Origin of the sequence: Parabacteroides sp. PFB2-10, from assembly GCF_029893085.1 — a bacterium.
In the GTDB taxonomy this organism is placed as follows: domain Bacteria; phylum Bacteroidota; class Bacteroidia; order Bacteroidales; family Tannerellaceae; genus QVMG01.
The window spans coordinates 173,015-218,804 of record NZ_JARXWI010000007.1 but is presented as its reverse complement, the minus strand read 5'-3'; the positions used below and the strand labels follow the sequence as shown (position 1 = coordinate 218,804).

Annotated in this window: 30 protein-coding genes (1 of these 30 only partly in view); 17 read left to right on the top strand and 13 right to left on the bottom strand. The window is 45.2% G+C overall.

Annotated elements, in window-relative coordinates:
• From M2137_RS08550 to M2137_RS08535, 4 genes are all read left to right on the top strand, one after another.
• On the top strand, positions 1-213 hold a 213-nt coding region (locus M2137_RS08550; protein WP_280766026.1), incomplete at its 5' end, for a hypothetical protein.
• A 111-nt stretch (positions 214-324) separates the two neighbouring features.
• Positions 325-1,344: a phenylalanine--tRNA ligase subunit alpha gene (gene pheS, locus M2137_RS08545; protein WP_280766025.1), complete on the top strand. Its 1,020-nt coding sequence runs from the start codon at positions 325-327 to the stop codon at positions 1,342-1,344.
• A gap of 12 nt (positions 1,345-1,356) precedes the next feature.
• Positions 1,357-1,995 (top strand): endonuclease III, encoded by a 639-nt coding sequence (gene nth / locus M2137_RS08540; RefSeq protein ID WP_280766024.1) that lies wholly within the window; start codon positions 1,357-1,359, stop codon positions 1,993-1,995.
• Complete coding sequence (locus tag M2137_RS08535) at positions 1,992-2,858, top strand: hypothetical protein (protein WP_280766023.1); 867 nt, start codon at positions 1,992-1,994, stop codon at positions 2,856-2,858. The genes nth and M2137_RS08535 overlap by 4 nt, the downstream gene beginning before the upstream one ends.
• On the opposite strand, the gene folB is transcribed toward M2137_RS08535, so the two are convergent.
• The 9 genes from folB to rpsF form a co-directional block, all read right to left on the bottom strand.
• A complete protein-coding gene (folB, locus tag M2137_RS08530; protein WP_280766022.1) occupies positions 2,830-3,195 on the bottom strand; it encodes a dihydroneopterin aldolase in 366 nt (121 codons plus the stop codon). The two genes, M2137_RS08535 and folB, sit on opposite strands and share 29 nt — an antisense overlap.
• A 15-nt stretch (positions 3,196-3,210) precedes the next feature.
• On the bottom strand, positions 3,211-5,898 hold the full coding sequence (locus M2137_RS08525) for a 4-alpha-glucanotransferase (RefSeq protein ID WP_280766021.1): 2,688 nt from the start codon (positions 5,896-5,898) through the stop codon (positions 3,211-3,213).
• A 132-nt stretch (positions 5,899-6,030) separates the two neighbouring features.
• Positions 6,031-8,568, bottom strand: coding sequence for an adenosylcobalamin-dependent ribonucleoside-diphosphate reductase (locus M2137_RS08520; RefSeq protein WP_280766020.1), 2,538 nt, complete (start codon positions 8,566-8,568; stop codon positions 6,031-6,033).
• A 278-nt stretch (positions 8,569-8,846) separates the two neighbouring features.
• Positions 8,847-10,247 carry a chromosomal replication initiator protein DnaA gene (dnaA, locus tag M2137_RS08515; RefSeq protein WP_280766019.1) on the bottom strand — a complete coding sequence of 467 codons (1,401 nt, stop codon included), beginning with the start codon at positions 10,245-10,247 and terminating at the stop codon, positions 8,847-8,849.
• Positions 10,248-10,651: 404 nt separating this feature from the next.
• Positions 10,652-11,536: an MlaD family protein gene (locus M2137_RS08510; protein WP_280766018.1), complete on the bottom strand. Its 885-nt coding sequence runs from the start codon at positions 11,534-11,536 to the stop codon at positions 10,652-10,654.
• Positions 11,537-11,582: 46 nt separating this feature from the next.
• Positions 11,583-12,635 (bottom strand): N-acetylmuramoyl-L-alanine amidase, encoded by a 1,053-nt coding sequence (locus M2137_RS08505; RefSeq protein ID WP_280766031.1) that lies wholly within the window; start codon positions 12,633-12,635, stop codon positions 11,583-11,585.
• Between the two features lie 315 nt (positions 12,636-12,950).
• Positions 12,951-13,394 carry a 50S ribosomal protein L9 gene (gene rplI / locus M2137_RS08500; protein WP_280766017.1) on the bottom strand — a complete coding sequence of 148 codons (444 nt, stop codon included), beginning with the start codon at positions 13,392-13,394 and terminating at the stop codon, positions 12,951-12,953.
• Positions 13,395-13,417: 23 nt separating this feature from the next.
• Positions 13,418-13,687: a 30S ribosomal protein S18 gene (rpsR, locus tag M2137_RS08495; protein ID WP_280751074.1), complete on the bottom strand. Its 270-nt coding sequence runs from the start codon at positions 13,685-13,687 to the stop codon at positions 13,418-13,420.
• Positions 13,687-14,040: a 30S ribosomal protein S6 gene (gene rpsF / locus M2137_RS08490; protein WP_280766016.1), complete on the bottom strand. Its 354-nt coding sequence runs from the start codon at positions 14,038-14,040 to the stop codon at positions 13,687-13,689. Before rpsF ends, rpsR begins: the two co-directional genes overlap by 1 nt.
• Positions 14,041-14,703: 663 nt before the next feature.
• Between rpsF and M2137_RS08485 the strand changes: the two genes are divergently transcribed.
• The 8 genes from M2137_RS08485 to M2137_RS08450 are packed head-to-tail and all read left to right on the top strand — an operon-like array spanning position 14,704 to position 32,424.
• Positions 14,704-17,103, top strand: a complete 2,400-nt coding sequence (locus tag M2137_RS08485; RefSeq protein ID WP_280766015.1) for an FtsX-like permease family protein — start codon at positions 14,704-14,706, stop codon at positions 17,101-17,103.
• 11 nt (positions 17,104-17,114) lie between these two features.
• Positions 17,115-19,517: an ABC transporter permease gene (locus M2137_RS08480; protein WP_280766014.1), complete on the top strand. Its 2,403-nt coding sequence runs from the start codon at positions 17,115-17,117 to the stop codon at positions 19,515-19,517.
• A gap of 17 nt (positions 19,518-19,534) precedes the next feature.
• Positions 19,535-21,922, top strand: a complete 2,388-nt coding sequence (locus M2137_RS08475) for an ABC transporter permease (RefSeq protein WP_280766013.1) — start codon at positions 19,535-19,537, stop codon at positions 21,920-21,922.
• Between the two features lie 11 nt (positions 21,923-21,933).
• The gene (locus tag M2137_RS08470; protein WP_280766012.1) at positions 21,934-24,345 is read left to right on the top strand and encodes an FtsX-like permease family protein; all 2,412 of its coding nucleotides are present in this window, start codon (positions 21,934-21,936) and stop codon (positions 24,343-24,345) included.
• 17 nt (positions 24,346-24,362) lie between these two features.
• Entirely contained in the window at positions 24,363-26,669 is a 2,307-nt protein-coding gene (locus M2137_RS08465; protein WP_280766011.1) for an FtsX-like permease family protein, read from the top strand.
• Positions 26,670-26,683: 14 nt separating this feature from the next.
• The gene (locus tag M2137_RS08460) at positions 26,684-28,999 is read left to right on the top strand and encodes an FtsX-like permease family protein (protein ID WP_280766010.1); all 2,316 of its coding nucleotides are present in this window, start codon (positions 26,684-26,686) and stop codon (positions 28,997-28,999) included.
• Positions 29,000-29,013: 14 nt separating this feature from the next.
• Entirely contained in the window at positions 29,014-31,389 is a 2,376-nt protein-coding gene (locus tag M2137_RS08455) for an ABC transporter permease (protein WP_280766009.1), read from the top strand.
• Positions 31,390-31,401: 12 nt separating this feature from the next.
• Positions 31,402-32,424 carry a BF3164 family lipoprotein gene (locus tag M2137_RS08450; RefSeq protein ID WP_280766008.1) on the top strand — a complete coding sequence of 341 codons (1,023 nt, stop codon included), beginning with the start codon at positions 31,402-31,404 and terminating at the stop codon, positions 32,422-32,424.
• Positions 32,425-32,537: 113 nt separating this feature from the next.
• Here M2137_RS08450 and M2137_RS08445 read toward each other — a convergent pair whose 3' ends face one another.
• From M2137_RS08445 to M2137_RS08430, 4 genes are all read right to left on the bottom strand, one after another.
• Positions 32,538-34,709 carry a TlpA disulfide reductase family protein gene (locus tag M2137_RS08445; RefSeq protein ID WP_280766007.1) on the bottom strand — a complete coding sequence of 724 codons (2,172 nt, stop codon included), beginning with the start codon at positions 34,707-34,709 and terminating at the stop codon, positions 32,538-32,540.
• Between the two features lie 169 nt (positions 34,710-34,878).
• On the bottom strand, positions 34,879-35,376 hold the full coding sequence (locus M2137_RS08440) for a GtrA family protein (protein WP_280766006.1): 498 nt from the start codon (positions 35,374-35,376) through the stop codon (positions 34,879-34,881).
• Positions 35,377-35,395: 19 nt separating this feature from the next.
• Positions 35,396-37,273, bottom strand: coding sequence for a BNR-4 repeat-containing protein (locus M2137_RS08435; RefSeq protein ID WP_280766005.1), 1,878 nt, complete (start codon positions 37,271-37,273; stop codon positions 35,396-35,398).
• 55 nt (positions 37,274-37,328) lie between these two features.
• Positions 37,329-38,456: a glycoside hydrolase family 88 protein gene (locus M2137_RS08430; RefSeq protein ID WP_280766004.1), complete on the bottom strand. Its 1,128-nt coding sequence runs from the start codon at positions 38,454-38,456 to the stop codon at positions 37,329-37,331.
• Between the two features lie 377 nt (positions 38,457-38,833).
• Here M2137_RS08430 and leuS point away from each other — a divergent pair, with 377 nt between their 5' ends.
• The 5 genes from leuS to ribD all read left to right on the top strand — a co-directional run.
• Positions 38,834-41,674, top strand: a complete 2,841-nt coding sequence (leuS, locus tag M2137_RS08425; RefSeq protein ID WP_280766003.1) for a leucine--tRNA ligase — start codon at positions 38,834-38,836, stop codon at positions 41,672-41,674.
• A gap of 4 nt (positions 41,675-41,678) precedes the next feature.
• Entirely contained in the window at positions 41,679-42,557 is an 879-nt protein-coding gene (locus M2137_RS08420; RefSeq protein WP_280766002.1) for a YitT family protein, read from the top strand.
• Between the two features lie 163 nt (positions 42,558-42,720).
• Complete coding sequence (locus M2137_RS08415) at positions 42,721-43,302, top strand: non-canonical purine NTP diphosphatase (RefSeq protein WP_280766001.1); 582 nt, start codon at positions 42,721-42,723, stop codon at positions 43,300-43,302.
• A 1-nt stretch (position 43,303) separates the two neighbouring features.
• Positions 43,304-45,625, top strand: a complete 2,322-nt coding sequence (locus M2137_RS08410) for a T9SS type A sorting domain-containing protein (protein WP_280766000.1) — start codon at positions 43,304-43,306, stop codon at positions 45,623-45,625.
• A 25-nt stretch (positions 45,626-45,650) separates the two neighbouring features.
• Positions 45,651-45,790, top strand: the 5' portion of a protein-coding gene (gene ribD / locus M2137_RS08405; RefSeq protein ID WP_280765999.1) for a bifunctional diaminohydroxyphosphoribosylaminopyrimidine deaminase/5-amino-6-(5-phosphoribosylamino)uracil reductase RibD. It continues 919 nt past the right edge of the window; the window shows 140 of its 1,059 coding nt (coding positions 1-140); its start codon is at positions 45,651-45,653; the stop codon falls past the right edge of the window.

Sequence of the window (45,790 nt, the reverse complement as noted above, 5' to 3'; positions counted from 1 at the left end):
TACACAAAACAGAACAAATGTGTGATTTTAAATACATCAAACTACCCCACCATCGCAAGCGATGGTCCACCCCCTTCTTTTCTAAGAAGGGGAGCTTTGGATAGTGATTCCTATAATCTTCACACATTACATTATCTGATCCCTTCTCCTTTCTCCCTTCAATTATTACAATATTTGATGATATTTCCCCTGCAACCCTTGCCGAGCTATTAATTGGCTAAGCTCCCGCAAGGGGACAGGATTATGAGGAAAAAAACAGAGCTATCGATTGTACTCTGAAAAGAAAGGGCTAACTTTGCACGTTAAATAGAAACAGACTTAATCATGCTCGATAAAATCAATGCGCTCCGCCAGGAGGTAGAGAATATTAAAGCGACAACCGCTGAGGAATTGGAAGTATTGCGCATTAAATATGCAAGCAAAAAAGGGGCGATTTCCTCGTTGATGGATGAATTCAGAACCGTTCCGGCGGAACAGAAACGGGAGGTAGGCCAACAATTGAATGCGCTGAAAGAGGCTCTGCAAAATCGTTTAAACGAATTGAAAGAGGGCTTTTCCAACAACCAGACTTCGCATGATGACATCGACCTGACACGCACAGCTTATCCGATCGAGGCCGGCTCGCGCCATCCCCTTTCGATTGTAAAAAAGGAGGTATGCGATATTTTCGCCACCTTAGGCTTTACGATTGCCGAAGGACCGGAGATTGAAGACGACTGGCATGTGTTTACTTCGCTCAACTTTGCCGAAGATCATCCGGCACGTGATATGCAGGACACCTTCTTTATCGGGCATCATCCGGATGTGTTGCTGCGCACGCACACCTCATCGGTGCAGACCCGCGTGATGGAGCAAGGGCAACCGCCTATCCGCATTATCTGTCCGGGACGCGTTTACCGCAACGAGGCTATTTCGTACCGCGCACATTGCTTCTTCCACCAGGTGGAAGCCCTCTATATTGATAAAGACGTATCGTTTGCCGACCTCAAACAAGCACTGCTCTATTTTGCCCGTGAGATGTTCGGAAACGACACACAGATACGCCTGCGTCCTTCCTATTTCCCATTCACCGAGCCTTCTGCCGAAATGGATATCTCTTGTAATATCTGTGGCGGAAAGGGTTGCCCGTTCTGTAAACACACAGGCTGGGTAGAAATTCTCGGTTGCGGCATGGTGGATCCCAATGTGTTGGATAACTGCGGCATCGATAGCAAAGTCTATTCCGGATATGCCTTAGGCATGGGTATCGAACGCATGACCAATCTGAAATACCAGGTGAAAGACCTGCGCATGTTCTCGGAAAACGACATCCGTTTCCTGAAACAGTTCGAATCGGCTCACTAAAACAAATTCATTATGCGCAAATCGGAACGTTATAAAGGCGTTATCGACTGGTTCAACAGGAATATGCCTGTTGCCGAGACCGAATTGCATTATGACGACCCGTTTCAACTGCTTGTTGCCGTGATCCTGTCGGCACAATGCACCGACAAGCGGGTCAATATGATTACCCCCGCCCTGTTTGAAGCCTATCCCACTCCGGAGGTCATGGCGGTGGCAACACCCGAGGCTGTATATGAATATATCCGCAGCGTATCTTACCCCAACAACAAAGCGAAACACTTAGTCGGGATGGCGAAAATGCTGTTGGAAGATTTTGGCGGCGTGGTGCCTTCCGATGTGGATGAATTGCAGAAATTGCCAGGCGTAGGCCGTAAGACGGCGAATGTGATTGCGGCTGTGGTTTATGATATCCCGGCTATGCCGGTCGATACGCATGTGTTTCGGGTGGCCAACCGGATTGGTCTGACAAAAAACAGCAAAACGCCGCTGGAAACAGAAAAAGAATTAGTCAAGAATATCCCCTCCGAACTACTGACCATCGCCCACCACTGGCTTATATTGCATGGCCGGTATGTCTGCCTGGCTCGCAAACCGAAATGCGAGAATTGCGGTTTACAACCCTGGTGTAACCACTTTCTCGGGCAGCAATGAAACGTTATTGGAAAGAGATTGTGTTATCACTGGTGATCGCCTGTGTGGCTGTCTGGTCATTCTGGTATATCTATGACTCGATCCAATGGAATAAGAAGATGGAAGCGACCGATCTGTATACATTGGTCGCCGAAGCACCGGAGCAGATTGTGGCGATAAACCGCCTGCGTACTCCCTGGCATTCGGATCCGCTACAGGTTTTCATCGCGTCGATTCCGGAGATCTACCTCTCGCTTGCCGCAAAAGCGCAGCCCTGTCTACTCTCTTTCCATGCGGACGGTCTTGTTTTATATGCCAAAACAGACCGGAAAAACAAACGGGAGATAGAAAAAACAATCCTGCACCCGCAGTATGGCGCCTATCTGTTGAAGCAGCGGAAAGGCGATATCACCTACACCTATTATCCGGATAAGGGGAATGGCTATTTTGGTTATTTTGTGCAGGAAGGAATTCTGGTGGCCAGTCATAGCCGACGGTTATTAGAAGAGGTGGCCGGAAACCTGGCCGTGCCCAACCCCTCCATTCTGGGAGAGCGGAGTATCGACGAAAATGTACCGGTGAATATCCTCCTGGCGCCGGAGAAGATCGACCTGAGGATCGTTGAAAACGACTCGCTTATCTGGCAAATGCCCCGGGAATGGGTGACAGTCGATCTCTTTGTCAGTGAAAGAAAGAGATGTGTCTACCTGCCGATACCGAAAGAGTCGGTCACCGATTCATTGTTTTATTCGGTCACCGACTCTATCTCTTATCGCTTAGAAAGGCTTTTCCCTTCGCTTGCGTTGGAATCACAACAGACGGAAGACGAGAACTTTCTGTATTATACCGGGTGCTTTACTCCGTATAGGTCTCCCGAAGAATAACGGCAGCACTCTCTACATCGCCGCCAAAGGGGGGCGACATCTTGGATACTTTAACCTCTAAAGCGGTGATCTGCGGGAAAGAGGCTTTCAGGGAGGCGAGGATCCGCCCGCCAACATGTTCCAACAGGCGGGAGGGGATGGTCATTTCACGCTTCACCACTGCAAACACCTCCGCATAATTGATCGTATCTTCCAAAATATCTGTCCGGGTTGCCTCTTCGAGAGGCGCTGTGATTGTCAAATCAACCCTGAAATGGTTGCCCACCTTGCGTTCCTGTTCCATCACGCCGTGGAAGGCGTAGAACTTCATATTGTCAAGTCGTATCTGTGTCGTCATAAGGAATAGGCTTTTTTATCGTCTACCCGATCCGGCAATCAGGGAGATGATCTTTTCGTTGAATGAATCGGCTTCCATCAGCTGCTCCAGGGTGAGATGCATGCGGTAGCGCCAATAGTTATGCGGATCGGCCGGCACATTGATCCGTTCCGACTGGATATCGGGGCTCTTCACCGTGTCGTCCATGGCAAACCAATCCTGAATCGGGATAATGGTCAGCATGGAAGGAGTGGCCAGGTGGTTGGATACGATCTGGGTCGCCAACTCGGAGGAACATTCTTCCGGGGCATTTCCGCCACGTGTCAATACCTGATTGAAGTAACGCTGTATCTTTCCACGGTCCTCTTTCCACCAGTTGCGGATCGGCGTCATGTCGTGCGTAGAGGTGGTGCATACGGAATGGTAAGGAAGGCTCTGCAGATCGGCAAATTCGCGGTGAGGAGTTTTGGGCATTCGCTCGATCTCCAGGCTGAATATCTGCAGGCGGTTCATCACTTCCGGCACCGACTGGGGGATCATACCCAGGTCTTCGCCGCACACCAGCATATCGGTTGAAGAGACAAGTGGCGCCAAGCGGTTCATCGCATGCACCTTCCAAAAGCCATTGTGGCGGTGATAGAAGAAGTCCCAGTAGAGTTGATAGAAGGCGTACCGGTCGGATCCGCTCAATTCCTGGTAGGCAAAGGAGCTCGAAGCCGATATGCGCGGATGGAATTTATGCGTCTCCCGGGGATCACGCAGGAAGAGCACTTCCGTCGCGATGGTATACAATCCTTCCCGGATACGCATAGAGGCCACGTCGAACTTGTCACGAAACAGTTCTTTGATCTTACGCTGCGTATCACAAAAAGGCTTCAGCGTCAGATAATCGGCATCCACCTGAGCCAGGTAGGTGCTTTCTACTTCATCCGCCCAGTCGTCGAACAGGAGTTCCAGATGTTTGCGGTGGATGTAAGGAGTGGTGTAGCGTTGCTCGTCAAACCAGAGGCCATAATGCTCGATATCCTCTTTGGTCAGGGGCAAAGCCGGACTGAAATGGCCACATAGGCCTTGAATATGATCCAAAGGAATCTCCCAGATGCGGAAGAAACCCAGGATATGATCAATGCGGAAGCAATCGAAATAGTCGCCCAGCTTCTGAAAGCGCTTCTTCCACCAGGCGTAGTTATCGCGTTCCATCACCTCCCAGTTGTAGGTCGGAAAGCCCCAGTTCTGCCCGATCGTAGAGAAGTCGTCGGGCGGAGCGCCGGCCTGGCCATCCATATTGAAGTATTGCGGATCGGTCCATGCCTCGATGCTGGTGCGACTCACCCCGATAGGTAGGTCACCCTTCAGGACTACGCCGTTCTTATGCGCGTAATCCGATACCGATTTAAACTGGATATGCAACAGGTATTGGAGGAAATAAGAAAAAGATATTTCCGGCCACGCCTCGCTTTCGGGTGAACAAAGACGGCTGATTCGCTTCTTGTTGTAAACAGCATCATTGCCCCAGTCGTTGAAATCAGAGGTTTTATACTGATCACGCAGGTAGCTATAGGCAGCATAAGGAACCAACCAGCTTTCGTTCTCGGCCAGGAAGCGGTGGAAAGCCGGCTCATCAAACAAGGCATTGCCCTCCTGTTCGACATATTCCCGGCACCAGGCGATTTTATATTGGTTGACCTGTTCGTAGTCGACGGTCGCACTTTCGTTTAATTCCTTCCGGATCGCTTCGTAATAGGCTACCCTGGCCGGGTCTTTCAACTTCCCAACCCAAGGCAAACAGATATACATCGGATGCAAGGCAAAAACAGAGATGGCGCTATAAGGATAGGAATCGCGCCAGGTATGCGTCGTGGTTGTATCGTTCATCGGCAGAACCTGGATAAAACGCTGATGGGTTAATTTTACCCAATCGACTAATTTGTGTAGATCACCCAGGTCGCCTACTCCGAAACTGTCTTCGGAACGAAGCGAGAAAACGGGAATTACCGTTCCGGCACAGCGCCAGAGTGGCAGATCGTCGCGGAAGTGAATACCGGAAACAACAAAGGTCTCGCCCTTTTTCTGCGCAGGCAGATCCAGAGAACGGTTCTCACCTGTCTCCCAGTATGCCGGTTGTTGTATGTCATTGTCCCAAAGGATAAATTTATATTCCAGCGGGTAGGTGATCTGTGTTGCATCCAGATGGATCTCCCACTCCGGAAAGGTGTCACAACTAAGCCGCATAGCCTTATGCGGATCCCAGTCGCCCAAGAAAGATTGATTCCCTACAATAGCAACGCTTTGGTGTTTCTCTACCTTTGGGGCAGATACCTTTATGGTAAGCTGCTTTCCGCTCCGCACAATCCGTTCGTAGGTGTTGCAGGGATGTGCAAAAAGGCTTTGGGTAAAAGCAGAGGTATAAAAGGCCAGGTCAAGAGGCTTTGTTTGCCAATAATCAAACAAGGTATATTCTTTGGAGGAGGCATCCAGTTCTACCCGGTGGTTCTTCTCCCATTCTTCAAATATCTGTTTGTCGTTGACGCAAAGGCAATAGCGGTATTCTATGGTTTTTACATCTGAAGGAACATCGAGCTGCAAGCGCCAATTACCGTCGCCGACATAATACATCTCTTTGGCTAAGGCAGATTGCCAGGTGCCCAATTGGGGAATGGAACCGACTATACATATCTTCTGCCCCCAGACCGTGTGGAAATTTATCTGAAAGGTAATCTTCATGGCACTGTGTTTTAGTGTGTGACATCGAAAGTACAAATATACGCAAAAGAAAGAGAGTGAAAACGTAAGTATTCATCCGTTGAATACCGCAAACGTTTTCACTCTCTCGTTTCTTCTATCCGAAAGGAGGCGTTATCCGCACTTGGAAGCGCCGCAATTGGTGCAGATCAGACAGCCTTCCTGGTAGATCAATGTTTCATATCCGCAGTTCGGGCATTTCTGTCCTTTCACTTCTGCTCCATTGGGCAGGTATTTTTTCAATGCACGTTCCACCCCATTCTTCCAGGTATTGATGGATTCGCTGTTGAGTTCCATGCCCTGAACCAATTTGATTACCTGATCGATCGGCATGCCATAGCGCAATACTCCGGAGATCAGTTTCGCGTAGTTCCAGTATTCCGGGTCAAACTTGCCGTCCAATCCTTCGATGGTCATCTTATAACCACGCTTATTGCGGAACTGGAAGTCATAGTGTTTGTCGCCATCATCGTCGTAGCTCTTGATGATATATCCCTTATTCACGTTTTTGGGTAGCATGATACCTTCGTCATCATCGGCCAAACCGGTAAAGATTTCATACGGACGACCGTTCAATAAGCCCACGAAGGCAATCCATTTCTCGCGGTTGTTTTGGAATTTCACCACATCGGCCTCCAGAATGCGCGGGCGGGTAGCTACAATCACCGGCGGTTCCATGCAGTCGCAATCATCCTTTTTCTTGTCGCTGGCCGATACCAATACGCCCGAACGTGAACCGTCACGGTAAACCGTACAGCCCTTACATCCGCACTTCCAAGCCTCGATATACAGCATATTCACCAGCTCTTCCGTTGCATCTTCCGGCAGGTTGATCGTCACACTGATGGAGTGATCCACCCATTTCTGTATACGACCCTGCATGCGCACCTTCTGCAACCAGTCGACATCGTTGGAGGTCGCTTTATTATAAGGTGATTTTTCGATCAATTCATCGATCTCTTCCTGGCTGTATTTCTTGGTTACCGGATAACCATTTGCCTGCATCCAGGTCACAAACTTATGATGGAATACGATATATTCTTCCCAGGAGTCGCCCGTCTCATCGACGAAATCAACACGAACAGACGCATCATTCGGATTCACCTTGCGGCGACGCTTGTAAACAGGCAGGAACACCGGTTCGATACCCGAGGTGGTCTGCGTCATCAGGCTGGTGGTGCCGGTAGGCGCGATGGTCAGACAGGCAATATTCCGGCGACCATACTTCACCATATCGTCATACATGGTCGGATCTTCCGCACGCAAACGCTGGATAAACGGATTCTTCTTTTCGCGTTTCGCATCAAATATTTCAAACGCTCCGCGTTCTTTTGCCATTGTTACGGAAGAACGATAAGCCGCCAAGGCAAGCACTTTCTGTACCTCTTCGGCACATTCGGTCGCCTCTTCTGTGCCATAACGCAGCCCCAGAGCAGCGATCATATCACCTTCAGCCGTGATGCCGACACCTGTACGGCGGCCTTGCAGCGTTTTCTTCTGTATCTTCTCCCACAAATGGCGTTCTGTTTGCTTCACTTCCTGATATTCCGGGTCGGAATCAATCTTTTCCAGAATTTTTTCAATCTTCTCCGATTCCAGATCGATGATATCATCCATGATCCGTTGTGCCAATTCCACATGTTTTTTGAACAGATCGTAATCGAAATAGGCCTCGGGAGTGAATGGATTCACCACATACGAATAGAGATTGATAGCCAACAGGCGGCAGCTGTCATACGGACAAAGAGGAATCTCTCCGCAAGGGTTGGTCGATACGGTGCGGAAACCCAGATCGGCATACGAATCAGGCACCGACTCTTTCAGGATAGTATCCCAGAAAAGAACGCCCGGCTCGGCTGATTTCCAGGCATTGTGAATGATCTTCCCCCAGAGTTCCGAGGCATCTACCTCTTTTACGGTCGTGGGGTTCTCCGAATCGATAGGATATTGTTGCTTGTAGCTCGTTCCGTTTACGACAGCATTCATGAAGTCGTCGTCGATCTTCACTGATACATTGGCACCGGTCACTTTTCCCTCTGTCATTTTCGCGTCGATAAACGACTCCGAATCGGGATGTTTGATCGATACACTCAGCATCAAAGCGCCCCGGCGTCCGTCCTGAGCCACCTCGCGAGTCGAGTTCGAATAGCGTTCCATAAACGGAACCAATCCGGTAGAGGTCAAGGCCGAATTCTTTACGGGTGAACCTTTCGGGCGGATATGAGAGAGGTCATGACCTACTCCGCCCCGGCGTTTCATCAATTGCACCTGTTCCTCGTCGATGCGGATGATTGCGCCGTACGAGTCGGCCTGGCCATCGATCCCGATCACAAAACAGTTGGATAGAGAGGCAATCTGGTAATCGTTACCAATACCGGTCATAGGGCTTCCCTGCGGTACGATATAACGAAAACGATCAAAAAGATCAAAAAGCTCCTGCTCGGTTAACGGATTAGGATACTTCTTTTCTACACGGGCAATTTCTGATGCCAAGCGGCGATGCATGTCTTCCGGTGATTTCTCATAGATATTACCAAATGCATCTTTCAGCGCATATTTGTTTACCCACACTTTAGCGGCCAGTTCGTCGCCGGTGAAATAGTCAATTGAAGCTTTAAAGGCTTCGTCAAAAGTAAAAGTTGTTTGAACCACGGTTGTATTTTTTATGTAATAAGCGTATGCAGATTGTTTAACAATGCAAGGTTAGTAATTGTTCGACACTTACACAAATTATTCTCTTGTAAAAACCCTCATTGTTGAAAAGTTTTCCAAAACAAACAAAACCAACATTGATATTCAGATGTTTACGTTTTTTATGAAAATAAAAAGTTTTCCAAAAAGAAAATCACACAAAACAGGAAGGTTTGCAAAACGAATAAAAAAAGAGCGCCTCGCGGGCGCTCTTTTTTTATTCGTTTTGCAAAAGTAAATTATTTTTTTAGCAACGACTCTATCTCTTCGACCGAAGAGCGGAACGATTTATTTATTTCAATCTGATCTTTGATTGTTTTGCAAGCATGCAACACGGTCGCGTGATCCTTTTTTCCCACAATCTTTCCAATGTGCGAGAAAGAACAGTCGGTATATTTCTTTGCCAGGTACATGGCGATCTGACGCGCTTGAACGATTTCCCGTTTGCGTGAATTGGTTTGAATAAGCGATATCTCCAGATTGAAATAATCACAAACCACTTCTTGTATCTGCTGTATGGACAACTGTTTTTTCTCCAGTTTCACATTCTGGCTGATAACCCGTCGTGCCAGCGACATATCGATCTCCCGGTTGTTGATCACCGCGTGAGCCATCAACGAAACAAGCACACCCTCCAGATCGCGCACATTATCGCTTACATTCTCGGCAATAAAATGAAACACCTCATCCGGCATATGAATACTTTCCTGACGGATTTTATGCAATAATATTTTCTTGCGAAGTTCCACATCAGGACGCTTCATCTCGGCAGTCAACCCCCATTTCATACGGGTAATCAAACGCTCTTCAATCCCTTGTAAATCAGCCGGAGCCTTATCGGAAGTAAGCACTAATTGCTTGCCCAGTTGATGCAAGTGATTGAATATATGGAAGAAGGTATTCTGGGTCTTCTCCATGCCGATCAGCTCCTGAATATCATCGAGCAACAACACATCTATGTTTTGATAGAAATTCAGGAAATCATTGGTCGTATTCTTGCGAATAGCATCCGTATATTGGATACGGAAAAGATGAGAAGAGACATACAACACCTTTTTCTCGGGACATAATTCGCGGATACGCCCGCCTATTGCATGGCATAGATGCGTTTTGCCTACACCCGAGGGGCCATACAAAAACAAGGGATTATAGGTTGTCTTACCCGGATTCTTCGCCACCTCTTCTGCCGCGGTACGCGCCAAGCGGTTGCTGACTCCTTCGTAAAAATTATCAAAAGAATATTTGGGATTAAGCTGTGGATCCAGGTCCTGAGGTGCCGACTGCGCAAAAGGATTTGGCGCCTTGGTCAACTCTTTGGATGTTTTTGCAGAAGGCAATGCCGTCCCGTTAGCTGCCGGATAATCAACCGTTCCCCCGGGTGTTTTATCTACCACCTTTACCCGGTAGCACAAAAGCGTATCCGGTCCCATCACGCGATGTATCGTAACGCGCAAGACGTCTACATATTTCGCTTCCAGGAATTCATAAAAAAACGAACTCGGTACCTGTACCGTAAATTTATTATCGTCGTACGACAGGGGGACAATTGGAACAAACCAAGTGGCGTAAGCAGATTCAGGAACGATGTCCTTTATGATGTCAAGGCATTTACTCCATAATATGTTGTGATTATTCTGCATTTCTTTGTAGTTTCCCTAACTTTCTATTTTTGTTTTTTAGCTGAGCAAAGTTGAGCAATTATTTCGGAAAAAAAAAGACAACAAAATGCTTGTTAATTTTGCATATTAATATTCTGTTTAATTTCAGGCAGTTACAAGGAATAGTCTGACAGACAACAATTTAAAGTAAACCGGGAAAAACCTTTCACCGTAAATCAGCCGACTCGGAGGTTCTTCTCTTACTGAAAAACTTCCTCTTTTAGTCGGATATTTTCTTACTTCGCTTTATCATAGGCAGTTAAGCCTAATGAGAAAAAAAACAATAGAAATTCTGTTAATTAGAACCATTCTAAATAAACCTTCTGTATGCTTTTATATTGAAAGGCTACAGTCTATGGTCGGACAACAAATTTCCCCCGACAAAGTTAGAAAAGGGAGAAGTGTACGTACCTTTTGGGGTTCTCTTTCAGGTCTTGTAATAAAATAGCGGCGTTAGCCGATGTCTGGTTTAGATTGTCGTATAATTTTGTATCGTTCAGTAGCAGCCCTAAGCTGTTCTCCGGCGAGTTTAATTTCTCGGTCGTCACCTTCAGGTTAGCCAATGTCTGATTGATATCGGCAAACAGTCCCCGGTAGTCAAGCTCATTAAACTCTTCGCTTACAGAGACAAAATTATCCGAAATCGTTTTCAGGTTGCCGACAATAAGTGGAACATCTTTATTCAATAAGTTATTCAGCTGCTTCGTTGACAACTCCAGGTTGTTTGTCGTACGTTCGATCTGGGTCAGCGATTGGGACAAGGCAGGATGGTTTACAATTGCCTGCAGGCCGGCCAGGATCGAATCGATCTTAGGAAGCAGATCCACCACACCCGGCAGCACCTCTTCCTGCAACGACGACATCATATCCCCCTCCAGACGTCCTTCAATAAAGGAACCGGATTTCATAAATTCAGATGTGTATTTGTTCAGATGCAGGCAAAGGTCTGCGCCACCCAGCAAACTTTTGGAAATGGTGATATAACTGTCTTTGTTGACCTTCATTTCTTTGTCAAGGCTTACTTCTACAATAATCTTGTCTACCGTCGAGTAGTCATACCTGATAGAGCGTACCAATCCGACCTTAAAGCCTTCCACATAGACCGGGCTCGATATCGTCAGATCCTTTACATTATTAAATGTGACAAAATAGTGGTTGACCGGTTTAAAGAGATTGATCCCTTTCAGATAGTTTATACCTATATATAATAGTATAAGGCTGACCAGTGTCACCAATCCGATCTTCGCTTCTTTTGTAAATGCGTGTTTCATCTTCTCTATTTCTTTTTTTCGAATTATTATTTACTTCTTATTTCCGTTATTTCACCTTCTTGCCATCCTTGAAAGAGATGATGAAGGCATCTTTAAAATCTTTTATCAGGTTTCGGCGAATCGTGCGTATCTCCTCCATACTGGTTGATTCACCATACGTATATTTATACATTCCATTCTCAACGTAAAAATCCACGTTCTTATATCCCTTCAGCTCCTTGGCATTCGAAGCCAGTTTCTTGTTGGAGGCAACAATTTGTACTTTATATACCACCTGACCGGCATGAGCGGTTGAAGGGGTTTCCGTAATTTCTTTCCGGGACGTAGCCGCATCCGCAGGCAATCCCCCCTGCTTACGGTCGTATTCGCGTTTGTATTTCACAAAAGCATCATAAATAGCCTTAGCCAACTGATTCTGTCCCTGTGCCGATTTCATATATTGCTCTTCGGCAGGGGTGGATATATAGCCTAATTCAATCAGTACGCTCGGCATACTGGTTTTCCGCAATACCAAAAAGCCGGCTTGGCGAACACCCCGGTCAACCCGCTTGCATGCCACAAAGCCCTTTTGAATCTCAGAAGCAAAAGAGATACTCTGCTCCATGTGCTTATTCTGCATAAACTCAAAGATGATGTAAGATTCCGAGGATTTCGGGTCGAAGCCTTCATACTTTTGCATATAGTCGTCTTCCAACAATATGGCAGAGTTCTCCATCATCGCCACGCGAAGGTTTTCTTCTGTCCGAGCCAATCCCAGCGTATAGGTTTCCGTACCCCGGACACTTCCTTTGGCCACCGCATTGGTATGAATCGAGATAAATAGGTCGGCTTTATATTTATTGGCGATATTGGCGCGTTCGTTCAGGTCGATAAAACGATCCCGGTCACGTGTGTAAACTACTTTTACATCCCCATACGAGTCTCCAATCAATTTCCCCAGTTTCAAAGAGACAGCCAGATTGATATCTTTCTCTTTGGCAGTAGCCCCCACGGCTCCCGGATCCTTCCCGCCATGGCCCGGATCGATCACGACAGTAAAGACTTTATCCTGCCCGGCGCTTCTCTGTGCTGGGAAGAACAAAAACAATACAATCAGCATATGTACACACAAAAGTTCTTTGACTGCCACGATTACTTCCTGTTTACAACCAGTGGCAAATGTAACTCTTTTTCATGAATCTACGGGCAGGTGGCGTTTACTTCCCGTTTTTTTGTAGGTGAAATATTAATCGTCATAGACTGAAAAACAAGATTTCTTGTTTTTGCAGAAAAGAGCTCAAATTTTGTAAGTCATTGATTTAAGCTGCGATGGGGAAAGCGCTTGCTTATGCTCCCTCAAGAGCAGAAATACAATACAAAAAAAGAGCGATCCCTTCCCGGGTCGCTCTTTGTGTTTTGTATCGTTTGTCGTAATTTATTCAGAAACTACTTCAAAAGGAATTTCTACGGCTACCTCTTTGTGAAGCTTCACTTTTGCCGAATAACTTCCTACCTCTTTCACCGCGTCTTTCACGGAGATGCTCTTGCGATCGATTTCAAAGCCAAGCTTTTCCAATGCTTCAGCGATCTGAATGTTGCTTACAGAACCAAAGATAGTACCCGTAGAGCTTGTTTTTGTTCCGATAGTCAGTGATACACCTTCTAATTTCGCAGCCAATGCTTCAGCGTCTTCTTTGATCTTCGCCAGCTTATGAGCGCGTTGACGGAGATTCTCTGCCAATACTTTTTTTGCCGATTCGGAAGCGATCACCGCTTTGCCCTGGGGGATTAGAAAGTTACGTCCGTAACCGCTCTTTACTGTTACGATATCGTCTTTGTAGCCTAAGTTTGCTACATCTTCTTTCAAAATAACTTGCATATTCTGTCTCCTCTCTTTTAAAATTATTTCATTAAATCGGTTACATAAGGCAGCAGTGCCAGGTGGCGTGCTCTTTTCACAGCCTGTGCTACGCGACGTTGGAATTTCAAAGAAGTTCCGGTGATACGACGAGGAAGGATCTTGCCCTGCTCGTTCAGGAATTTCTTCAGGAATTCAGGATCTTTGTAATCGATATACTTGATGCCACTTTTCTTGAAACGGCAATATTTTTTCTTTTTTACATCCACGGAAGGGGGTGTCAAATATCTGATTTCTGATGGAGCTGCCATGATTAATTTTCTTTTACTGTTTCTTTAGATGCTTTCAAATTTCTTCTCTTCGCTGCGTATTCAGCTGCGTATTTATCCTGACGGAAAGTCAGGAAACGGATTACCCGTTCGTCACGACGGAATTGAATTTCCAGTTTCGCAATGGTTTCAGGCTTCGCTTTAAACTCAACCAACTGATAAAAACCAGTCGTTTTCTTGGCGATAGGATACGCCAGCTTGCGCAATCCCCAGTTCTCTTCATTCACAATTTCTGCCTCTTCTTTTTTGAGGAAGTTTGTGAACTTTTCTACTGCTTCCTTCATCTGAGCGTCAGATAAAACGGGAGTTAAAATGAAAACAGTTTCGTAATTGTTCATAAACACTGTTGTTAATTAGATTATTAAATAAAATTTTAGCGGGGCAAAGGTAGGGATTTTATCCGGACAAACAAAAAAGTTTTTGTGTTTTTCTTTTTGATTTTGTCCATTATCCTATTTTGTATCATTGAGCGAATGACAACGGGACGATCACGCTGAGGGCAACTCTTTCATTTTTTCAATTCGCCAGATCGCCCGAAGAATAGCGAGTAGCTTCTTAAATGTTAAAATATGGATTGTAAGTAAAATGGCTGTTTTGCTTACAAATCCATACGTTAAAAAGTGTTTCTCCCGGGAGTTTGTCTCCAAAGTCCCGCCTTTTTGCGCGCAAAGTCCTTCCGAAATTACAAATCGTAAATTGGGGGTTTCGCTGGAAATGGGTAAATTAACATTAGTTTACATTTTATTGGATGGCCTAATCGTTACATAACGAAGCGAGAGCCTTCCACTTCTTTCCAACTTAAAGGTTTGCTAAAGGCCAAATGATACCCCCGAATCGCTATTTTGTGCGTAGTCGCACACTTATCGTGCGGTGTTGCACAACTAAAAAAATCGCTTATTTTTGTTTCTTGTTGTTATTCAAACACTTGCGGGTATGGCACGTAATTTGAATATGTTTACACAGATTGCCTATATAAAACAAAGAAAAAAATAGTTGACAGAATGAAAATAATACTACTGGCGCTCCGTTCCCTGACCCGTACCCGGCTCTATTCCATTGTTAACATATTGGGATTATCCCTTTGTTTGATCTGTGTGGTTGTTATCAGTCGTTATATCTATGGCGAACTGACGGTAGACCGGTTTAATCAGAAGCTGGATCGGATTTATATCACCCATCAGGAGGATAGTAATAACCCCGGTAAGTCTCGTTTTCATGGTATTGAGAACCGTAACAGGGAGAAGAACTTTAGGGATATGTCGGAACATCCCGGCGTGGAACGCCATACGCTGTTTTATACCTTTACTGATATGGAGGTGAAGAGCAGTGATAAAGCCTTAAACAGCCTCACCGTTGTTGTCGACACCAACTTTCTGCAAATACTGGATTATCCGGTCATTATGGGGCAGGCTAATATCTCTCGTCCCGAGGATGCGTTTATCACCGAAGAGTTTGCTCAAAAGATGTTTGGCAAAGAGAATCCGATTGGTAAAAGTCTGGAATATAGTTCGTTGGGTAAGCATGTGACAGTTGCCGGGGTGATCGGAAAATCGGTGATGAAGAGCACGATCCGGTTTGATATGTTGATCTCTTCGGATATAAGTTCTCATTGGAGTCGGGCAGGGCAAAGCCTGTTGTTGCTTTATCCGGGGGTGGATTACAAAGATATAAATGCACAATATGACTTTATGTTTATGGAGTCTTGGAAGTATAGTATAAAGCTCCAGTTATTCCCCTATAAAGATCTCTATTTCGAGCAATCGATCGTTGATTATGTTCCGTTTTTGCATGGCAAGCGCACGAATGTGGTTACTTTATCGATGGTCGGTTTTCTTATACTATTGATAGGAGTAGTCAATTTTATCAATATATACACCGTGGTGGTGATGCGCCGCGGGCGTGAGTTCGGCATGAAAAAGGTGTTTGGAGCCGAAGGGTTCTGGGTCTTTTTTCAATTGTTTATAGAGAATTTTGCGATGATCCTCTTTGCCCTTCTTATTGCGCTGGGGGTGGCAGAGGTATTGAATCCTTTCGTCAAAAACGTGTTGGGTTTCGACCAATTACCTTATCGCTCGTTCGATTTGATGTTGTCTTTGAGTATTCTTTTCGGGTTGCCGCTGGTAACCACTATTTTCCCATTCTTGCGTTATAATTATTCGGCGCCGGTCTCTTCGCTCAAAGATGTGACAGTCGGAGGCGGGGCGCACTTTTCCCGGCGTATTTTTTTGATGATTCAATATGTGGCTACGTATGGAATGATCATCCTTTCCCTGTTTTTTGTCTGCCAGTTGTATTTTATGTTGCAGGCAGACCCGGGCTACCGGGTACAGGATGTGATTAAGGTGCCTTTCCTGCGCGAGATGACCTCCTACGCAAGCCAGGGAGATGATGCCTGGGAAGAAGAGAAGCGTTTATACGACGAGATACGACAGAAACTGGATGCTTCCCCCTTGATTCTGAACTGGACGAATGCAGGAACTCCGAATAGGCAGAATAATAGGGGTTTTGACTTTCGCCTCGAGGGAGGAGAACTAAAACCGATGGCACTATTTGATGCCGATGAACGCTGGTTGAAACTCTTTGAGGTAGAATTGCTGGAAGGGCGGTTGTTTGATGATCAAGAGGATAGTTTTTATGGCTACAACCTGATTGTTGGCGAATCGGCCCTGAAGCAATTCGGCATTACCGACTGGCAAACCCAGGGACTTCAGCCTTATCAACGGATATGGTTGATCGCGGGACGTGAGGAAGAGATGAAGACCAACCCGGCTTATAAGATTGTAGGGGTAATAAAAGATATATATACCTCCCATCTTTCGGAGACACAACATCCTGTGGCTATCTATTATTCGGGAGGAGGAGGGCTTTATGAACCGGTTGTGGCCTCTTTTGCCCCCGAACGCCGGAAAGAGGTGATTGCCTTTATGCAACAATTGCATGCGGAGACGGTTGGTGGAGAGTTTACCTATAGCTTCCTGGAAGATGAGGTGGCGGCGGTTTACAAAGAAGATAAAAAGATAGCCCTTATCTATTCACTCTTCACGCTGATTGCTATTATTATCTCTTCCTTGGGCTTGTTTAGTATGTCGCTTTTCGATGTGCAACAACAGCGGAAGAGTATCGCCATCCGTAAGGTGAATGGGGCAACCACACGGGAGATTATCCGGATGTTGTTGAAGCGATATATTGTTTTATTGGCTGTTTCGTTTGTTGTTGCTTTGCCTGTTTCCTGGCTGATCATACAAAACTATCTGAAAGACTTCGCCCATAAAGCGCCCGTTTCCTGGTGGATTTTTGCGGTGGCACTATTAATCACCTGCAGCGTATCCCTACTCACTCTTGTCTGGCAGATACGCAAAGCGGCAGAAACCAATCCGGCGGAGGCTATTAAAACAGAATAATTTAGAATAATATGAAAATAATACTACTGGCACTTCGTGCATTGACCCGTTTTCGCCTCTATGCGTTGATAAATATTTTGGGATTGGCTTTGAGCCTGGCGTGTGTGATTATTATAGGACGTTATGCTTATAGTGAGTTGACAACCGATCATTTTATAAGTAAACTCGACCGGCTTTACTTTACAACTACGCAGTATCAGACTGATTTGCGGACAAGGTTCAATACCGGTGAACGTGGCCTGGAACAGGCGGGAGATCAGAATATAATGAAAGACCCGGCGGTAGAGAAATTTACCTATATCTATCCCTACAAGAACGACCGGATCACTTGTGACAACCGGGCGTACGATGTGGATATGTTTGTTGTGGATTCGGTTTTCTTTCAATTACTCGACTACCCGATAAAGGGGGGAGATGCCATGTCTATCTTCCGGCAACCCGATGCGGCAGTGATTACCCCTATTTATGCTCGTAAGCTATTCGGCAAAGAGGATCCGATCGGGAAAACCATACAATTGTCGACCGGTAAGCAGGCGACAATCGCCGGGATATTGGGAGAGATACCCACGCAAAGCAGCTTTCAGTTCGATCTGCTTGTCTCGAGTGAATTGGACAATTCTTGGTCGCGTGTGCCTATGCTACTGACGCTGCTTCATCCGGGGGCAGATATAAAAGCGATCAATGAAAAATATGATTTCTTTCAAAGCAGATATGATTGGGACAGGTTTATTCGCTATCAGTTTGTTCCGATGAAAGGTATTTATTTTTCTCCATTAAGCGAGGGTTACTATCTTTTTGAACATGGAAATATGCGCAGTATTCATATACTCTTTATCATTGTGTTTTTGATACTGGTCGTAGGGATGCTTAACTATATAAATATCTATACGGTATTGTTGTTGAAGCGCAACCGGGAGTTTGGTATGAAGAAGGTCTTCGGAGCGGGATTTCGTTATTACACGACACAGCTTTATGCAGAGAATATCTTCCTTGTTGGGGTGGCATTGTTTTTGGGTTGGCTGTTTGTTGAATTGAGCGGTGGGCTGGTGCGAACTCAATTGGGACTGCAGCAGGTGAATAACCTTTCTTTTGACTGCCTGTTATCGCTTTCTTTGTTGTTGTTGCTTCCTTTGATTACCTCTTCTTATCCATTGTTGAAGTACAAGTATTCCCCACCCATTATATCTTTAAAGAATGTACATACCTCTGCGCCGGCCATACGTTCCCGGAGTATATTCCTTACGATTCAATATATCATATCTATTGTTTTGATCGTTCTGTCGATGTTCTTTGCCAAGCAGCTTCATTTTATGCTGCATGCAGACTTGGGCTATCACACGGAGGATATTATAAAGGTGCAGTTTTTACGCGAGAACTATTCGATGAGTGATACATATGAAGAAGCTACTGCCAAGAGAAATAAGCAGCGGGAACAGGTTGCCTTTTTGGAACAAAAGATGAATGAATCACCCCTGTTTACCTCCTGGACATACAACGGGAGTCCACACGAAATGGGAGCAGGAATTTTATTTAAAAAGGAGGGGGGAGAGTTTGAAGCTGTCGCTTCTATTGATTGTGATGAGAATTTCTTTTCTATCTATGATATAAAGCTCTTAGAGGGAAGGTTATGGGATACGACAAAGGATCGTTCCCTGCAATACCGGGTAATTATCAATGAAACGGCGAAAAAACTATATGGAATTACAGATATCTCTGAAGCCTATCTGCAACCGGAAAGTCGTATATGGATGAGTTCGAATGAACCGGGTATGGACACCAATCCGCCCTATCAGGTAGTTGGGGTAGTCAAAGACTTTAAGGTAGGGCACCTCTCGCAGGCAACACCCCCTGTGTTGTTTACCTATGGCAATGCTTCTCCCTATTATAAGCTGACAGCATCCATTGCTCCGGGAAAAAGAGCTGAGGCAATCCATTTTATGCAGCAACTGCATGAGGAGGTGATCGGTGGCGACTTCTCCTATTCGTTTGTGGAAGATGAGATAAAGATACTTTACGAAGAGGATAAAAAGACCGCCATTATCTTTACTGTTTTTGCCCTGATCGCTATCTTTATCTCGGTGATGGGGTTGTTTGGCTTGTCTTTGTTTGATGTGCAACAGCGCTATAAAGAGATTGCTATCCGCAAGGTGAATGGGGCAACCACTTCGGTTATCATGCATTCGCTGTTAAAGAAATATCTCTATTTGTTGTTGATCTCTTTTGTCGTTGCCGCACCTGTTTCCTGGTTTGTGATCCACAAATACCTCGAAGGCTTTGCCCACAAAACAGTCATCTCCTGGTGGCTCTTTGCCGTGGCATTATTAATAACCGGTGGCATCGCCCTCCTAACCCTTGTCTGGCAGATACGCAAAGCGGCAGAGACCAATCCGGCAGAGGCTATTAAAACAGAATAATAATTAAGATACAAAATATGCTACTACACTATATTAAAACCAGCTACCGTGAGATGATCCGGTATAAAACGCAGTCGATCGTAAGTATTGTCGGGTTGGCGATAGGAATTGTTAGTTTTACATACGGCTGGTATTGGTGGAGTTATGAAACATCCTATGATAATTTCTACCCGCAGTCCCAACAAATCTATATGGTCGGCGGTTTGGATCTGCAGACCGGGAAGCGGACGGAGGAGTTGCCATTGATTCTTGCCCAGAGATTGAAACAGGAGTTCCCGGAGGTAAAAGAAACCACGCAGATATATATGAGATATAGTTCGACTATACGCTATATGGATGAAACCCTGTCAGATTGCAATGAGGAGTTTGTTGATGAGAGCCACTTCCTGTTTTTCCCCCGGAGAGTCATTTGTGGAAGGGAAGAGAATCTCTTGCAGGGAGTGGATGAGATAGTTGTTACGGAGTCGTTTGCCCGGAAACATTTTAATACGCCCGAGGAGGCAGTAGGGAAGGTGTTGCGTAACGCCTATAGGGATGTACTCACGATTGTCTCTGTCGTTGAAGATGCGCCGGAGAACTCTCGATTTCAGCATAATATATATGAATTGGATGAGTTAGGTCGCAGTTTTATAGAAAAAATGCCGGAGGAGAAACAATGGATATTACTGAATGCACGCATATTCCTTCTTTTGCATGAAAAGACTGATGTCAAAGCTTTCGAACGAAAGATAGCCAACTATATGATTGACAAGGGTTATAATGAGGCTATCCGCATTCAATTAGTTGCCATGAAGGATATCCGCCATACATTTGGGAGCGACATCTCTTTTAATATGCATTACATACAGACATTCCTTATCACCGGTTTATTATTGCTTCTAAGTGTCTTCTTTAATTTTATCAACCTTTTATTCAACCGAACCTATCAACGCACAAAAGAGGTGAAAACACGTTCGGCTGTGGGGGCGGATAAAAAGGCGTTGTTGATGCAACTGTTTATAGAAATATCTATACAGGTGTTATTGGGTGTATTCCTGGCTGCTTGTCTTTTGGAACTTACTTCACCTCTTTTCGAAAAAATATTGGAGATCCCTTTGGACCGCAAAAGCTCATTCACTACGCTTCTGTGGATATCTCTTTATAGTTGGGTTATTATCGTCGCTGTGTGCCTCCCTTTTCTTTCCCGTTTTATATCCAAAACAAGGTTTGTGTTAAGTGGAGACCGGCAAAGATTCTACAAAGCTAATCTTCGGAAAACAAGCTTGACCTTACAGGTAGGCATTTGTGTGTTTTTCCTTTTCTCAGTTTTTGTCGTTGGAAGACAGATTTCGTTTATGCAGGTCAAGGATTTGGGATTTAATAAAAAAGATCTTGTTTATTTCCAGATGGGGGCAAGAAACAGGGAAGCCATTACACGTGAAGTTGCCTCGTTGTCGATTGTAAAACACCTGTCAAACGGCGGGTCATTTTCAATGAGGCATGACCCCTATTTAGAAAATAAAATCACTTGGGAAGGGCAACCGGAGAATTATGCACCCAATTTCCAGATATTGTCTGTGGGTGAAGAGTTTTTAGATGCATTTGGCATCACGCTGAAAGAGGGACGTTTTGTCAAGGATACAGACCCGATTGGCAGGATGTATGGGGCTAACGCTGTTGTTAATGAAGAAGCCGTTCGGACATTAGGCTTTGATAATCCTATCGGAAAGAAACTGAATGTGTTTAATGGTAGTGTTCGTTCCGATGGAACTTTTGGAACGGAAGAGGTGGAGATAGTGGGGATTGTCAAAGATTATCATGCGGCAAGCCTCCGTAATCCTATATTTCCACAAGTCATAGTGCGCAGTTCCGGAAAATGGTATGGTTACACCTATTACGCCCGGGTAGAGGAGGGCAGGGAGCAGGAGGCTATAAAGCAGATAAAAGAGGTGTTTAAAAAGCATGCTCAGCAGGGAGACTCTGAAAGTCCGGTTATGACAATGGAAGAGATATTCATGGAATTAAACAAGGCGGAAGATACCAGTTTGAACCTGTTTACACTACTTGCTGTCTTGTGTACGCTTATTTCATTGTTTGGTATCTATTCTATTTCCCATAGCAATATAGGGCAACGCCGGAAAGAGATCGCTATTCGCAAAGTGATGGGCGCGTCCACTTCAACCATCATACGTATGTTCTTAAAGGAATATTTACTGATTGCCTGTATGGCCAATATTATTTTCATACCCCTGGCATGGCTGTTTATCCAGCAGTGGTTACAGCAATATCCCTACAAGGCATCGCTGTCTGCCGGGCTATTTTTATCTGTATTCTTTATCACAATACTATTGATAGGTATAACCATACTTTTCCAAACACTAAAAGCAGCCAAGGCCAATCCGGCAGAAGTTGTTAAAGCAGAATAATTATTAAGAATATGTTACTACACTACATTAAAACCAGTTACCGGGAGATGATCCGGTATAAAATGCAATCGATCGTAAGTATTGTTGGCTTGGCATTGGGTTTCACTGCATTTGTTTTCGGGGGCTACTGGTATTGGTGGGAACATAACTTCGACACGTTTCATCCGGAAAGTGACCGTCTCTATTGTCTGACGACTACCGGAATCGGCAAGAAGGCAAACGGCATGCCTTCGGAGTTGAACCAGTTGAACCTGGCCGACCGCGAGCAACTCTTTACCCTTCTGCCGGAGATAGAGGCAAAAGCAACCTTCTCTACGACCTGGGCAAAGCTGAACTGGAAAGGAGATGTGGTCTCTTTATATGGCCTTTTTGCCGACCGCGAGTTCTTTGATGTTTTCATGTCTGAGTTCCTGAGCGGTACTTACCAGGGTGTAGCTCCCGATGGGCAGTCGGTTGTTATTACCGAGAGCCTTGCGCGGCGCTTCTATGGCTCTGTAAATTGTGTGGGGCAGGTGTTGCCACTCAGAGAGAATTGGCAACCGGTGATTGTCGGGGTGGTGAAAGATTATCCGCCCCATACCGAGATTCGTTTCCAGTATATTGTGTTGCAGACGATACACCCTGATCCGCAGAGTTATGTAAACCGGGCAACGGTTTATGTGCGCTTGCGGGAAGATGCCTCTGTCGACAGGGTACATGATAAATTGAATGCCTATAAGAGTCAGGCAGAGACACGAAGAGGAAAGCTGGAAGAGGCAGCAAACTGGGTGATCCGTTTGCGTTCGGCTGCCGAGGCACACCTCACAACCCATTCGGAACTGGAGAACCGTATCCGTAATATCGGCATATTAGCTCTGGCGGGATTGATGGCGTTTGTGAGTTCTCTGTTGAATATCTTAGTCCTTTTCATCGGACAGCAACAACGAAAACAGCGCAAGAACCTGACGCACCAGAGCTTTGGCGCTTCGCCCCGCAATATGATGTTGAAGGGTTGGATAGAACTATTCCTGCCGATGGTATTGGGTTTTATGCTGACCTATTGCTTTATAGAGATACTCTTTCCCTATTACCGCGACTACACCGCCTGGAATGATTATGGGATTTATGAAGGGGTAAACCAGTCGATCAAGCGTGTTCCATTCTTTTCGAATACTTTCTTTTATATGATTATCAGTGCGGTTGTCTTTTCTGTTCTCTGCTATTTCCCCATCCGCCACATGATCCGCAGGCAAACAGCTAACCCGGTGATACTGAAGAAGGGCTTGATCGTAGGGCAGATATTTATAGGCTCCCTGTTTTTCCTGAGTAGCATTGTGCTGTTTCAGCAGCTTCGCTTTGTTTTGTTTACCGACAGGGGATTGGATTATGAGAACGTTATTCAAATAGATATGGGCTTTTCGACCGCTTATGAGGAGAACCTGTCGACCTTAAAACCGGAACTATTGAATCATCCGGCGGTGGAAAAGGTGACCTATACGGCCGTGAACAGTGCGGTGTTGACAGAAATGGGCGACTATTACGGCAGCATGATCACTCAGAAATTTGTTTTCTCCGAAGCGGATATGGCGAACCTGAAAGAATGGAACCTGATGTTTGTGGATGAAGACTTCTTTGATCTCTTTGGTATAAAGTTGCAACGTGGCGACTGGCTGACGGGCGAGAACAGCCGCAACTACCTGGTCAACGAGAAGGGATTCAACGAACTGGGCTATCAGGATCTGACCGAGCGTCCGATGTTGACGCCTCAGCATATCACAAATACGGAAGTGACCCGGGTGTGTGGTGTTGTCAATGACTATTACTATTGTCCTTTCCAATATCCGATCCAACCGGTGTTCTTCCAATTATTGACAGAGAAAGAGATAAGAAATTTCCCGGCACATTATATATATGTGCGTTATCAACCGGGCAAAAAGAAAGAGGTGATGGCGCATATCGAACAGGTGACCGGGCGGGTAAACCGCAATGAGGTGAATATCGACAAGCGGTTTATCGAACTCTCTGCCCTTGTCGACACCTTTAATAAACCGGAGAAGGTGATCTTTACCCTGTTTAGTCTGCTTGCCTTTCTCTGTATCCTGATATCTTCTTTCGGCATCTATTCCCTGGTATCCCTCTCTACCGAACAGCGAAAGAAAGAAATAGCTATCCGCAAGGTGAATGGAGCGGGCGTTGCCCATATTATGCAGATATTCTTCCGCGAATACCTTGTTTTGGCTATTATCGGAAATACCTTTGCCCTCTCTTTCGGATATATACTGATGAAGCGTTGGCTAGAAACCTATGCCTACCATGTCTCTCTTTCTGTGGGTATGTTTGTCCTTGTTTTCCTGTTGACTTCAGCCATTGTTATCCTTTCAATCTTCCAGCAGGTAAGGAAAGCAGCCCGGATAAACCCGGCGGAGGCGGTTAAATCGGAATAAAGAACAACATATAAGAAATGATACTACCACACTATATCAAAGTTGCCTGGCGAAATCTACTACGCTATAAAACACAATCTATCATCAGCATTGTCGGATTGGCTGTCGGTTTTGCCTGCTTTGTATTGGCTTCGATCTGGATCCGGTATGAATTGACGTATGATACTTTTCACCAAGATACGGAACGGATCTATATGGTGCGTAAGCTGTCTGAACATTCCCCGGGTGGGTTGTCCCAATATACCACTTTCCCTCTGGCAGAGTATCTGGAAAATAATTTGCCGGAGGTAGAATTGGCAGCTAACTGCCAGTATGGATTGGACAAGTATCAATTAGGCAATTCACTTCAGGATACTTATACTTTAGGTGCAGGAAAGAAGTTTCTCCAGATGTTTCCGATTCAGATAGTAGAAGGGACAGAGGATTTCTTGATAGACAAAGCAGATAATATTGCCATTACGGAGCGAATAGCAAAAAAAATCTATGGTAAAGAGAGTCCGATAGGAAAGACATTAAACGTATCCAGAGAAGAGAAAACGATCGTTGCAGTAGTGAAAAACTGGCCGATGCATAGCAACTTCTCTTTTGATATGGTAAGTCCCGTCTGGAGTGAGTCAAGCTGGGGCTATACGAGCTGGCATACCTTTATAAAATTGCACGAGGGGGTCGATGTGGAAGCTTTCCGGCAGAAACTGGAGGAGTTAGTTATCCACCCGGGTGACAACTCGGTCTACAAAGGATTGAAGATGACCCCAATTAGTAAAATACGTTATGAAAATCCCTTTAAGGAGACAGCGTTGCATTTCAATCATCTGATATGGTTTGCCATTGCGGGGGGATTATTGGTGCTCTGTGCGCTGTTTAATTACCTAAACCTATTTGTTACCCGTATGCGTATTCGCTCTCGGGAACTGGGATTACGCAAGGTTTGCGGCTCTTCCAACCGGCATTTGCTCTGGCTCTTCTCAGTAGAGTTTTTATTTACTCTCTTTTGGGCGATTTTGTTAGGGTTGACATTGCTGGAGTTAATACTCCCGTTTTTCAAAGAGATATCTGAGATAAATACGAGCCGCCTCTCCATTTACTTGGAGGCTATTGGATATTCTGCCGTTATCGCTCTTTTGTCCTTTCTTGTATCTCTTCTCCCGATCTATTATTTTCGTCGCCACAGCCTCCATCAGATGGTGAAAGGAGGGAAGAAAGGGGGAGACAGAAGAGGTTTTCAACAGGCAGGTATTCTGTGCCAGCTTGTTATATCCATCGGTATTATCTTTTGTTCGGTCGTTCTTATCAAGCAAGTCCACCATTTGCGCACGGCAGAAATGGGAATTGCACGCGAAAACCGGGCGGTTGTCCGTACTTCCCCTCCGGTAGCAGAGCTGAAAGATCTCCTTGCACAAATACCCACTATTACGGAGATATATGGAGGAATGGAGGAACCTTTGGTACCCAGCTTTGGTAGTGCGCATCTATCAATCAACCAATGGGAAGGAAGACAGGAGGGGGCATCGGATGTCACACTTCGCCAAATTGATTGCAGTCATGCCTATTTTGATTATTACGGATTCAAACTGATCGCCGGCAGTATGCCCGAAGATGGAGAAGAGAAAAAGGTACTTATCAACGAATCGGCGGCAAAGGCGTTGGGTATGGATGACCCTGTCGGTAAGAGTATCATGAGCGAATCGGGTCCGGTAATAACAGGTGTTGTGCAGGATTTCTTTATCTCATCGCCTACAGAACCTATACAACCTATGCTATTCCATTTTAGGAAAAAGGACTATGGTGGACAAATTATTTTGCTCAAATACAGCGAAGGGAAATGGAAAGAATGCAAACAGCAAATCGATGATGTTATAATAAAAAACCAAACGAGCTGGTTCTCTATGATTACAAATATGGAGGAAGAATACGACAAAATGCTGGCATCCGAAAACGCATTGATCCGCATTCTCGACTTTATTTCGGTGATTTGCATCCTTATCTCTCTTTTCGGTTTGTTCTCATTGGTGACACTCGATTGCGAGAAACGTCGGAAAGAGATTGCTATCCGTAAGGTGAACGGTGCTGATATACAAACGATCTTCGGAATGATCTGGAAGAAATATATGTTGCTCCTCTGTCTGGCGATGGGGATAGCCTTCCCAATAGGCTACTTGATTATGAAGCGCTGGATAGAATCCTACGTGATGCAGGCCTCCATTGACTGGTGGATATACGTTGCTATTGCCCTTTTTATGGCATTGACCATCCTCCTCTGTGTCGGCTGGCGCATCTATAAAGCGGCTCGTACCAACCCCGCGGAAGCGATTAAAACGGAATAAAAATAGAACGAACCATGATATTACTGCACTACATCAAAGTTGCCTGGCGAAATCTTCTACGTTATAAAACACAATCTATCATCAGTATTGTCGGATTGGCTGTCGGTTTTGCCTGCTTTGTATTGGCTTCGATCTGGATCCGGTATGAATTGACGTATGATGCTTTCCACCAAGATGCGGAGCGGATCTATATGGTGCGACAGTTTTCTGGACACCACTCCAGTGGCGTGAGCCAACAAACACCCTATCCTCTGGCGGAATATCTAAGAAATAATTTCCCGGAGGTAGAAACAAGTGGCAATTGCAGATATTCTGAGTATAGCTATAATCACAACAATGAGGAATTAACGCCTTTCTGCTTTGTGACTAATAAGCAATTCTTACAGATATTCCCTATGCAAATATTGAAAGGAACCGATGATTTCCTGATCGAAAAATCAGACAATATTGCTATCACCGAACAGTTTGCTAAGCGTTTATTCCCTCATGAAGATCCTCTGGGCAAGACATTATTAACGGGCGGAAATAATGAGAAAACGATTGTTGCGATACTGAAAGACTGGCCAGGGCATAGCAATATGCCTTTTGAAACAGTTATGTCCGACAGGCTTTTAGCAGAGTGGGGCTTCATGGCCTGGTATACTTTTATAAAAATAAAAGAGGGGGTCGATGTGGAAGCGTTCCGGGAAAAACTGGAACAATTGGAAATTCACTACGCGGAAGGATCTGTTTATAAAGATCTTCTGATAACTCCTATCAATAAAATACGTTATGAAAAGCCAATCAGGGAGACATCCTTTCACTTTAATCACCTGGTGTGGTTTGCTATTGCAGGAGGGCTGTTGGTGATCTGCGCCCTGTTTAACTACCTGAATCTGTTTCTAATCCGTATCAATATTCGCTCCCGTGAATTGGGACTGCGTAAGGTTTGTGGTTCTTCCAACCTGAACCTGTTATGGTTGTTCTCCGTAGAATACTTCTTGACGCTTTTTGGGGCGATATTCATTGGCATGATATGTATAGAAATCTTATTCCCTTTGTTTAAAGATGTCTCAGAAATAACGGCCAATAGGTTTTCTATCTATTTGGAAGCGCTAACCTATTCCATCCTATTATCTCTGGTCTTTTTCCTTGTTTCCCTAATCCCCATCTATTATTTCCGGAAAACCAGCCTTGATCAGATGATGAAAGGAGGACGCAAGGGAAGAGGAAAGAGGTCTTTCCAACAGATAGGTATTCTGTGTCAGCTTATTATTTCTATCGGTATTATCTTTTGTTCGGTCGTTCTTATGAAACAAATCCACCATCTGCGCACGGTAGAGATGGGAATCGCACGCGAAAACCGGGCGGTAGCCAGAGTATATCCGGGTTTGGAGGCATTCACGGATCAACTGAAACAGAAGCCTTGTATTACCGAAGTCTATGCCGGCAAAGAGCCTCCTTTACTACCCGTAACTGCAAACATTTCCATGTCGATAAGCCAATGGGAGGGGAAGCAGGAAGCAGCACCGAATGTAACCTTTCATCTTTACGATTGTAGTCGTGCCTATTTCGATTTTTATGGATTCAAACTAATTGCCGGCAGTATACCTGACGATGGAGATGCGCAACATGTCCTGATCAATGAAACGGCGGTAAAAGCTATGAGGTTGGAAAATCCTGTAGGTAAGATGATTGAGTGGGATTCGGGAAAGATTATTGCCGGCGTTATACAAGATTTTTTTATTGCATCTCCGACAGAACCGATATACTCCATGTTATTCGGGTTTGATACGAGTTATGGCGGTCCTTCTTCTTTTTCGGTTTTGTTTCAATATGCCCCTGGCTCATGGAAAGAATGTAAACAGCAAATCGGTGATATCATAGCTGCCAATCCGACCATTCAATCCTTTTCGATTACAAATATGGAGGAAGAATACGACAAAATGCTGGCATCCGAAAATGCGTTGATCCGCATCCTCGACTTTATTTCGGTGATTTGCATCCTTATCTCCCTTTTCGGTTTGTTCTCATTGGTGACACTCGATTGCGAGAAGCGTCGGAAAGAGATTGCTATCCGTAAGGTGAACGGTGCTGATATACAAACGATCTTCGGAATGATCTGGAAGAAATATATGTTGCTCCTCTGTCTGGCGATGGGGATAGCCTTCCCGATAGGCTACTTGATTATGAAGCGTTGGATAGAATCCTACGTGATGCAGGCCTCCATTGACTGGTGGATATACGTTGCTATTGCCCTTTTTATGGCATTGACCATCCTCCTCTGTGTCGGCTGGCGCATCTACAAAGCGGCCCGTACCAACCCCGCGGAGACAATTAAAACAGAATAAAGAACAGATAGTATATGAAAATAATTCTTTTAGCTATCCGGTCGCTTACGCATTTCAGGCTTTATACCCTGGTGAATATTCTGGGGTTGGGGTTAAGTCTTGCCTGTTTTATATTGATTACGCGTTTTGTATATAGCGAGATAACGACCGATCATTACATTGATAACTATCAGAAGGTTTGTATCTCTGCTCATGAGAAAGAAGACAACAGTAACATTCAGCTGATAAATATCAGTGGTTATTTTTCTCCTGATCCGATGGATGATATAGACATTGAACTTTTTTCTGTCATCTATCCGAACGAGAGGGATATGATCACCCTCGAGGAGACACACTATACCCTTTCGTCGGCCATGGTAGACTCCAATTATCTTAACATTGTCAGTCTGCCTATCTTGAAACAGAATAGACCCCGTTTGTTGATACAACCGAATGAAGCCATTGTCTCGGAGGAGCAGGCAAAACGTTTGTTTGGAAATGAAGATCCTATCGGTAAGACATTCACCTCCTCTTTGGATAATGTGCTTACGGTGACGGGTGTCTTTGGAAAACCTGCTACGAAAGCCTCTTTTGGGTTTGATATACTGCTTTCCAATGATCCAAGAATGGCAAAAATAAGAGGCTCTGTCTGTTTTGTGAGATTGAAGGAAAACTGTGACATTCAGTCTTTCAACGAGAAGTACAGTAAGTTTAGAAAAACTGAATATGAGGAGAGCCGCAGCCGCCCCCGTTTCTATTCGCTTAAAGAATTGTATTTTACCCCCGGAATTAGTTTGTTTGACGGTTCATATGATAAAGGCGATATGAAACAGCTCTATCTCCTTACCGGTATGTCGTTGCTTTTGTTGCTTATCGGATTGTTTAACTTTGTCAATATCTATACGGTCATCGTACTTAAGCGCGGGCGTGAGTTCGGCATGAAAAAGGTGTTTGGCGCCAATGGGCATCAGGTGGCTCTCCAGTTGTATGTCGAGAACTTCCTTATGGCTGGCTTGGCATTGTTGGTCGGATGGTTTTTGGTGGAGATAGGCACGCTCTTGTTTGGTAGCTATTTGCGTTTGGAGGTCATACCCAACGCCCTGTTCGATCTCACTCTCTCCCTGGTGATCTTGTTTCTGTTGCCGCTTCTGACAACGATATTTCCTTTTGTGCGTTACAATTATGCACCACCTGTTGTCTCCCTGCGTTTTGTGGGGAAAAACGGGGTGGCAACCCTTTCCCGGGATATCTTTTTATGCCTGCAATATGTCATAACCTTCTGTTTGGTTATCCTTTCCCTCTTTTTTGTCCGGCAGCTCCGGTTTATGTTGAATGTGGATCCGGGTATTCAAACAGAGAATATCATTTTTGTGCCTCCCGTGTCTGCTCCAACAGGCAGCACTATGGCGCAATGGAATGAATACAACAGAAAGAGCGGTTTCATCGAGGAGTCACTTAAGGCTTCTCCATGGGTCGTAAACTATACATTCAATAATCTGCCTTCTGTGATTCCCTCCTATATGACATACGTCAGAACCCCTGGGCAAAAACGACAAGAGGTAAAGAATATAACCGCGTCGGGTGCCTACTTTAAACTATTGGATATTCAATTGAAAGAGGGACGTTTGTATAATGACAGTATAGATAATTTCAGGGGAATGGATGTTATTCTGAATGAATCGGCTTGTGAGTTGCTGGGTATCACCAACCTGGAGAACGCGGTGGTGCAAACAGATCGCTTCCTTGTTTGGTACACAGGCATAGATGAGTCGCAACCCTGTGAGTACCGGGTGATTGGCATTGTGAAAGATTATCATGTGCAACACCTCTCTCAAAAGACAGTACCTCTGATGTTTAAATATTATGGAGGAGGTATGCAGAATGGTCTTTTGGTTGAACATGTTCCCGGAAAGCGACAGGAAACATTAAGGTTGTTACAAACTATCTTTAGTGATATTTCGGGAAATGCCTTTACATACTCGCTGTTCGAAGAGGAGATGAAAGCCTTGTACGATGCCGATAAGCAATTGGTCAATATACTCTCCTTTTTCGCTTTGATTGCTATCTTGATCTCTATCATGGGATTGTTCAGCCTCTCGCTCTTTGATGTGCAACAGCGCTTCCATGAAATCGCCATACGCAAGATCAATGGTGCTGATTCCGGACTGATTATGTGCTTGCTTTTATATAAATATGTGAAGCTATTGGGTATCTCTTTTCTGGTTGCCGCCCCCATTTCCTGGCTGGCCATCACAAAATACCTCGAAGGGTTTGCTTATAAAGCATCATTCGCCTGGTGGTTGTTTGTGGTAGCTTTGGCTCTAACGGCGGTTGTTTCATTATTGACACTTGTCATTCAGATCCGGAAAGCTACACAGACCAATCCGGCGGTTGTCATACGTTCCGAATAATTTATTTGTCTTATGAAAAAGATTGTCCTATTTGTTGTGAGTTTGTTGATCTGCTTTTCTTGTCAGAAGAAAGGCAATGATACGGTGTCCCTGAAGATCGACTGTCGGTTGACGGGCGAAGTGTTGTTGGCAGGCGGAAACCATTGCCGTTTTCATGATCTGGCCATTGTTGGCGATTATTATATTTTTCTCAGCAATCAGGGTGACACCTTGATCTCGGTTTATAGCCGGCATGATATGTCGTTCATTGGTGCAGGCATGCAGGAGGGAGAGCCCAGTGTGCGTCTCTATCCCTCTTTTGTTCATTATAATTATGCAGAACGGGAGGAGAAAAACCGGATCTCAGTGTGGAATAATACCTTACGCCGTATCGATCAGTATGATTTAAGGAAGACCGATGATACTGTTTTTACGCCTGTGGCCTCTACGTCGTTTGATAAAAAAATGATCGAAAGTCGCTTTCCCCTGATCACGGAAGAGGAGACCTATGCCGTTGGGCTCACACCCAATCCGGGAACAATCTTTTTTTCCTTTCATCCCCGTACCGGTTTCTATCACGTGCCGGCTTATCCGCTTATACCCCATTTGGATTATAGACGAACCAGGAGCAATCCGCATGCTTCCGCCATTTGTGTTAATGAAGAAAAAGGGGTGATCGTGGCTGCAGCACGTTATATCAATATTGTTAATTTTTACGATTTGAACGGCGATATGATAAAACCAATGCCGTATGGCGACAGCTTTATCTTTCCCGAGTTTGACCCTTCCGGGGAGGTGCATAATGTGGAGAAAAGTGTAAAATGCTTTCTCGACATCACCTGTTCTATGAACTATATCTATTGCCTGTATGATGGCAGCAGCAATTATTCAACCCTTTCCACCATCCTTGTGTTCAACTGGGAAGGGATGCACATCCGCAACCTGCAGGTCGATCGAAGCATCCGCAATCTGCAAGTCGATGCAGACGACCACTATCTCATCACCCTTGCCGAGAATGAAGAAGAGGGTAGGGATGTTGTCCGGTATAAGTTATAGGAGGTTTAAGCTTCGATGGTTTGAATTGAAAAGTAAACAAAAGGTTTTTATTTCTCGGAGAACTCCGAGAAAAGGGGGAATTCCCATTCACAAGATCGGGATTCCCCCTTATTTTACTCCTCTTTCAATGCCTTCTGAAGAGCATATTCGAAGTTATGCATCTGGAAGTTATCGTCCATGATACGTCCTTCGCGGTCGACCATTACATAGCGGGGGATGCCGTTGAATTTGAACAACTCCCGTAGATACAAATAGTCGTCCTGCTTGATCCGGTAGACATTGGTAAGTTCCTGTTCTTCCACAAACTTCTCATAATCATTCAAGGGAGACTCTCTATCATTGGTGATAAACAGAAAGGCTACATCCGGGCTGTCTTTGTATTTGGCGCGAGCCTCTTTTTGGCTTTTGATCCCGCCGATGCAGGGGCCACAGGTCGTTGCCCAGAAGTCTACAAAGATATATTTCCCTTTGAACTGGTCAGTCATGCTGCGGAAGATATCCGTTCCTTTTCCCGGAGGCAACTTATAAGCGCCATTTGATTTAGCGGCATACATATCGTTATAAAGACGTACCCCTTCGGCTTTCAGGAAGCTATTCGGGATAGGCAGGATCAGCTTGCTCAAAAGATCCAAACCATCTTCTTTCTCCATCTGCTCAAAATCGAATTTCATCTCACGCAGTTTCGTGATATCATACGTCAGGCTGGGTGCCAGTTTCAATACTTCTGTATAGATGGAGTCTTTGTAATGCCAGTAAGCAAGGGTTTTCTCTTTATATCCCATCAGCCCCATGTATTTTGCTACATAGCTTTCAATCTGTTTTTTGTATTTCTCGCTGAATGCATGCATCATCTTAATTTGCTCTTCATTCGGTGTAAATACACCTTCATTGGTATGCTGAATCGAGAAATAAGCTTTATCATCGGCATCCATCTCCAAGCCCAACTCACCATATAAATACTCACCCAAATTTATCTCCGGTTCTTGCACAACGCTTACAGCCGTTCTTCCTTCCATGAATATATTGGCGTATTCTAAACGGTTCAAAAACATACTAAAGGAGGAAGCGATCAGAAGTTTTTGGTCGTTAAGAGGTATCTTATGTAGAAAACTGTAAAAAGAGGCTGGCAACGATTTCTGCTCTGTTTCTTCCCCTTGCATGCGACTACGCGTGTAATTTATTTCGTATTCAAACAGATAGGAATAATATCGAATCAAACTCTCTGCCTGTAAGATCGCCCGTGTATGGGAAAGTAACTGTTCTGTGTCGAGTATTTCCCGGAGCGCTTCCTGTCTGTCGTGCATGATCGAATCCAACAGTAAGGTGTATTTATCCGCATCCAACGAAAAATTATCATACAGTTTGCCGAAATTGAAGTCGGGAAGACGGCTTTCTATATTCGCCAATTCCTTGTTGACCTCCCCGGCTGCGCCGGAGAAACGGATATCCTTGAACATATACCGACGATTGCGGTAACGATCTGCATGACGAAACTCCTCCCAGTCGATCACCATCGATAAGGTTTGTCCCGGTTCGATGTAGAAGTTGACATTTTGGTTCTGGAATATAACATACTTATAGATCGGGTGTATCAACGGTATCTCTCCTTCGAATCGGCCATCTTCATGTATCTGAATAACAACCGGGGAACTCTCCCGCGTCAATTCATTTTCGGCATAGACGATCCCCGATGTGAACCCGGCTTGAGGCGTATACCCCTTTATGTAACCGATCAAGCGAGCCGGTTGACGGGAGAAGAACGCCTCGCTATCCAGGTCGACTAATGTCTGCTTTTCCGCTTTTTTCAGTTCTGCCTCTATCCATTGAGTCACCTCGGCAGGCACCTCTCCCTTCGGAGCTGCTTTCGCCTTGGGATTCAGGGAAAGACCGTAGACGATGGTGTTATCATCTTCGCCATAATGTATCCTCTTTACCTTTTTGGTATCCAACGGAGGGAAAATAAGGATCATCGTAGAATCGCCCGATGCCGGCATATAAATCTGCTTCTCTAACTCCCCTTTTTCCATACCGGTAACCACATAACGTTCACCCGTATCCGCATCCTCAATAAAGGTATTATGAGAAAAATGTACCCACCAGTGGGGAATAAATGTCGAATGAATATGGAGACGTGTCTCCTTTGGAGTGATTTCAATTTTGGACACATTGGTAATGCCCGAAGAATTGAACTCATAAACTGGGTTTGTCACCACCACCTTTTGAGCCGACAGACCTACTGCTCCTACCAGAAACAGCATAAAGAACAATAAACTTTTCTTTTTCATATATTAATAGATTTTACTCATGCAAAAAAAGTAAACCAAAACTCGTGTTTTCAAATATACGAATACATCGTAATCAACAAGCACTTTTTTGATTATTTTTTTGATAAACAAATCACATACTGTAAATATGTATGTTTTTTTTAAAACAAGAAAAGAGGCACAAAAGAGCTTATTTCTCGGAAAACTCCGAACGCTCGTAATGACGGAAAGTGAAATGGCGTTGGGAAAGGTAGCTGACTAATGTACAAATAATGGTCACGAGGAATTTGGAGGGTGTGGGATAGAAATGAAGATAATCCACAAAGAATTTCAATCCCCAATAGTTAATAAGCAGGCTAGTAAGAACCACCAACAGATAGCGGGAGAACTTGGTGCTGTTTTTCATGGGCGATCCTTTGAACACCACTCCGTTATTGAGCCAAAAACCGGTCAGAAAGGTGATAGGAAAGACTGTCAAGAAAGCGGCGATATGCGGCGAGATAGTCACAAATCCCAGATCCAGGTTTTGCTTATCAAAGATAAAGTTATAAAGAAGGAAATAGAGCAGGATATCCAACACCATATTGCCTCCCCCACATACCGCGTATTTGAACGTATCATAAGGTATGAACTTTCGGAATATAGGGAAATAAAACCAACCAATGATCTTTTCAATAAGTACCTTCACCTTGACTTTTTTTGCTTTATCATTTGGACAAAGGTAGTAAAAATAGCTTAATCTCACTTTGAGACAAGACGCGTTTATATATCCGAATCGTATTAATCACACCTTCAAAGCCTCCTATCGTTATATCCGAAAGGGATAAACCTTTCACCTCGATCGACTGATCGAGCAATCCGTTGATATAGGTTCTCAAGATACCCTTTTCATAACTTATAACAAGGTGGAATTTATCTAATTTCCCGGGGGTGTACCAATGCCCACCGGTACCTCTGTTTTGTGTTTTCCAAATAGCCGAATTGGCCAACAGATTGGTACTCGAATAATTCTTCCCTCCTACCTCAATACAAGGCTTAGGATTTCCTTCCGTAGGAAGTCCGTAAGAGAAGCCCTTCATGGCTATGATATTTCCATAATAGGCATCGTGATCGATGGAGAGAGTCAGGGCTATGGTGAAGCTGTCGGATTTGCGTGTGCGGATCTTTTCCTTTCGTTCGGTGGAAACCCTGCCGATACGTTTTTGCAACAATAGGTCTTTCTCCAGGTCTATGCGCCCAGCGGGGATCTCCATATTGGTATGAATAGCCGTCGGGTAACCGTTCGGACGCGAAGAGCTGACAATCCAATCATAGTAGTCGCCATGCATCCAGGCCAGCTGCGGTTGATCTCCGATATTATAAATCACAAAAGGACGCGCGTTGTTCTTCGGCGAATCGAATGTTAATTGCTCGGAAGAAGCCAGGGTACCATACGTTTCTACCTCATATCTCTTCAATTCATACACCTTTCCATATTTGCCTTTCACCGGTACCGAAGCGTAGATCACATCCGGATTGGTTTTGTCGATCGCCATACCAGCGCTGTAACATTTCTCAATCGTGGGCGTCTGATGGAAGTGCCCTCCGGCATTTGTCAGGAATGTTTTTCTCCATTCGCTACCGTTCCATTTCACATGATAATAATCGTGTGACGTTTTGTCTTCATTGATTCGCACCATGGCAATAACAGGACGCTGCTCATCAATCATAGAGATCTCCCAGAGCCAGTTGCGGTAAGGAGCATCTTCTACGACTGCATCCGGATGATTACTCTTATAATCGGCCGTTGCCTCTACATTATGAAGCGTTCCGCTGCCTATCGTTGCCAACTGATTCCCTTTTATATCTTTCAACGCATGCGTATTTATATCGACATAATTGAAATAAAGATAGTTCACTGATTGATTATCCGGATGAGTAGTCGTATAGGCCAGGTATATCCGGTCTTTTCCGTTCGACATATACTTAGCGTAAGGCCGCACTCCTCTACCGCCCTTTTGCGATTGCACGATCTGATGCGGTCCCCAGTCAAACCGTACTTCATCGTTTTTATCAGGCATGGTCAAGCGCGCGATAGTCGGATGCCAGCCTATCCCCCGCCAGCAAAGATAGATATGATCAGGATCTTCCGATAAGATAAAAGGAGATGGATAGGTGGTATTATGATTCGTTTCCAGCCTTACCTCTTTCCCTAACGTCGTAATGTCGCCCGCCTTTTGTGAGATACGATAATAGAAACAGGGCTCATCAGTATGCCGCGAATAAAAGATCATGATCCGTTCATCCGGCAAGACTAAGAAGGTGGGGTTGTTATGATCGTCGGGTTGAAAATAGGAACGGATCAATACCTCATTTGTCGTCCCTCTCAAATGGTCGATCTGCGTGGCTTTGATATTGCCATATACATCGATATAACCGATATAGGTATTGTTGATGGTGCCTTTCTCATTGGCATAATGGATAGCCCGCGGATCAGCAAACCAACACCAGGCGCCCTCTTCTGTTAATACGTTTTGTTTATTCTCACACCAAGAGGTGGTCGCGGTGATCATACACAGAAACAGGAGTAATAGTCTTTTGTACATAAATCAAAGGAATAAATAGTTTGTTATATTTTATAGAAACAGTAAAGCTACTTGTTTACCGGCCGGCATACCTTGCCATTTCGCAAGCAGCCAACAGGAAAGCACCTACACCAAAATCAGCTTGTGAATTGGCATCGACCACCTGTCCATGAATGGCTTTTTCGCCAATCGGCTGCACATACCCCAGTTTGCCATCTTCCTGAAGCGCGACGGTCACTAAGTAGTTCCAGGCTTTATCGATCACCGGTTTATACTCCGCTTCGTCCAATAAACCATTATTCACTCCCCAAACGATTCCATAGGTAAAGAAAGCCGTTCCGCTGGTCTCCGGTCCCGGGGCAAACTCAGGATCCAACATGCTGCGCGTCCAATAGCCTTCCGGTTGCTGGCTGGCGGCTACGGCTTGGGCTATGGTCTGAAAACGTTCGATGTAAAAATCGCGATGCGCATTTGTTTCCGGCAGATCTTCCAATACACGGGCAAAAGCGGCCAGTACCCAACCATCGCCACGTGCCCAGAAGTCTTTCTTTCCGCTGGGAGTGGTATGCTTGGGATATACATATTTGGCATCCCGGTAGTAAAGACCGGCTTCCGCATCGTACATAATACTATCGGAGAACTGTAGATATTCATACATCTTATCCAGATACAATTCGTTTTTGGTGATTTTATGCATACGGGTCATGACCGGCATCACCATATAGAGGCCATCTGCCCACCACCAATAGTCATTGTTTGGAGTGCTCATCTCATATTCCATCACCTCACGGGCACGAGCGATCTTATGTTCCGCCGGTTCTATCTGATACAGATCTGCATAAACCTGGAAGCAGGTTTGCCAATCGCCAAAGAGCACATATTGATCGCGCTCTCCATACGAATAACGCCATTCCTCTTTGTTGTCCGATTTAGCCCCTTTCCATTCGTTATGTTCTGCCCAAGCCTCGGAGAAGGTCAGGTATTCGGGCTTTTGGGTCAATTTGTAGGCCTCCATATTTCCCGTATGGTAAGCCGCCCGGTGCCAAAAGGCATCTCCATGTTTGGGATTATTGGTTTGCCAATAGTTGTTTACTTTGTGAATAATCTCAATAACCGCTTCCGGTGAGTAAGCCGGAGTTTCTTGTTTTGTTGTACATCCAATAAAAAGGAAAAAACAAAAAGATAAAACTAAAATCTTTTTCATATGACACTTGATAGATTAATAATGTAAATGCCTATTGTTTGTGCAAAAATAAGCAAATCTATGCGTATCCCTCTGATTTATTTTCAAATAATAATAAGAGCATCCGGCAAATAAGCTTGATATAGTTCTGTTTGAAGATCTGCTTCCATTGCTTTCATCGAACATGCTGTGAAGATGTTGGCCTATGTCTTGCGGAGTCCATTCTTTAGTCGAATTGGCTAAAATCAATACGCAAAAGAGAAATACTCCTATACCCAAAATAGGCTTCGTGAAGTAAGTTTGCATCAAATAAATAACTAACTTTGTGCGCTGTAAATGAGAGGGGATGCGGAGTGAGGTGTCCTCTAATTGTCTTAATCAGATAGAATAGAAGTAAAATGGAGTACAATTTCAGAGAAATTGAGAAGAAATGGCAGGCCTGGTGGGATGCCCATGCGGTTTACAAAGTAAAAGAAGATGCGAGTAAACCCAAATACTACGTGTTGGATATGTTTCCTTACCCGTCAGGGGCAGGGCTACATGTAGGCCACCCACTCGGATACATTGCTTCTGATATTTATTCCAGATATAAACGACTGCAAGGTTTCAATGTATTGCATCCGATGGGCTACGATGCCTATGGGTTGCCGGCCGAACAATATGCCATACAAACCGGACAACATCCGGCTATTACGACCGAAAAGAACATCGCCCGCTATCGCGAGCAGATGGATAAGATCGGTTTTAGTTTCGACTGGAGCCGTGAGGTGCGTACCTCCGAACCGGATTATTACCACTGGACACAATGGGCGTTTATCAAGATGTTCAATAGCTACTATTGCTATGATGAGCAGCAGGCGCGTCCGATTGAAGAATTGGTCAGCGCTTTCGAACAGGTAGGAACCGGTGGAGGACTAAACGTGGCCAACGGAGGTAAGTATTCCTTCACCGCCGACGAGTGGAAAGCCATGAGCGAAAAGGAAAAACAGGAGGTGTTATTGGATTTCCGGATTGCTTACCTGGGTGATACGATGGTGAACTGGTGTGCCGATCTGGGTACTGTCTTGGCCAACGATGAGGTGGTCAACGGGGTATCCGAGCGTGGTGGCTATCCGGTGGAGCAGAAGGTAATGCGCCAATGGTGTTTGCGTGTGTCGGCATACGCGCAACGTTTGTTAGACGGTTTGAACAATATCGACTGGACCGATTCCTTGAAAGAAACCCAACGCAACTGGATTGGACGAAGCGAAGGGGCGGAAATGCAGTTTAAGGTGAAGGATTCGGATGTTGAGTTCACTATATTCACCACCCGCGCCGATACGATCTTCGGGGTTACCTTTATGGTATTGGCTCCGGAGAGTGAATTGGTAGATGTATTGACAACTGCGGATCAAAAAGAAGCGGTGGAAGCCTATAAGGCGGCTACCAAAAAGAAAACCGAACGGGAACGTATCGCTGAAAAGAAGGTGACCGGTGTTTTCTCCGGAGCCTACGCGGTCAATCCGTTGACGGGCGAGGATATACCCGTGTGGATCAGCGATTATGTGTTGGCTGGCTACGGAACGGGTGCCATTATGGCGGTACCGGGACACGACAGCCGCGACTATGCGTTTGCCAAACATTTCAATCTGCCGATCATTCCGTTGATCGAAGGCTGTGATATCTCTGAAGAAAGTTTTGATGCCAAAGAGGGTATTATGACCAATTCGCCCCAACCCGGAAAAGGGCTGGAAGGTGGTTTGGTATTGAATGGCCTGGAGGTGCAGGAGGCGATAGCTAAGACCAAACAATATGTAGAAGAAAAGGAACTGGGTAAGGTAAAGGTAAACTTCCGTTTGCGCGATGCCATCTTCAGCCGTCAGCGCTATTGGGGCGAACCGTTCCCGGTTTATTACGATGCCGATGGCTTGCCACAGATGCTGCCATTGGATAAGTTGCCATTGAAGTTGCCGGAAGTGAGTCGATTCCTGCCTACAGCGGCCGGTGATCCTCCTCTGGGGAATGCCACGGTTTGGGCATGGGATATCCTGAACGAAGAGGTGGTGGATACCGCCCGGATCGATCATAAAACCATTTTCCCCTTGGAATTGAACACCATGCCAGGCTTTGCCGGATCGTCGGCCTATTATATTCGCTATGAAGATCCGCACAACGACAAGGCATTGGTCGACAAAGAGGTGAATGCTTATTGGCAGAATGTCGACCTCTACCTGGGTGGCACCGAGCATGCGACGGGTCATCTTATCTATAGTCGCTTCTGGAACAAATTCTTGTTCGACCTGGGGGTTATCAAAAACGAAGAACCCTTCCAAAAACTGATCAATCAGGGTATGATCCAGGGACGTTCCAATTTTGTGTATCGCATCAATGGAACCAATAAGTTTGTGTCGCTGAACCTGAAAGATCAGTATGAAACGACTCCGTTGCATGTTGATGTGAATATTGTCAGCAATGATATATTGGATCTCGAAGCGTTCCGTAACTGGAATCCGGAATACAAGACGGCCGAGTTTATCCTGGAAGATGATAAATATATCTGCGGATGGGCGATTGAGAAGATGTCTAAGTCGATGTTCAACGTGGTGAATCCGGATATGATTGTCGATAAGTTCGGTGCAGACACCTTGCGTTTGTATGAAATGTTCTTAGGGCCGTTGGAGCAATCCAAGCCTTGGGATACGAATGGTATCGATGGTGTTCACCGCTTCCTGAAAAAGACTTGGGGACTGTTCTATAGCCGGGAAGGAAACTTTCAGGTGACCGACGAGGCAGCTACTGCCGATGAATTGAAAGCCTTGCACAAGCTGATCAAGAAGGTGGCATGGGATATCGAACACTTCTCATTCAACACATCCATTAGTGCCTTTATGATTTGTGTGAATGAGTTGACCAGCCTGAAATGCAATAAGAAAGCGATCCTCGAACCGCTGTTGGTGGTGTTGGCTCCTTTTGCACCGCATATCACGGAAGAGTTGTGGCATGTATTGGGACACGAAACAACGATTTGCGATGCCGAATGGCCCGCGTACAACGAAGAGTATCTGAAGGAAAACAGCGTAACATACGCCATCTCATTCAACGGGAAAGCCCGTTTCAATCTGGAGTTACCGGCTGATATGAAGAAAGAAGATGTTGAAAAGGCAGCGCTTAGCCATGATAATTCCGCTAAGTGGATGGACGGCAAGGTGCCTAAGAAGGTGATTGTCGTACCTGGAAAAATTGTAAATATCGTCATATAACTAAATGAGACAAAAAAAAGGGATCCATCGGATCTACCACCACGCCCAAGACTATGTGATCATCCTGATAGGATGTCTGCTTTATGGATTTGGCTTTAATGGATTTATCCTGGCCAATGGAATTGTAACAGGAGGACTTACCGGTGTTGCCACGCTGATCTATTTCGCGACGAATATACCGGTATCCGTCTCCTATTTCGCGATCAATATTATCCTGTTGGCTATTGCCTTCAAGATATTAGGTCTCAAATTTCTCTTGAAAACCATCTTTGGTGTATTTGCTCTTTCCCTGAGTCTCTCGCTTTTCGAGATTCTGCTGGGGGGAGTGCCTATTATTAAAGATCAGGTGTTTATGTCTATCCTTATCGGGGGGGGCATTTGCGGTACCGGACTGGGGTTGATATTCTCCGCCAACGGAAGCACCGGGGGTACGGATATCCTGGCGGCAATCATCAATAAATATAAGAATGTATCGATGGGTACCGGCTTGCTTCTCTTTGACTTCGTGATTATTGGTTCCTCTTATTTCATTTTCCACGATATCGAAAAGATTGTTTTCAGCTTTGTGGAAATGGGGGTAAACAATTATGTATTGGATCGGATCATCAACTCCAACCGTCAGTCGGTGCAGTTCCTTATCTTCTCGCAGAAGTATGACGAGATTGTGGAGCGTATCCTGCAGGATATGGAGCGGGGATGTACACTGCTTAACGGGGAAGGAGGCTATTCGCAACGCCCGATCAAGGTGATTGTGTTATTGGCCAAAAAGTCGGAATCGCTCACGGTGTTCCGCCTTGTCAAAGAGATAGACCCACAGGCCTTTATTTCCCAGAGTGTCGTCCGGGGAGTGTATGGCGAAGGGTTTGATCAGATTAAGACGTAAGAAAAGTAGTCAAAGTAGTCAAAGTAGCTAATTACTTTAACTACTAAGGAGCAAAGCGACTGATAACTACTCTGACTACTTAACTACTTAGCCATACAATTAAAAGCATTTTCCCACGTTATAAATAGCGTATGAAAATGCTTTTTTAATAGGAAAAAACGATATGAAGCTTGTATTTGCAACCAATAATAAGCATAAGCTGGAAGAGGTGAGAGCCATTTTACCCCCTATGGTCGAACTGGTTAGCCTGGCAGATATCCATTGTCAGGATGATATTCCCGAAACAGCCGATACCTTAGAGGGGAACGCTCTCCAGAAGGCTCGCTATATAAAAGAACATTATGGACTGGATTGTTTTGCCGACGATACCGGATTGGAAGTGGAAGCCCTGGATAATGCTCCCGGCGTCTATTCCGCCCGTTATGCGGGTCCCGAGCACGATGCCCGGGCGAATATGGAAAAACTGATCCGGGAACTGGCAGGAAAAGAAAACCGGCAGGCTCGTTTCCGTACGGTGATTGCCTTGCTCCTGAATGGCAAAGAATACTGTTTCGAAGGGATCATCAATGGAACCATTATCGATGAGAAAAGAGGGGACGCGGGTTTCGGCTATGATCCGATCTTTATTCCTTCGGGTTATGAACAGACCTTTGCCGAAATGGGGAATGAAACCAAGAACACCATCAGCCACCGGGCGCTGGCCGTCCGGGCATTGGCCGACTTTTTATCTACTTTATCTATCTGATATGAAACGATTATTTTATATCCTTCTATTTGTTTTATGCGTTCATTCGTACGGCCTGGCGCAGGGTATAGGCACCTGGAAGTCCTATATGGCCTACGATAACACCACGATGGTGGCCGAAGCCGATAACCGGGTCTTTGCCGTAGCCGATGGCTCGCTCTATAGCTATGGGAAAGAGGATGAGAGCATCCGCACCTATTCAAAGAAGGCAGGTGAATTGAGTGATATCGATATCCGGCATATAGCCTATCATACAGGATTGAAAAAGCTACTGCTTATCTATCAGAACGGGAATATGGATATATACGACGAAAAGGGTTTTACCAATATCCCCCACCTGATGATCAATACCTCTATTGCTGATAAGGAGATCTTCGATGTCTATTTCCAGGGCGACTACGCCTATATCTCGGCTGCTTTCGGGGTGATGATGCTCCATATGGGAAAAGGAGAAATCAGCAATACCTATAAGTTGCCCTACCAGGTGTATGCAACCTGTATTTGGAATAACAGGATATACGCAGCCACAGCTGACGGATTAAAGCAGGCTTCGATGGATGATAACCTGCTCGATCCGTCTAAATGGGAATCTTTCGAGGTCGCTTTCCCGGAAGGGAGTGCGAATGATGTGCGTAAGATGGCTTTGTTTCAGGATGCGCTCTATTTTATGATTAAGGGAAAGGGGATCTATTACCGTACATCCGACGGGACGGTCTCTTCTCTTCTCAGGACAACGGATATCCAGGGTATGACGCTTCAGAACGATAAGCTATTGGCCTATTCCTCCACTCGTGCGTATATCTCTTCTTCGCTGACCAACACACAGACTATCAATACCGGAACTATATCCGGCATCTCTTCCATCAAAGAGAATACCTATTGGATTGCTGCCGGGACAGAGATGCTGAAAGGTATTCGTCAGAAAGGTAACACCAATGAGTATGAAACATTCCTTTCAGGCATCTATCTCGAAGGTCCCCGGATGAATCGGGCCGCTGCTATGATCTTCGACAGGGGGCGTTTGTATATCGCTGCCGGAGGAAGAGGTATTAATCGGAATGATACACCCGGAACATTGACGATCTATGATACGGAAGAAGATTTCCCGGAAGATGCCTGGTTTACCTTCGATGCCAAAAAAATCAAGGCGCAGGCAGGCGTCGATTTTAAAGATATCCTCTCCGTTGCCGTCGATCCGCAGGACAAAGAGCATCTCTTTGCCTCTTCTTGGGGGGAAGGGCTGTATGAGTTTCAGGACAAGGAGCTGGTGAAACTTCATGACAAAGATAATAGTGCTTTGGAGTCGGTCGATCGCAATAGCCGTCACTATATTCGTGTGCAAGGCCTGGTGTTCGACAAAGACAATAATCTTTGGATGACAAACAGCGAAGTAGCCCATCCGATTCATAAACTAAAACCGGACGGGACTTGGGATTCGTATGCCTATTCCGGCTTAAGTGGGAAAGGGAAGTATGCTGTCGATGAGATACTTATTCGCCGGAACAACCACAAATGGGTGAACCTGGAAAGAGCAGATGCGGGAGTCGGGGTACTTGTCTTTGATGAAATAACCGATACAGATTCGTTTATCCACCCCTTTAAGACGCGGAATACAGATGATGGCCTCATTAGTGCCAACGCCTACTATTGTATCGCAGAAGATCATAATGGAGAGATCTGGATCGGCACGAACCTGGGACCGATCGTTATACCTCTTCCTGATATCGCTTTGAGCAATCCGGAAAATCTGTATGCCAACCGTCTTATACGCACGGGCGACGATGGCATGCCGGCTCTCTATATGGACGGAGTGACTGTACTGACCATCGTTATCGACGGGGGAAACCGTAAATGGATCGGAACAGACGGGCACGGATTGTTCATTCTCTCGGAAGACGGAAAAGAGACCGTAGAACACTTTACGGCCGAGACCTCTCCTCTGCCTTCCAACAAGGTCGAGTCGATCGCTATCAACCCGCTTACCGGCGAGGCCTTTATCGGAACAGATAAAGGGATTGTCTCCTATATGGGTGGTGCGTCCGAAGGGCGGGAAAACTATTCCAACGTTTATGCCTACCCGAACCCAGTGCGTCCTGAATATGAAGACCGGGTAACGATCACCGGGCTTATGGCCGAATCGAACGTGAAAATAACCGATATAAACGGTAATCTATTGGTTCAGGGCAAGTCGCTGGGCGGAGAATTTACCTGGGACTGCCGCAAGCGCAACGGCGAACGGGTATCTACCGGTATCTATCTGGTCATTGCCTCCGAACCCAACCAAGGGGAAAGTGTCGTGACTAAGATTATGGTTATCAAATAAGAACATCCTCTTCAAGAAAAATCTAATGGAAGAAAACCACTCTCTCTACATGAGGCGTTGCCTGGAACTGGCACAAAAAGGAAAAGGATTCACCTCACCCAATCCGATGGTAGGGGCTGTTGTGGTGCATAACAACCGGATTATCGGCGAGGGATATCACCGTCG

Excerpts from the sequence above, each read along its gene's own strand:
- pheS (WP_280766025.1), top strand. The coding sequence starts at position 325 with ATGCTCGATAAAATCAATGCGCTCCGCCAGGAGGTAGAGAATATTAAA.
- nth (WP_280766024.1), top strand. The coding sequence starts at position 1,357 with ATGCGCAAATCGGAACGTTATAAAGGCGTTATCGACTGGTTCAACAGG.
- M2137_RS08535 (WP_280766023.1), top strand. The coding sequence starts at position 1,992 with ATGAAACGTTATTGGAAAGAGATTGTGTTATCACTGGTGATCGCCTGT.
- folB (WP_280766022.1), bottom strand. The coding sequence starts at position 3,195 with ATGACGACACAGATACGACTTGACAATATGAAGTTCTACGCCTTCCAC.
- M2137_RS08525 (WP_280766021.1), bottom strand. The coding sequence starts at position 5,898 with ATGAAGATTACCTTTCAGATAAATTTCCACACGGTCTGGGGGCAGAAG.
- dnaA (WP_280766019.1), bottom strand. The coding sequence starts at position 10,247 with ATGCAGAATAATCACAACATATTATGGAGTAAATGCCTTGACATCATA.
- M2137_RS08510 (WP_280766018.1), bottom strand. The coding sequence starts at position 11,536 with ATGAAACACGCATTTACAAAAGAAGCGAAGATCGGATTGGTGACACTG.
- M2137_RS08505 (WP_280766031.1), bottom strand. The coding sequence starts at position 12,635 with ATGCTGATTGTATTGTTTTTGTTCTTCCCAGCACAGAGAAGCGCCGGG.
- rplI (WP_280766017.1), bottom strand. The coding sequence starts at position 13,394 with ATGCAAGTTATTTTGAAAGAAGATGTAGCAAACTTAGGCTACAAAGAC.
- rpsF (WP_280766016.1), bottom strand. The coding sequence starts at position 14,040 with ATGAACAATTACGAAACTGTTTTCATTTTAACTCCCGTTTTATCTGAC.
- M2137_RS08485 (WP_280766015.1), top strand. The coding sequence starts at position 14,704 with ATGAAAATAATACTACTGGCGCTCCGTTCCCTGACCCGTACCCGGCTC.
- M2137_RS08480 (WP_280766014.1), top strand. The coding sequence starts at position 17,115 with ATGAAAATAATACTACTGGCACTTCGTGCATTGACCCGTTTTCGCCTC.
- M2137_RS08475 (WP_280766013.1), top strand. The coding sequence starts at position 19,535 with ATGCTACTACACTATATTAAAACCAGCTACCGTGAGATGATCCGGTAT.
- M2137_RS08470 (WP_280766012.1), top strand. The coding sequence starts at position 21,934 with ATGTTACTACACTACATTAAAACCAGTTACCGGGAGATGATCCGGTAT.
- M2137_RS08465 (WP_280766011.1), top strand. The coding sequence starts at position 24,363 with ATGATACTACCACACTATATCAAAGTTGCCTGGCGAAATCTACTACGC.
- M2137_RS08460 (WP_280766010.1), top strand. The coding sequence starts at position 26,684 with ATGATATTACTGCACTACATCAAAGTTGCCTGGCGAAATCTTCTACGT.
- M2137_RS08455 (WP_280766009.1), top strand. The coding sequence starts at position 29,014 with ATGAAAATAATTCTTTTAGCTATCCGGTCGCTTACGCATTTCAGGCTT.
- M2137_RS08450 (WP_280766008.1), top strand. The coding sequence starts at position 31,402 with ATGAAAAAGATTGTCCTATTTGTTGTGAGTTTGTTGATCTGCTTTTCT.
- M2137_RS08445 (WP_280766007.1), bottom strand. The coding sequence starts at position 34,709 with ATGAAAAAGAAAAGTTTATTGTTCTTTATGCTGTTTCTGGTAGGAGCA.
- M2137_RS08435 (WP_280766005.1), bottom strand. The coding sequence starts at position 37,273 with ATGTACAAAAGACTATTACTCCTGTTTCTGTGTATGATCACCGCGACC.
- M2137_RS08430 (WP_280766004.1), bottom strand. The coding sequence starts at position 38,456 with ATGAAAAAGATTTTAGTTTTATCTTTTTGTTTTTTCCTTTTTATTGGA.
- leuS (WP_280766003.1), top strand. The coding sequence starts at position 38,834 with ATGGAGTACAATTTCAGAGAAATTGAGAAGAAATGGCAGGCCTGGTGG.
- M2137_RS08420 (WP_280766002.1), top strand. The coding sequence starts at position 41,679 with ATGAGACAAAAAAAAGGGATCCATCGGATCTACCACCACGCCCAAGAC.
- M2137_RS08415 (WP_280766001.1), top strand. The coding sequence starts at position 42,721 with ATGAAGCTTGTATTTGCAACCAATAATAAGCATAAGCTGGAAGAGGTG.
- M2137_RS08410 (WP_280766000.1), top strand. The coding sequence starts at position 43,304 with ATGAAACGATTATTTTATATCCTTCTATTTGTTTTATGCGTTCATTCG.